The 57,671-nt window shown below is 45.3% G+C and carries 46 protein-coding genes and 1 riboswitch (2 of these 47 running past the window's edge); of the genes, 17 read left to right on the top strand and 29 right to left on the bottom strand.

The features are described 5' to 3' along the window. The 3 genes in view from V7R42_RS04830 to folB are tightly spaced (at most 8 nt apart) and all read right to left on the bottom strand, a layout consistent with a single transcriptional unit that may run on beyond the window. Window positions 1-276 carry the beginning of an undecaprenyl-diphosphate phosphatase gene (locus tag V7R42_RS04830; RefSeq protein ID WP_334019077.1) on the bottom strand. It extends 525 nt beyond the left edge of the window, so the window shows 276 of its 801 coding nt (coding positions 1-276); the start codon lies at window positions 274-276; the stop codon falls past the left edge of the window. Between the two features lie 8 nt (window positions 277-284). Further along, window positions 285-779 carry a 2-amino-4-hydroxy-6-hydroxymethyldihydropteridine diphosphokinase gene (gene folK, locus V7R42_RS04825; RefSeq protein WP_334019076.1) on the bottom strand — a complete coding sequence of 165 codons (495 nt, stop codon included), beginning with the start codon at window positions 777-779 and terminating at the stop codon, window positions 285-287. After that, complete coding sequence (gene folB, locus V7R42_RS04820) at window positions 779-1,132, bottom strand: dihydroneopterin aldolase (RefSeq protein ID WP_334019075.1); 354 nt, start codon at window positions 1,130-1,132, stop codon at window positions 779-781. Before folB ends, folK begins: the two co-directional genes overlap by 1 nt. A gap of 292 nt (window positions 1,133-1,424) precedes the next feature. Here folB and plsY point away from each other — a divergent pair, with 292 nt between their 5' ends. Further along, window positions 1,425-2,027, top strand: a complete 603-nt coding sequence (gene plsY, locus V7R42_RS04815) for a glycerol-3-phosphate 1-O-acyltransferase PlsY (protein WP_334019074.1) — start codon at window positions 1,425-1,427, stop codon at window positions 2,025-2,027. On the opposite strand, the gene V7R42_RS04810 is transcribed toward plsY, so the two are convergent. Together V7R42_RS04810 and tsaD are read right to left on the bottom strand one after the other, a co-directional pair. Continuing rightward, the gene (locus V7R42_RS04810) at window positions 2,017-3,324 is read right to left on the bottom strand and encodes an alkaline phosphatase family protein (RefSeq protein ID WP_334019073.1); all 1,308 of its coding nucleotides are present in this window, start codon (window positions 3,322-3,324) and stop codon (window positions 2,017-2,019) included. The genes plsY and V7R42_RS04810 overlap by 11 nt on opposite strands. Window positions 3,325-3,499: 175 nt before the next feature. Further along, entirely contained in the window at window positions 3,500-4,543 is a 1,044-nt protein-coding gene (tsaD, locus tag V7R42_RS04805) for a tRNA (adenosine(37)-N6)-threonylcarbamoyltransferase complex transferase subunit TsaD (RefSeq protein ID WP_334019072.1), read from the bottom strand. Window positions 4,544-5,064: 521 nt separating this feature from the next. On the opposite strand from tsaD, the gene rpsU reads away from it, so the two are divergent. The 5 genes from rpsU to rpoD all read left to right on the top strand — a co-directional run bounded on the left by rpsU (window position 5,065) and on the right by rpoD (window position 10,430). Beyond that, on the top strand, window positions 5,065-5,280 hold the full coding sequence (rpsU, locus tag V7R42_RS04800) for a 30S ribosomal protein S21 (protein ID WP_012517258.1): 216 nt from the start codon (window positions 5,065-5,067) through the stop codon (window positions 5,278-5,280). A gap of 435 nt (window positions 5,281-5,715) precedes the next feature. After that, complete coding sequence (locus V7R42_RS04795; protein WP_012517256.1) at window positions 5,716-6,162, top strand: GatB/YqeY domain-containing protein; 447 nt, start codon at window positions 5,716-5,718, stop codon at window positions 6,160-6,162. Between the two features lie 204 nt (window positions 6,163-6,366). Then, window positions 6,367-8,145, top strand: coding sequence for a DNA primase (gene dnaG / locus V7R42_RS04790; protein ID WP_334019071.1), 1,779 nt, complete (start codon window positions 6,367-6,369; stop codon window positions 8,143-8,145). Between the two features lie 209 nt (window positions 8,146-8,354). Continuing rightward, entirely contained in the window at window positions 8,355-8,543 is a 189-nt protein-coding gene (locus tag V7R42_RS04785; protein WP_334019070.1) for a hypothetical protein, read from the top strand. A gap of 54 nt (window positions 8,544-8,597) precedes the next feature. Beyond that, complete coding sequence (gene rpoD / locus V7R42_RS04780; protein WP_334019069.1) at window positions 8,598-10,430, top strand: RNA polymerase sigma factor RpoD; 1,833 nt, start codon at window positions 8,598-8,600, stop codon at window positions 10,428-10,430. Window positions 10,431-10,665: 235 nt separating this feature from the next. Here the strand turns inward: rpoD and V7R42_RS04775 are convergent, their stop codons facing one another. The 7 genes from V7R42_RS04775 to V7R42_RS04745 form a co-directional block, all read right to left on the bottom strand. Next, entirely contained in the window at window positions 10,666-12,285 is a 1,620-nt protein-coding gene (locus V7R42_RS04775) for a methyl-accepting chemotaxis protein (protein ID WP_334019068.1), read from the bottom strand. Window positions 12,286-12,437: 152 nt separating this feature from the next. Continuing rightward, the gene (locus V7R42_RS04770; protein ID WP_334019067.1) at window positions 12,438-13,595 is read right to left on the bottom strand and encodes a topoisomerase IV; all 1,158 of its coding nucleotides are present in this window, start codon (window positions 13,593-13,595) and stop codon (window positions 12,438-12,440) included. 35 nt (window positions 13,596-13,630) lie between these two features. Beyond that, complete coding sequence (locus V7R42_RS04765; protein WP_334019066.1) at window positions 13,631-14,035, bottom strand: phosphate ABC transporter substrate-binding protein; 405 nt, start codon at window positions 14,033-14,035, stop codon at window positions 13,631-13,633. A 510-nt stretch (window positions 14,036-14,545) separates the two neighbouring features. Then, a complete protein-coding gene (locus V7R42_RS04760) occupies window positions 14,546-15,745 on the bottom strand; it encodes a topoisomerase IV (protein WP_334019065.1) in 1,200 nt (399 codons plus the stop codon). Between the two features lie 34 nt (window positions 15,746-15,779). Next, window positions 15,780-16,184, bottom strand: coding sequence for a phosphate ABC transporter substrate-binding protein (locus V7R42_RS04755; RefSeq protein WP_334019064.1), 405 nt, complete (start codon window positions 16,182-16,184; stop codon window positions 15,780-15,782). A 576-nt stretch (window positions 16,185-16,760) separates the two neighbouring features. Then, on the bottom strand, window positions 16,761-19,868 hold the full coding sequence (locus tag V7R42_RS04750) for an efflux RND transporter permease subunit (protein ID WP_334019063.1): 3,108 nt from the start codon (window positions 19,866-19,868) through the stop codon (window positions 16,761-16,763). A 14-nt stretch (window positions 19,869-19,882) separates the two neighbouring features. Beyond that, window positions 19,883-20,932, bottom strand: a complete 1,050-nt coding sequence (locus tag V7R42_RS04745; protein ID WP_334019062.1) for an efflux RND transporter periplasmic adaptor subunit — start codon at window positions 20,930-20,932, stop codon at window positions 19,883-19,885. Window positions 20,933-21,216: 284 nt separating this feature from the next. Between V7R42_RS04745 and V7R42_RS04740 the strand changes: the two genes are divergently transcribed. From V7R42_RS04740 to V7R42_RS04730, 3 genes are all read left to right on the top strand, one after another. Then, window positions 21,217-21,762, top strand: coding sequence for an NUDIX hydrolase (locus V7R42_RS04740; protein ID WP_334019061.1), 546 nt, complete (start codon window positions 21,217-21,219; stop codon window positions 21,760-21,762). Window positions 21,763-21,827: 65 nt separating this feature from the next. Beyond that, window positions 21,828-22,595 (top strand): class II aldolase/adducin family protein, encoded by a 768-nt coding sequence (locus V7R42_RS04735; protein ID WP_334019060.1) that lies wholly within the window; start codon window positions 21,828-21,830, stop codon window positions 22,593-22,595. Window positions 22,596-22,650: 55 nt separating this feature from the next. Further along, on the top strand, window positions 22,651-23,835 hold the full coding sequence (locus V7R42_RS04730; protein WP_334019059.1) for a mandelate racemase/muconate lactonizing enzyme family protein: 1,185 nt from the start codon (window positions 22,651-22,653) through the stop codon (window positions 23,833-23,835). A gap of 70 nt (window positions 23,836-23,905) precedes the next feature. Here the strand turns inward: V7R42_RS04730 and V7R42_RS04725 are convergent, their stop codons facing one another. Both V7R42_RS04725 and V7R42_RS04720 read right to left on the bottom strand, forming a co-directional pair. Beyond that, a complete protein-coding gene (locus V7R42_RS04725) occupies window positions 23,906-24,781 on the bottom strand; it encodes an amidohydrolase family protein (protein WP_334019058.1) in 876 nt (291 codons plus the stop codon). 86 nt (window positions 24,782-24,867) lie between these two features. Continuing rightward, window positions 24,868-25,659, bottom strand: coding sequence for an SDR family NAD(P)-dependent oxidoreductase (locus tag V7R42_RS04720; protein ID WP_334019057.1), 792 nt, complete (start codon window positions 25,657-25,659; stop codon window positions 24,868-24,870). Between the two features lie 274 nt (window positions 25,660-25,933). Here V7R42_RS04720 and V7R42_RS04715 point away from each other — a divergent pair, with 274 nt between their 5' ends. After that, window positions 25,934-27,694: an acyl-CoA dehydrogenase family protein gene (locus V7R42_RS04715; protein ID WP_334019056.1), complete on the top strand. Its 1,761-nt coding sequence runs from the start codon at window positions 25,934-25,936 to the stop codon at window positions 27,692-27,694. 94 nt (window positions 27,695-27,788) lie between these two features. On the opposite strand, the gene V7R42_RS04710 is transcribed toward V7R42_RS04715, so the two are convergent. Then, window positions 27,789-28,334: a DUF3016 domain-containing protein gene (locus V7R42_RS04710; protein WP_334019055.1), complete on the bottom strand. Its 546-nt coding sequence runs from the start codon at window positions 28,332-28,334 to the stop codon at window positions 27,789-27,791. 123 nt (window positions 28,335-28,457) lie between these two features. Continuing rightward, window positions 28,458-28,829: a hypothetical protein gene (locus V7R42_RS04705; RefSeq protein ID WP_334019054.1), complete on the bottom strand. Its 372-nt coding sequence runs from the start codon at window positions 28,827-28,829 to the stop codon at window positions 28,458-28,460. 479 nt (window positions 28,830-29,308) lie between these two features. On the opposite strand from V7R42_RS04705, the gene ccoG reads away from it, so the two are divergent. From ccoG to V7R42_RS04680, 5 genes are all read left to right on the top strand, one after another. Beyond that, window positions 29,309-30,739 carry a cytochrome c oxidase accessory protein CcoG gene (gene ccoG / locus V7R42_RS04700; protein ID WP_334019053.1) on the top strand — a complete coding sequence of 477 codons (1,431 nt, stop codon included), beginning with the start codon at window positions 29,309-29,311 and terminating at the stop codon, window positions 30,737-30,739. Then, window positions 30,736-31,719 (top strand): serine/threonine protein kinase, encoded by a 984-nt coding sequence (locus V7R42_RS04695; RefSeq protein ID WP_334019052.1) that lies wholly within the window; start codon window positions 30,736-30,738, stop codon window positions 31,717-31,719. The genes ccoG and V7R42_RS04695 overlap by 4 nt, the downstream gene beginning before the upstream one ends. A 119-nt stretch (window positions 31,720-31,838) precedes the next feature. Beyond that, window positions 31,839-32,104: riboswitch (cobalamin riboswitch) on the top strand. A gap of 89 nt (window positions 32,105-32,193) precedes the next feature. Then, window positions 32,194-34,116 carry a TonB-dependent receptor plug domain-containing protein gene (locus tag V7R42_RS04690; RefSeq protein ID WP_334019051.1) on the top strand — a complete coding sequence of 641 codons (1,923 nt, stop codon included), beginning with the start codon at window positions 32,194-32,196 and terminating at the stop codon, window positions 34,114-34,116. 307 nt (window positions 34,117-34,423) lie between these two features. Beyond that, on the top strand, window positions 34,424-35,056 hold the full coding sequence (locus tag V7R42_RS04685) for a thiol:disulfide interchange protein DsbA/DsbL (RefSeq protein ID WP_334019050.1): 633 nt from the start codon (window positions 34,424-34,426) through the stop codon (window positions 35,054-35,056). Window positions 35,057-35,144: 88 nt separating this feature from the next. Beyond that, a complete protein-coding gene (locus V7R42_RS04680; RefSeq protein WP_334019049.1) occupies window positions 35,145-35,735 on the top strand; it encodes an HD domain-containing protein in 591 nt (196 codons plus the stop codon). A gap of 58 nt (window positions 35,736-35,793) precedes the next feature. On the opposite strand, the gene V7R42_RS04675 is transcribed toward V7R42_RS04680, so the two are convergent. The 13 genes from V7R42_RS04675 to V7R42_RS04615 all read right to left on the bottom strand — a co-directional run bounded on the left by V7R42_RS04675 (window position 35,794) and on the right by V7R42_RS04615 (window position 55,813). Beyond that, window positions 35,794-37,014: an alginate export family protein gene (locus V7R42_RS04675; RefSeq protein ID WP_334019048.1), complete on the bottom strand. Its 1,221-nt coding sequence runs from the start codon at window positions 37,012-37,014 to the stop codon at window positions 35,794-35,796. 145 nt (window positions 37,015-37,159) lie between these two features. Beyond that, the gene (locus V7R42_RS04670) at window positions 37,160-38,062 is read right to left on the bottom strand and encodes an ABC transporter ATP-binding protein (protein WP_334019047.1); all 903 of its coding nucleotides are present in this window, start codon (window positions 38,060-38,062) and stop codon (window positions 37,160-37,162) included. A gap of 16 nt (window positions 38,063-38,078) precedes the next feature. Next, window positions 38,079-39,065, bottom strand: coding sequence for an ABC transporter permease (locus V7R42_RS04665; protein ID WP_438823636.1), 987 nt, complete (start codon window positions 39,063-39,065; stop codon window positions 38,079-38,081). A 97-nt stretch (window positions 39,066-39,162) separates the two neighbouring features. Beyond that, entirely contained in the window at window positions 39,163-40,572 is a 1,410-nt protein-coding gene (locus tag V7R42_RS04660; protein WP_334019045.1) for a CmpA/NrtA family ABC transporter substrate-binding protein, read from the bottom strand. A gap of 583 nt (window positions 40,573-41,155) precedes the next feature. After that, complete coding sequence (locus V7R42_RS04655; protein WP_334019044.1) at window positions 41,156-42,472, bottom strand: methyl-accepting chemotaxis protein; 1,317 nt, start codon at window positions 42,470-42,472, stop codon at window positions 41,156-41,158. 281 nt (window positions 42,473-42,753) lie between these two features. Then, window positions 42,754-44,352 carry a GGDEF domain-containing protein gene (locus V7R42_RS04650; protein ID WP_334019043.1) on the bottom strand — a complete coding sequence of 533 codons (1,599 nt, stop codon included), beginning with the start codon at window positions 44,350-44,352 and terminating at the stop codon, window positions 42,754-42,756. A 4-nt stretch (window positions 44,353-44,356) separates the two neighbouring features. Continuing rightward, on the bottom strand, window positions 44,357-45,865 hold the full coding sequence (locus V7R42_RS04645) for a bifunctional metallophosphatase/5'-nucleotidase (RefSeq protein ID WP_334019042.1): 1,509 nt from the start codon (window positions 45,863-45,865) through the stop codon (window positions 44,357-44,359). A gap of 154 nt (window positions 45,866-46,019) precedes the next feature. Further along, window positions 46,020-47,006 (bottom strand): glycosyl transferase family protein, encoded by a 987-nt coding sequence (locus V7R42_RS04640; protein WP_334019041.1) that lies wholly within the window; start codon window positions 47,004-47,006, stop codon window positions 46,020-46,022. Continuing rightward, window positions 46,990-47,973: a uroporphyrinogen-III C-methyltransferase gene (gene cobA, locus V7R42_RS04635; protein ID WP_334019040.1), complete on the bottom strand. Its 984-nt coding sequence runs from the start codon at window positions 47,971-47,973 to the stop codon at window positions 46,990-46,992. Before cobA ends, V7R42_RS04640 begins: the two co-directional genes overlap by 17 nt. A gap of 12 nt (window positions 47,974-47,985) precedes the next feature. After that, window positions 47,986-50,889, bottom strand: a complete 2,904-nt coding sequence (locus tag V7R42_RS04630) for a nitrate reductase (protein WP_438823631.1) — start codon at window positions 50,887-50,889, stop codon at window positions 47,986-47,988. 88 nt (window positions 50,890-50,977) lie between these two features. Beyond that, a complete protein-coding gene (gene nirD / locus V7R42_RS04625; RefSeq protein WP_334019038.1) occupies window positions 50,978-51,349 on the bottom strand; it encodes a nitrite reductase small subunit NirD in 372 nt (123 codons plus the stop codon). 36 nt (window positions 51,350-51,385) lie between these two features. Beyond that, a complete protein-coding gene (gene nirB, locus V7R42_RS04620) occupies window positions 51,386-53,935 on the bottom strand; it encodes a nitrite reductase large subunit NirB (protein ID WP_334019037.1) in 2,550 nt (849 codons plus the stop codon). A 312-nt stretch (window positions 53,936-54,247) separates the two neighbouring features. Then, window positions 54,248-55,813: a SulP family inorganic anion transporter gene (locus V7R42_RS04615; RefSeq protein ID WP_334019036.1), complete on the bottom strand. Its 1,566-nt coding sequence runs from the start codon at window positions 55,811-55,813 to the stop codon at window positions 54,248-54,250. Window positions 55,814-56,244: 431 nt separating this feature from the next. Here V7R42_RS04615 and V7R42_RS04610 point away from each other — a divergent pair, with 431 nt between their 5' ends. Together V7R42_RS04610 and V7R42_RS04605 are read left to right on the top strand one after the other, a co-directional pair. Continuing rightward, window positions 56,245-56,532: a hypothetical protein gene (locus V7R42_RS04610; RefSeq protein WP_014948232.1), complete on the top strand. Its 288-nt coding sequence runs from the start codon at window positions 56,245-56,247 to the stop codon at window positions 56,530-56,532. A 321-nt stretch (window positions 56,533-56,853) separates the two neighbouring features. Beyond that, window positions 56,854-57,671: the 5' portion of a nitrate- and nitrite sensing domain-containing protein gene (locus tag V7R42_RS04605; protein ID WP_334019367.1), read on the top strand. It continues 523 nt past the right edge of the window; 818 of the gene's 1,341 nt are visible here — the first part of the coding sequence; its start codon is at window positions 56,854-56,856; its stop codon lies beyond the right edge, outside the window.

The raw sequence follows: 57,671 nt of genomic DNA, 5'->3' as shown, positions 1-57,671 counted from the left end.
TGCCACAATCACGTACCACGCGAGCTTACTGTCTGTGGTCTGCTGTTTGCTAAACCCTTGTGTTACCCACGCCACCGCCATCTGCGCTATTTCTTGACGAAAATAGAGCATAACCGCCAGCAGGCTTCCCACATGAACGGCTACGTCAAACGCTAAGCCTTGGCTTACCCAGCCGAAAAGTTCAGCGGGTAGCAGCAAGTGCCCAGAACTACTGATAGGAAGAAACTCAGTAACGCCCTGAATAATTGCTAGAATTATAATTTCAAAAAGTGTCATTCCCTTGCCTAACTCCAAGTAAAGTCAATTGGCCATAATTGCTGTTTCTGTTTATCAAAGTTTTGCCACATTTGGGCATAGGTTTCTTGCGTTTCAGGGTGAATGTCGTTGGGAACAAGTTCAGCTAACGGCCAAAGCACGAACGCGTTGTAGCAAATTTCTTCGCGAGGTAAAACCACGGGGGTGGAGGTTACCTTACTATCATAGGTAAGCAAATCGAGATCAAGGGTTCTGGCGCAGAATTTTTTATCGGTATGCACCCTGCCGTTGTCTTTCTCTATCGCCTTCAGTATCGCGCATACTTCTTCTACGCTTTTCGACGTCGTCGCACGTACTGCGGCGTTATAAAACGGGCTGCCGTTGAAGCCCACCGCTTCGCTCTCGTAAACCGACGACACTGACACGTCAGAGAAATGCTGCTTCAGCGCGACTAAAGATTGCTTGGTGTAATATTCGCGCTCAATGTTTGAGCCAATACTGATTAAAATTGTATGTTCAGACATTAATCGCGCTCTTTACGCATTTCAACGGCAACGGTTTGCGCATTTGGCAGGATGTTCGGTTTTACTATTTTCAGGGTTATCGAAGTAGCCGAAAAATTAGCAAGTACGGCGTCCATTACTTTGCTACCGAAGGCTTCAAGCAGCTCGAAGGCGCTTTCTTTGCCAACATCCACAATGCATGCTGCCACTTTGGCATAATCTACCGTGTCAGCAACGTCGTCACTTTGCATCGCTGCGCGCAAATCGACTTCAAGTGTTACATCAAGAAGTAACTGGGTGGTTGTTACTCGCTCCCAATCATAAACACCAATCAGGGTGTCCACTTCAAGCCCTGTTATATAAATTTTACCCATGGAATTTTTTCATCTTGTACTGTTATTAACCAGTTCATAGGCATTTCTACCGGCCTTTCTACTGGTCTTACTACTGCGCTTTCACCCACATATTGCTGGTAAACGGTGGTATATCGCGTTTGGATGGAGTAGCTTTACGCTTGTGTGGCACAACTATACCGTTGTATGACAACTTGGAGCAACCAAGGTTTAACAATTTAATACGGTTAACGCTTATTGAGCTTGCCCACTCTAAATTTGACCTTAAAGAAGGCAATGCTATTTACACGTTTTTAATAATTAGAATGAAAAAATGATTTCGCTAACTCTTTTAATGATGGCTGTTGCCTACCTATTTGGCTCACTTTCAAGTGCTGTGGTTATTAGCCAATTGTTTGGGTTGCCAGACCCAAGAACTGCTGGTTCTCTAAACCCTGGCGCCACCAATGTATATCGACTGGGCGGTCGTATTCCAGCGCTACTTGTGCTTGTCATGGATATATTAAAAGGCACCATTCCCGTGTATGGCAGCTACTTTTTGGGTATAGAGCCAATAATGCTTGGCGTGATCGCTATCTTTGCATGCTTAGGCCATATTTTTCCGCTTTATTTTGGCTTTAAAGGCGGTAAAGCGGTCGCCACAGCCTTCGGCGCTATGCTCCCCATTGGGCTCGATTTGGCAGGTTTGCTAATATTAAGTTGGGTAGTAGCAGTGTTTCTTACAGGGTATTCTTCATTGGGCGCGCTTATCGCGGTATCTCTTGCGCCGCTGTTCACATTTATGATTAAGCCATTGTATACCATTCCGGTAGCCATGCTTTCGCTGCTTATCATTTTACGTCATAAAGACAACATTACCCGCCTAATGGCGGGCAATGAAAGTAAAGTGTGGGATAAGGGAAAAGTTAAAGAGTAAGCGCCTTTTCCAGCACATCTAACTTACCATCTATCGGCGTAATTGGCGCAATACCAAGTATTTTGGCCAACGCAGGATAAACCTCTAAATTGCTAAACACAGGTAGGGTGATATTTGTCTTAAACGCAGGCCCTACTGCAACAAACGTCGCCCCCATATCAGGCAACGTATTCATATAGCCATGCCCACCTTTACTAGTATGCATGCTGTTGGCGTTTTTAAAGCGTGCAGGTGGAGCTATCTCAATAATAATATCGCCGGTCCTATTTCCCATTTCCATGTGTCGCTTTGCGCGCTGCTTATCATCAAGCACAATGTAGCGGTTTTCCGCTATCTCAGTAAGACGCTTTACCTCATCAAGAACACGCTTGTCAGACACGCCTTCTTTAGCGTAAAGATGAATTTGCGCTCCCTCATTTTCAGTAATGAAGCTATCAGGTATAGATAAAGACTCAACCTCTATAAGCTGGCTTTCATCTATGGGTGTCATGCCATGGTCTGATACCACCACTAGATTTACCGGCAAATTCAATGCATTAATGCGTTCGTAAAGTTGACCGATAAGCGCATCCACTTCCTGCACCGCATCATTGGTTTTATCGGCAAAAGGGCCTTCATCATGGCCTATCGAATCGGTAAGCGAAAAATAGCCTGCAATAAAGCGAGGGCGAGACACCTCTGGCAGTTTCAACCACGCTATAATTTGGTCTACACGTTGCTGGTAATCAGCATATTTAGAATAGTGGTAAAAGTAGCTAGGCAAGGCACCTGATATACGTGAGTCAGACTCAGGCCAAAAAAAGGTAGCTGCCTTCATGCCATGATATTCCACTAAGTTCCAAAGCGGTGTCGCAGTAATCCACGTGCTGTCCATACCACCATAGCCAAGTTTATACTGCGCGTAGCCATCTTTCGTTGGTCGAGACTTATCATAAAAACGATTGTTTACAATGCCATGGTGTTTCGGCAATAACCCAGTAATGAGTGAAATGTGGTTGGGAAAGGTATTCGACGGATAGACTGGGGTCATAGATGACGCTCTTACCCCTTTTTTTGCAATGCTATTAAGGTGGTTAGCGTTGTGTAACTCGATATAGTCGTGGCGAAATCCATCAAGAGAAATGAGCACGACATACTGGTCTTGCTTCATTTGCCTTTCAGACTCAATAGAGAGTGATTTGCTTGATGCAAATGCATGGGACGCGGTGAGCACTGCAAAGGAAATAGAAATAAATAGCGACAAAGCTAAATATAACCGCGTTGCATTTTGTTTTGTTCCGTCTGTTACTATGCGCATGCTTTTTACGTCCTTATTCGAGGTTCTTCTTAGTAAAACAAAAGGCAATGAAATGCGCTTTCATTGCCTCTTACTTATAGTTTGTCTGATTGGCTTGCTATGCTCAATTACCGCCCAGTACTCCTATTGATGAACGATGTCGCCTCTAGGACGCGCTGCTACACTCGCTAGCTGTTTAAATTGCTGACAAGGTATCAAGGGGCCAGCGCGGTTTCGCTTGCGACGACAACGCCAACGTTTCTCCGGCTATCAAACGCTGCATGCCCGCATAGGCAATCATAGCACCATTGTCTGTACAATACGCTAAGCTTGGGTAAAACACCTCACCTTTAAGCTCTTGCATAAGCGCTTTCATCTCACTACGCAGCATAGTGTTCGCACTCACGCCACCAGCTATAACTAAGCGTTTCATGCCTGTCTGCTTCAGTGCACGCTTACATTTAATGATAAGCGTATCAACGACGGCCTCTTGGAATGCGTACGCAATATTCGCTTTAATTTGCTCAACCTCATCTTCGGTCAAGTTAGCATTATCGGTTAGGTCAGCATCGCGAATGGTGTTCGCAGCAAAAGTTTTAAGACCGCTAAAGCTGAAATCTAGTCCTGGTCGGTCGGTCATCGGGCGAGGAAACTTATAATGCCCGGCTTCTCCCTTTTCAGCCAGTTTGGCTAATAGAGGACCACCAGGGTAATCTAGACCTAGCAATTTAGCCGTTTTATCAAATGCCTCCCCTGCAGCGTCATCAATAGACTCGCCAAGTACTTCATATTGACCAATGCCTTCGACTTTTACCAGCATTGAGTGGCCACCTGAAACCAATAAAGCTACGAAAGGAAATTCAGGTGCGTCGTCTTCAAGCATAGGCGCTAATAAATGCCCTTCCATATGATGAACGCCCACTGCTGGCACATTCCACGCGTAGGCCAATGAACGTCCTACTGATGAACCCACTAATAACGCGCCCACTAAACCTGGGCCTTGGGTAAAAGCAACGCCGTCGATCTCTGAAGGCTGAGTGTTAGCGTCTTCCATAGCCTTTTCAATTAAAGGAATGATCTTTCTCACATGATCCCGTGAGGCAAGTTCAGGCACAACACCACCGTAGTCTGCGTGCAGCTTTACTTGGCTATATAGTTCGTGCGACAGCAACCCTTTTTCATCGTCGTAAACGGCGATGCCAGTTTCGTCACAAGATGTTTCTATTCCTAAAATACGCATGGGGAGTAACCCTTTTACTACTAACTTCAATGCTTCGTTTTTGGATTTGCTGTCTTATTTTTATCACAACACGTATTCACACAATTGTTGAGAGCCATAATGACTAAGCAAATATCCAAAACTGAGAAAATAATTCTGGCGATCTGATGCGATCATCTTTATGATCCAGCCGCGATCATAACACTACCCTAGTCAGAATCATCTGATTCCACACTTTTGAACACTCATTTTTCAAAAGGGAATTGAGCAAGAAAACATTCTGAAAAGGGCGCTTATACAAGCCGAGTTAAACAACACGGAGCTTAACGAGCGCAGAGTTTACCTTTAATCCTGCATTCATGGAATGCCAGTGAACAGGTAAATGAACGGTAAATGCACAATATTGGCTATTTTTTGGCAATTCATCCTTTACTTTCTCTGTAGATATGATTAGAATTTCGCACCATTTTTAACCCGGGTGGCCTTTTTAGCGCACAATTTTACCCGGATTTACACAGTAAAAGTTTTGAGGTGAGTGTTTAATGCCTATCGTTAAAGTTAGAGAAAACGAGCCGTTTGATGTGGCGCTGCGTCGTTTTAAGCGTTCTTGTGAAAAAGCAGGTGTTCTTTCTGAAGTTCGTCGTCGTGAATTCTTCGAAAAGCCAACTTGGGAACGCAAGCGCAAGAAAGCTGCCGCTAAGAAGCGTCATCTTAAGAAGCTAGCTCGTGAAAACGCACGTCGCGTAAAACTCTACTAATATAGGGTTAAGTAACGAGTCTGAAAGGTGTTGCAATTGCAGCACCTTTCGCGTTTCTGGGCCTCTATTTTTTGGTCTTATTCTCAACGACTCCATTTTTTCCTTTTCAAATGGTTGCATTTGATTTTCAACCTGGGGCTTAATAATACCAGTCCGCATAAAACATTACCCTCTCAGCGAGAGGTAAAATGTTCGTAATCGCGGCATGTTACCGCAGGTGTAGTGGCTCTACATCAAGGTGGCACAACAAAGAGTATGGACATTTTAAACTCGCCCTTCGGGAAGGTCTGGCAAGCTTCATTCTGGGAATTTGAAAGGGAGCACCATTCCTGCATTCTCACGCTTCGGTATGAAGCTAGCCAGCGCCTTCTGAGTGGGCAATGATCTATGCGGATTGGTATAAGCTCAATCTACTAATAAAAATCAGGAAACATCATGGCACTAATTGATGATTTAAAAGCAGCGCAAAAAGATGCGATGCGTGCAAAAGAAAAAGTACGTCTTGGTACTATTCGTATGGCAATGGCTGCCATTAAGCAAAAAGAAATCGATGAACAAATTACGCTAGACGATAGCGCAATCTTAGCGGTACTAACCAAAATGGTTAAGCAGCGCCAAGACGCGGCTGCCCAATACGACGCAGCAAACCGCGACGACCTAGCTAGCAAAGAGCGTGAAGAAATCACTTACATTGAAGATTTCTTACCTCAGCCTTTGACTGACGATGAGCTAAATGCACTTATCGACGAAACCATGGCTGCGACCGGAGCATCGGGTATGCAGGATATGGGTAAGGTCATGGGCGCCTTGAAACCTAAGGTTCAAGGCCGCACCGACATGGGTGCTTTAAGTGCAAAAATTAAAGCGCGCTTGAACGCTTAAACTCTGCCCTTTCGTAAAAGTGAAGCGTGTAGAAGGTGTGCATTGTCACACCTTCATTGTTCTCATTTTTACACTTCCCTGTTAAAGTAGACTACTGTTTTCATAATGTTGTAGCCTGTCGTTTCAAACGCAGTTACGACTTGTGCTTTTCTCATTCTTTTTGAACTGAATCTTTTTTAACTAACCCTTTTTGAAAGTACCCTCATGGCTGGAAAGATACCTCGCGATTTTATAGACGACCTGCTGTCACGTACCGATGTGGTAGAAGTGGTAGATAGCCGAGTTAAACTTAAAAAAGCAGGTAAAAACTACCAAGCGTGCTGCCCTTTTCACAACGAAAAATCGCCATCTTTCACTGTTAGTCAAGACAAACAGTTTTACCACTGTTTCGGCTGTGGCGCTCACGGTAACGCTATCTCGTTTATTATGGAATTCGACCGCTTAGAATTTGTCGAGGCCATTGAAGAGTTAGCGCGCTATCACGGGCTTGAAGTCCCCCGTGAAAAGGGCAGTCGTCCTGCCATGAGCGAAGAGAAAAAGCAGCAACAGCAAGACGATTACGCAGTGATGGAACAAGTTGCACGCTTTTTCCAGCATCAGTTACGTCAAAATGGTAATAGTAAAAAAGCCATCGACTATTTGAAAAACCGTGGGCTGAGTGGTGACATCGTCAAACAATGGGAAATTGGCTACGCGCCGGACAGTTGGGACGCGCTGCTAAATACCTTTGGTAAAGACCCACAGCGCATCAAGCAGCTAGTCGATTTAAAGCTGGTCAATAAAAACGATCAAGGGCGTACCTACGACTTCTTCCGCGACCGCATTATGTTTCCAATTAGGGATAAACGGGGTCGCGTGGTGGGTTTCGGTGGCCGAGTATTAGATGACGGCGGCCCTAAATACTTAAACTCGCCAGAAACTCGCATTTTCCACAAAGGCAGTGAGCTCTTTGGCTTTTATTCTGCCAAACAAAAAAACCGTAGCCTGGATACCGTCGTGATTGTTGAAGGATATATGGACGTAGTGGCGCTCAGTCAATTCGACATTAATATTGCTACGGCTGCGCTAGGTACAGCTACCACGCCTGAACATATCCAAATGCTGGTTCGCGCTACCTCGCACATTGTTTGCTGCTACGACGGCGATAGAGCCGGACGTGAAGCAGCATGGCGCGCCTTAGAAAACGCCCTACCCGCATTAAAAGACGGCGTGCGTATTTCGTTTTTATTCCTACCCGATGGCGAAGACCCCGACACTATGGTGCGTCAGGTGGGCAAAGATGCCTTCATGGACATGCTCGATGACGCCATGCCGTTGTCCCGCTTCTTCTTCGAAAACTTATTAAAAACGCACAATGTGGGCACGCCGGAAGGTAAAATTGCCCTTAAAAAAGCGGCAATGCCGCTAATTGAGAGCACGCTAGGTGATGATCAAAAACAAATGTTACTGGAAGAGTTAGCCAAGCACACCGGCGAGTTCGATCGATTTAAACTGCAGCAAGATATTACTAAAGCCAATCAAGGCTCAAAGCACGCTTATTCACCTAACCGCAATCAAGTAAACAAGCCTAAACTGTCGCCGCTTCGCATGCTGATACGTTTACTGCTTGATAAGCCTGAATTAGCCACGCTGTGTGAAGACGTTCAAATAGATATTTTTGCCGGCAGCAACGCTGCTGGCATGGATTTATTACGTGACGTGCATCGCTATTGCGTAAGTCACCCTCAAGCGAAAACCGCGCAGCTTGTTGAAAATTTCCGGGACCATCCCCATTCTTCTACTATCGCGAAATTATTGTTACAAGAACATTTGGTTAAAGACGAGGATGCTGAACGGGTTTATAACGACAGCTTCGCTCGCTTACTGGACGGGCATTTCGATAGCCGCATTGAAACCTTAATTTCACGTTCGCGGGTTCAGCCGCTAACACAAGCGGAAAAACAGGAATTGAACTTGCTTATGAGGGAAAGGCAGAAGAGTTAACCTTTGGTCAACAGACCTAGAGGTTATCCTGTTCATTTGTAGTCAACGTTTTGTTCAATCGTTATTAGACCGCTTTGATGTAAGCTTTTATGTGAGATAGTGCACTATGCCAGCGGTTAAAAAACACTGGCTAAAAAATCGGCCATCAATCTGGTAAAACCACCGCTTATTCTGCTATACTGACTAATTCGCTGCAGGCACAGATAAACGTGTCTCATTCGCCTAAAAGTGAACAAAAATGCAGCAGCACGAGTAACAAAGATATAGCCGAATATAACGGGCAGATCCAAACCCGAGCAGATGTGCATCGCAGCATAACGGTTAAGACCAGCGTGGCATCGAGCATTAACGGCCTTGATACAAAAGCAGTACTACAGCAGAACGGGGAACATACCTAGACGTGTGTTGTCTTTTCTATTGCAAACTAATTGAATGTGAGAAGTGTAGGTTATATGGCGCAAAGCAAGCAGTCTCAGATTAAACTCCTGATTGCAAAAGGTAAAGAGCAAGGTTACTTAACCTTTGCAGAAGTAAACGACCACCTGCCGCAAGATATTGTCGATTCTGATCAAATCGAAGACATAATCCGCATGATTAACGACATGGGAATTCAAGTTTCTGAATCAGCTCCTGATGCAGACGAACTTCTCATGCAAGAAGCGAATGCCGATGAAGATGCTGCAGAAGCGGCAGCACAGGCACTTGCTACTGTAGAAAGTGAAATTGGCCGTACGACTGACCCAGTTCGCATGTATATGCGTGAAATGGGTACGGTTGAACTTCTTACTCGTGAAGGCGAAATTGAAATCGCTAAGCGAATTGAAGATGGGATCAACCAAGTACAATGTTCAGTAGCTGAATACCCAGAAGCCATCACTTATCTATTAGACCAGTGGGATCTTTACGAAGCAGAAGAGATTCGCTTAAGCGACATTATCTCTGGCTTTGTGGACCCTAATGATGAGCAAGATCTTGCTCCGACGGCTACCCACGTTGGCTCTGAATTATCTGAAGAAGAGTTAGATGATGAGGACGACGATGAAGATGACGACGATAGCGAAGAAGACGATAGCGGCGTTGATCCAGAGTTAGCCCGCGAGCGTTTCACTGAGCTTCGTGAGCAATACCTCAAGACTCGTGAAGTCATCGAGAAAAAAGGTCGAGCTCATGCTGACTCTCGCGCACAAATTAATGCGTTAAGCGATGTGTTCAAAGAGTTTCGCTTAGTTCCAAAACAGTTTGATCGCATGGTTAGAAACATGCGTGAGATGATGGACAAAGTGCGTATTCAAGAGCGCCTTGTAATGAAGTTCTGTGTTGTTAACGCAAAAATGCCGAAGAAAGACTTCATCAAAGCGTTTGCCGGTAACGAAACGTCTAACGCTTGGTTACATGAAGCAGTTAAATCAGGTGCACCTTACGCCGCTGAACTTGCTGTAAATCAGGAAGAAATTGAGCGCTGTATTAGCAAGATGAACCAAGTTGAACAGGAAACTGGCTTGGTGATCGCAGATATCAAAGACATCAACCGTCGCATGTCAATCGGTGAAGCGAAAGCGCGCCGTGCGAAGAAAGAAATGGTTGAAGCTAACTTACGTCTTGTTATTTCAATTGCTAAGAAGTACACCAACCGTGGCCTTCAATTCCTTGACCTTATTCAAGAAGGTAACATTGGTCTAATGAAGGCAGTGGACAAGTTTGAATACCGCCGTGGTTATAAGTTCTCGACTTACGCAACGTGGTGGATTCGTCAGGCAATCACTCGCTCAATTGCTGATCAGGCGCGCACTATTCGTATCCCTGTTCACATGATTGAGACGATTAACAAGCTTAACCGCATCTCTCGTCAAATGCTTCAGGAAATGGGTCGAGAGCCTACACCTGAAGAATTGTCAGAGCGCATGCTAATGCCTGAAGACAAGATCCGTAAGGTGCTTAAAATTGCCAAAGAGCCAATCTCGATGGAAACGCCTATCGGCGATGATGAAGATTCGCATCTTGGCGACTTTATCGAGGACAGCACGATTATTCAGCCCCTCGATTCAGCAACTGGCGGAAGCTTGAAAGATGCTACGCAGGAAGTCTTGGCAGGTCTTACAGCCCGAGAAGCAAAGGTACTTCGCATGCGTTTCGGTATCGACATGAATACTGACCACACGCTTGAAGAAGTGGGCAAACAGTTTGACGTAACCCGTGAGCGTATTCGTCAGATTGAAGCGAAAGCGCTTCGCAAACTTCGCCATCCTAGCCGCTCTGAGCAGCTACGTAGTTTCTTAGACGAATAGAAAAAGCATTACTTTGAAATAAAACTCCCCGGCTTTGGCTGGGGATTTTTTATGCCTTTGAATCAATCATACTCCACTTGACCTAAGTCGTTATGCCTGTCCGTATAAATAATCGCTGAGAGGATAATTATCTTTGCGAACTGGTTATAAATAGCTTTGCGCTTAGTATGTACTCTAGACCTACAAAAAAGCCTCCAAACGGAGGCCTTGATATGCTGTATAGAATAGCCAGCGCTTATACTCTAAATTGCTTTGCAATCGATTCAAGGTGTTGCGCAAGGTCTGCAAGCTCATTACACATGCTGCCAAGTTCACCCGAGCGGCTTGCAGTTTGCTCGGTACGCTCATGGATTTCGTCTACATGGCGAACGATATCTACCGCTACAGAGCGTTGGTCTTCCGTATTATGAGCAATTTGCTCGTTCATTTGGTTAATGCGCCCTATCGTACTGGTGATAGTCTCTAGGCTACTGCCTGCTTTATTCGCAGTTTCCACACTACTTGAAGCCTGTTCAGTACCGCGCGCCATCACCTCTACCGCTGAGTGAGCCGCATTTTGAAGCTGTTCAATTGTACTTTGAATTTCTTCCGTAGACTGCTGTGTTCGCGATGCTAGCGTTCTCACTTCATCAGCTACTACCGCAAAGCCTCGACCCTGTTCACCTGCCCTTGCAGCCTCAATTGCGGCATTTAGCGCTAACAGATTGGTCTGTTCGGCGATACCCTTTATCACGTCCAGCACTGAACCAACCTTGTTTGAATCAGACTCTAAACGTGCAATAACGTCAGCAGTTTCGCGCACGTTTTCGGCAAGTTGCTGAATACTAGTAACTGTTTGCTGCACGATTTGTCGGCCTTCACTTGCTGCGGTAGTGGCTTCGTTTGCATCACTTGCCGCTTGTGCTGCACTGTGTGCAACACCATCAACAGAACCACTCATGATGTCAACCGCGCTCTTAGCGTTGGTTGCAGATTTTTGCTGTACATCAATGGTGCGCTGAGTTTCTTCAGTTACACCACGTAAATTCTGCGCCAAATTTGATAGCGGTAAACTTGCTTCTACAACGTCACGCACCACCCCTTGAAGCTTATCCATGAATTGGTTGAACCAATACACTAACTCGCCAATTTCATCTTCGCTTTTGGTCTCGATACGAACTGTTAAGTCGCCATTTTCCTGAGCGATATCTTTAAGCGAACGCACTACGTCATCAATACTCTGTTTAATGCCGCGAACAATAGGTACAGCTGTAGCAAACAACAGGATTGTTACAACAATCGCTAAAATCACACCTGTGCTAATAAGCGATGTATTTGCACTGTCTGTGTTTTCAAACGCTTCTTCAAAGGCTGCTTGCTGTACATCGCGAAATTGAGACATCGCTGCAATTGCGCCGTCATACGATTGATTCATTTGGGCAGAAAGTTCACCTAATCGACTGAAGTCGGCTGTACCATTTACCATAGACTTAGAAACGTCATAAGCAACGTCAAAATATTTATCAAAGCCTGAAGATATACGAGAAATATCCGAACGAAAATCTGGGCTTATCGCCGCTATTTGTTTAAGGCCTTTCTTCGCTTCTTCAGCTAAGTCTTGCGCTATGGTAAGCGTATCCTGGTCGCCTGTCGTTACAGCGCTCGCAAGAGTATCGCGCACTTTCTGCATGTCGACTAATGTAGTTGCCGAAAGTTGCAACGCAGGGAACTGCACTTTTTGAACCTTTTCTAGCGTTGCACCGTTATTAAGTGCTGTATAAATCGTTATCAGAAGGTAAACAACAAAGCTAAGCGCAGCAATTCCTGGTATCAAAAAAATCTTAGTCGCGATAGGCATTTTATTTAGGAAATTCATTTTTATCTCACCAATTACGTCACATTACTTTATGTCTATGCCAGAAACTCTTGGCTCTGTTACTTGGTTTATCTTCACTTTTAAAAAAAACTTTAGAAATATCTAAGCCCTGCTGTGTTAATAGCAGGGCTATTGACAAAATGCAAACGCAATTAGAACGTATAGTTAACACCAACTCTTAATAACGTTGCATCGTTTGAATCATTTACTTCATCAGTGTACCAAGTTACTTCACTTTTCACTGCGAAACCAGGTTCTACATCATAACGAAGACCCGCTGTAACGGCTGATCTGTCCTCTTCTTGCGAGGCCGCAATACCAACAAATGTTTGATAAAGCGTAGCCCAAGTTGCATCTGTTGCAGCATCGCCCGTGCTAATTGATGTAGGGATACCATTTAAATGATCCAAAACATCGTTCGCATCTGACTCTTTGTGTTCATAAGTGATATGCGGAGTAAATTTACCAAAACGCATTCCTGCTGTTACGTACCAAGCGTCATCTCCTGCGAACGGCGAATCATCGATATCGATATGAGTATATTCGGCGCCAATAAACCAGTCATACTTGTCTACCGCCAAAGCTAGCTCGAAGAAACCCGTTGAATCTTCATTAAGTAAAAAACTATTTGACAGTGTATTTACGGAAGGCACTACTCCTGCAAAGTTGCTTATAGCATCTGTTAACGTGGCTAAGCTCTCATTTTCACTAGTAAACTTTGTACGCGCGTATATAGAGCGAACGCTAAACCAGTCGCGAGCAGCCTCAAAAGATACACCAACAAGTTTATCTGCTTCCAATGTGTCACTTTGTGAATGACCACCAAATACTTGAACGCCGTATTCCCAATCACCGTGATAATTGCTGTAATCGTAACGGACACCATCCATGTTATTAATTAAAACACCGTAAACAGAATCTGGGGGGGTTAACCAGTGATATGAATAACCGACATCTAACGACGCGGAATACTTAAACAATGGTAGGCGAATACGTCCCGCACTAATGCTTGAATTGCTCGAAAGAGCATACGTCATATAGGCCCATTCAAAACTTGCGTCGTAATCATCACTTCCACGACCCACTATCTGCGCTGTCGCAGATAATTTATCACTTACTTCACCTCTAACCTGTAGGCCAAATACGCTGGCAGGGTCAAAGCTAAAGTCACTGTCGTAACCATAAACGGCTTCATCATCATCCAGGGTTATCCCGCCAATTAGATTTGCAAAGCCATTGATTTGAATGTCAGCAAAGGTTGGCGATGCAAAAAGTCCAGCTAACGACAACATAATAAGTTTGGTTTTCATGTGTGTTCCTCAAAATACGAGCTAATACTGTGTAATTAAAAAGTTGCAACTACGCGAACGCTGTCATTCACAGAGCTTGCGTCTACATAACCAATTGCTTCGGCGTTCCCTGCTACAGTAGCAATAACCTCAGCATCATTTTCAAGTGCTTTGGGAGGTTGCCCCTTTCCAGTAAACACAAGCTTTGACCAAAACGCAGTAAGTTGAGCCGATGTTTTGTTAAGAACTTTGCCATTAAATTCATCAGCAATAGTATTCCCTTCCGCCAATGCGTAAGGAACTGATTTAGTGCCGTTTGGAAACGCTTTTGCTTTATTTAAAAAAAGGCGACTGATAGTGTCTTTATTTAAGGTATCGCTATTGTTTGGGTTAACAATAACGGCAACATCTGCAAATGCTATCCCACTGCACAAACTCGCTGCCAACAACCATTTTTTCATTGTGTTTCCTCTAATGATTTATTCAATGGACCGTCAATTGCTTTGCTTTGTTATTTGGATTCTTTCTTTAAGCGATGCAAAAAGAAGCTGGCGTAAACACCTGCTCTATTTACGCGCAAATCACGAAATTGAGCTTAGGCTAGAGTTCAAACCATTGCCAAATAATAAACGCCTAAATTTTTCTTGTACTTTGTAGGCTTAAAAGCTAAGAGTGAATTTAAGTTTAAGGAAATATAGTTTTTCTACAATTATACTTAATAACTAAATACCATTTACTCGCGCACTTTCAAAAATTTATAAAAAAATAAAATGAAAAATTTAAACACAATGTTTTCAAAAAAAATGAAAATAAAAAAGGCAGTTTTATGTTGGGTTGCTAGTGAGTAGAATTTAATTTTAACGAATAAAAAATGCGAGTTTAATTTAAAAAGCATCACACGCGACAGTGCAATTATTAAACAAGTGGTATCTTTATGACCTCGCACAAATGTGCGAGGTCATAAAAAGTAATTAGAACGTGTAGTTCACACCTACTTTCAACAAAGTAGCGTCGTTAAGGTCGTTCAGATCATCTGAATACCAAGTAACATCTGTTTTAAGCGCAAAGCCTGGCTCAACGTCGTAGCGCAGACCCACAGTCACTGCAGACACCTCGAACTTCTGCTGAGCTGCGATACCGGACGCGATTTGGTAAATACCTGGCGCGCCATCGGCCCCGTTCCATGTCGCGTCTAGAACAGCATCACCTGTTGCAATTGTGGCCGGCAGTGCTGCAATCAAACCAAGTTGTGCATCGTTGTCGCCTTCTTCAACTTCATAGGTAATGTGCGGCGTGAACTTCCCAAAACGCATACCAGCGGTAACATACCAAGCTTTGTTGTCGGCAATAACAGAGCCATCAACTTCAGTTTGGGTAAACTCTGCACCCACAAACCAATCGTACTTGTCGATATCTAAGGAAACTTCAAAGAAAGTCCCCGTATCTTCGTTTACACTCAAACCTTCAGCAGCTAAAGAAGCAGAAGGAATGAAAGCACCATATTGACTTAGCCCATCAACAAATGTATCAAATTCGGCATTAGTTGCAGTGGTTTTACCACGCGCCAACAAAGTACGGGCACTGAACCAATCGCGGGTTGCTTCAAGCGAAACTGCTACCACGTTTTCCAGTTCTAGCACAGCAGGCGTGCCTGAAATAGTAGTATCAGCCTCTACGCGGCCTACAGTGAACTGTGCTCCATATTCCCAGTCACCTGAATAGTTCATGTAGTCAACGCGAACACCATCAATGTTGTTAAAATCAATGCCGTATACAGCATCTGGTGGCGTTAACCAGTGATACGAATAGCCAACGTCTAATGATGCAGAATATTTAAATAAAGGCATGCGAAGACGACCTGCACTAATATTGAAGTTATTATTCAACACATAGGTCATGTATGCCCACTCAAAATCTGCGTCGTAGTCTTCACTGCCACGGCCAACCAGCTGAGCAGTAGCAGAGAGCTTATCGCTCACATCGCCACGAACCTGAAGGCCAAAGACACTTGCAGGGTCGAAGCTAAAGTCGCTGTCGTAGTCGTAAACTGATTCGTCATCATCCAGGGTCATTCCACCAATCAGGTTTGCGAAGCCGTTAATCTGAATGTCGGCTAATGCAGGAGCAGTCAAAAGGCCAGCCACAGATAAGATAGCTAATTTGGTTTTCATGCGTATTCCTTAAATTCTTTGTATAAACGGTCAATTAAAAGGTGGCGACAACGCGTACACTGTCGTTAACAGCGCCCGCATCTACGTAACCTATAGCGCCAGGGTTGCCTGCTACTGCAGATACAACTTCTGCGTCGCTACCCAATGCTTTTGGTGGTTGACCTTTACCGGTAAACACAAGTTTTGACCAAAACGCGGTAAGTTGCGCTGCAGTTTTGTTTAATACTTTGCCATTAAACTCATCAGTGGCGGACTGACCTTCAGCTAGCGCAACAGGCTCTGCTTGTGTACCGTTAGGAAATGCTTTTGCTTTATTTAAGAAAAGACGGCTAATACTATCTTTATCCAATGAATCGCCGTTGCTGGGATGCACGATGACTGCTACGTCAGCAATCGCTACGTTACAGCACAATGCTGCTGCAAGTATCCATTTTTTCATGATATGTCCTCTAGAGTCTGTTGATTGCTTGCTTTTCGTTTTTAACTTTCTTGCTAACCCGTTTGACGCGGGAAGTGAGCTTTTAAACGATTTTCGGCAAACATGTGCTTGTGTGCTCATACACATACAACGAGGTAAGTATTAGTCACAATTGTCATATTCGCCAATTTGAGTATTAAAATTTAAGCGTTTAAAAAATTAACGGCTTATACAAACGTTTCATTTCGGCGCGAAGTGTAGATGAAGTTGTAACTTAAGCAACTATACAAATGTCTAAGACATACCTTTATGGATTATAGCTGCCTATAAAAATTTATGATAAGAATTAAAAAACAAAATTATTATTTACTATTCAATAACTTAATTCAACTCACCACTTTAAACTTAGTGATAAACACCAATATTGACGTATATAAAAAAATACGTGATTGATGGAGGTTGTTAATCTTTCCTGTTCATTCTCTAAGCGCCTCCTGTTCCAATCCGGATGAAGACGGCGCTTTACAGATCTTGTCGAACTAATGAGAATATTTTGAAAGAAACCAAGGATTAGCGGGGCTTGTACCCCGCTCATTGCTAAGATTCGCCTTTTTTGTAGGGAATAGACTGCTCTAGGCTCTCTATCTCCATGGTTCGTTTAAGAGGTGAACCTGTGTTTCTCGCCAGCCAACTATAAGCGGTGGGAACAACATAAAGCGTCATAAAGGCAGAAACAAGAACACCTGAGAAAATGACCATACCAATAACCATTCTGCTTTCTGCTCCGGGTCCAGACGCCAGCACAAGCGGCAAGGAACTAAACACTGTAGTGAAGCCAGTCATTACGATAGGACGCAAGCGCTGGGCGGCAGCGCGCTTAAGTGCATACTCAAACTCCATACCTGCATCGCGTAGTTGGTTGGCAAACTCGACAATTAAGATACCGTTTTTTGCGGCAAGGCCAATTAACATAACCAAACCAATTTGACTGTATATGTTGATGGTCATGTCGCTAAAAAATAGCCCAATATAGGCGCCAACTAGGGCCAACGGCACGGTCAGCATGATGACTAACGGGTGCACCCAGCTTTCAAATTGCGCAGCCAATATTAAGTAAGTGACAGCGAGTGCCAGCATAAATACATAGATAAATGAATTACCCGCTTCCTGATACAGCTGTGACTCGCCTTTGTAATCTATTGATACATTGTCAGGCAGTTCTGTACTTACAATGTTTTCTAAATATTCAAGTGCCTGCCCTAGCGTATAACCGTCCGCCAAGTTGGCAGAAATAGTGACAGCACGCATTCTGTTGTAGCGATTTAACTGTGCTGACGTGGCTTGCTCTTCAAACGTGAGTAAATTGTCCATAGGAATGAGCTCGCCAGTACGGGATGAACGCACGTACAAATTTTCTATGCTGTTAGGGCTTCGAAAATCTTCCTCTATACCTTCCATGATGACATCGTATTCTTCGCCTCTATCAAGAAATGTTGATACCCTACGCTGGCCTAGCATCACTTCTAATGTGCCGCCAATATCACTAATTGAAACGCCAAGATCAGCGGCTCTGTCTCGGTTAATATTCACCAATAGCTGTGGTGAAGTTTCCTTATAATCAGAGTCTAGACGAATGAGTTTTGGGTTCTGTGCCGCTTTTTGTAGAACAATGTCTCGCCATTCAACTAAATTTTCGTAGGTGTCCCCCTGCAGAACGAACTGAACAGGACGTCCGAGACCTCCTCCAGAGATCCCACTGCGCATAATGGCAAAAGCACGAACATCAGGTACACTATTTAGTTCGGCGCTGATTTCATCCATTAGCGAAAATGTACTAAAATCTCGCTCGTCCCAGTCGGCGGAACCCACGATAGCGATGCCCGCATTTCCACCGAAACCAGGTGTTCTAACCAGAAGACGATTAATCTTACCGCTCTTGCGGTACGGCATTAGGATATTTTCAATTTCTGCAAGGTTTTTAGCATTGCTCTCAAAGCTCGCCCCCTCTTGTGCATTCATTAAGATAAAAAAGTTTCCCCTATCTTCTTTAGGCACGAACTCGCTTGGCACTTTCTCTGAAAGCTGGACCAGTGCAACGACGGCAATAATGAGCATTAGTAACATCAAAAGAGGCTGATGTAGCGTTTTTCCAAGCGTATTGAAATAGCCCGTCTCGAGTCGAGAAAATTGCTTGTCCATCCAACTTCCAAAGCCAGATGAACGGGTTCTTTTTTTAAGAATTTTAGATGCCATCATGGGCGACAGCGTAAGCGCCGTGAAGCTTGAAAATGCCACCGCAGCAGCAATAGCCAATGCAAACTCAGTGAATAACCTTCCAATGTTACCCTCTAAGAAAACCAAAGGCACGAAAACAGAAATTAATACAAGCGTAGTCGCAATAACCGCAAACCCCACTTCTTTCGCTCCGCGATAGGCAGCCAATATAGGTGGCTCTCCCATTTCTATACGTCGATAGATGTTCTCAAGCACAACTATAGCGTCATCCACCACAAGGCCGATAGCTAACACCATTGCAAGCAAGGTAAGAAGGTTGATGGAGAAACCCAGCGCATACATCACGATGAAAGCGGCAATAATAGAAACCGGTACGGTAACCGCAGGAATTAATGTAGCGCGAATATTACCGAGGAAAAGGTAAATAACGATCACCACCATTAGCATCGCGATACCTAAAGTCTCATATACTTCATCAATCGACGCCTCGATAAATACCGACGAATCATAGCTGGGCACGATAAAGATATTATCAGGAAGAGTAGCTTCTATTCTTTCAATCTGCGCTTTCGCTGCACGGGCGACATCAAGGGTATTGGCTTTAGACTGTTTGATAATGCCTAACCCAATCATGTTGACGCCATCACCACGAAACTCGGTTTCGTCATCTTCTGCGGTTAATTCAACATGGGCTATTTCGCCAAGCCGAACAAGATAGCCGTTGTCACCTATCGCAACCGTCAACGCGGCAAAGTCGTCAGGCGTAAGAAAGGTTCGCGCAACCCGTACTTCAAAGTTACGATCAGTACTTTCCACTTCCCCCGCCGGCAATTCCACATTCTCGGCGCGAATGACTTGCTCTACATCGTTTACCGTAATACCTCTTGCCGCCATTGCATTGCGGTCTAAGAATACTTTCATGGCATAGCGTCTGCCACCACCAATTTGTACCCGTGCGACACCGTCGACAATTGAAAGCCTATCCACTAATACGCGCTCGGCGTAGTCAGTCAGCTCCATGGTATTTAGGTTAGTGCTTCGCAGGTTGTACCACACCACGGCGCTTTCATCGGAATTCGCTTTAGACACTTCTGGCGGATCAGCTTGGTCAGGCAAGTTATTGAGTGCGCGACTTACTCGCTCGCGCACGTCATTCGCCGCGGCATCAATGTCACGAGAAAGCTTAAATTCAATGGAAATGTCTGAGCGACCATTGCGAGAGGTCGAAGTAACGTTTTTTATCCCCTCAATACCCGATATTCTATCTTCCAATAGCTGGGTGATCCGAGTCTCAACAATATTAGCCGATGCCCCTGTGTAGGTTGTACTCACCGAGACAATCGGTGGGTCAATATCTGGATATTCGCGCAAACTCAACATGGTAAAAGCGACAATACCGAAAATGATTAGCAATAGATTGATAACCGTTGCGAAAACGGGGCGCTTTACAGAAATGTCTGACAATAACATGACGATAAGCTCCCTTAGCGGTTCAACACATTAACCGGAGATTGGTCGCGCACCCGCAGCGTGCCTTCGGTAATGACCTCATCGCCTTCGTTTAGCCCACTAACAATTTGCACTAGCCCGGGGCGACGCTCACCAATAACCACTTCCGTTTGGTGTGCAACGTTATCTTTAACTACATACACATACTGCTTGTCTTGAACGGGAACCAGCGCCTTTTCCGGTAATACCAACGTGTTGAGCACGCGTTTTTCTACAACTACAGTAAGCAGCATACCTGGACGCAGGCGATTGTCTAGGTTGTCTATGGTTGCGCGAACGCGAATAGAGCGGCTAATTGGGTCAAGTCGCGTATCAACGTTAGAGATTTTCCCTGTGAATTCTTCTCCGGGATATGCCACCGACGATGCACTTAATGCTTGCCCCTTTGCTACGCTTGCAAGGTGGTTTTCAGCAATACTGAAGTCGACCTTAATAAGACTGATGTCATCTAACGTCGTGATGGTGTCACCAGGTTGTACTAAAGAACCAATACTGATCTCTCGGTTGCCTAGTAGCCCGCTAAATGGCGCGCGTATCTGTAAGTCGTTTAGCTGGGCGGAGGCAATATCCAATTGAGCTTGTAAGGCCTCAACCCGTGCTTGCTGCTCGTCGAGTAGTTGCTCAGACGTCGCGTTTGACTGGCGCAAGTCCGCAATTCGTGCAAACTGGCGTTTAGCCTCATTAATATTTGCTTTAAGTTCCTCTACCCTGGCGCGTTCTTCCGTATTGTTTAGCTGAACGAGTAACTCGCCTTCGGTGGCTTTATCGCCGTCTTCAAAGTTAATCGTTTTTACGGTATCGGTGACTTGTGCGGTAATATTCACCGACTCATTGGCGGTAGCAGTACCTAATGACTCAATCGTAATGGGGAATGCCTGTGATGATACCAAGGCGGTTTTTACCGGCGTCGCCCGCACGCTACTATTACTCGCGCTCTCTTCTTCGGGCATATTCAAATACGCTACAACACCCGCAAGTAATACTGCGCCAAGCAACAAAGGCGATAAAGATAATCGTGAAGACATAACCTTTCCTATAGGTAAAAAAGCACCCTATGACGTATTTGCTAACACGTTTAGGTTACTCGAGTACACAAAGTTCGCTTGCGGTTATTAACCCGCGTTGTAAACCGTTAAGTTTGTGTACCGCGTTATTATTATACCAATCTGCATAGATCATCGCTGAGTGGGTAATGATCTATGCGGATTGGTATTTGTTGTGTTATTTTTATTTCTGCGTAGAGTCTGTCTTTTAATACTGATTGTTTTTAAACAAACACAAACCGCTCTAGAGTATTTTACCCAAATCCATGGTCATCTTATTTCGCTTATCAGCTATATTCGCTGTTTTAACGCTTTTCGCCTGTTCACAGTCTTCTCCCAGCGCACCGGTTTGTCGTGTCTCCGATAGGCTTTTAACTCAAGAAAATTACATTAGAAAAAATGCGCAAGCCTCTCTGATTGCTGCCGCTTGTCTAATCAAAATAAATAACAAGGTACTATTAGTAGAACACCGTCTTTCAGGTAAATTGGATTTCCCTGGTGGGGGATTACTTGAAAAAGAATCGGTTGCCTGCACTGCACATAGAGAGACGTGGGAAGAAACCGGGTTCAATGTTGAAGTCACCCAGTATTTATCCAACACACCGAATGGATTGGCTATATTTGGCTGTGATTTAGATGCCGGTATTGAGACCCTTCCAGACGCTTTCGAGGCGCCTCCTTGGGCCAAATTAGAGATAATAAAACTTGTAAAGGCCGACCCCTTTACCCTTGACCACGACGCAATGCGTTTCCCTGACAATCTTATTCCCTTGCGCGATGGCTACACCCAATTCGATATAAAGCAGCACTGACAAAGCATTGTTCATTGCTGCGGGTATTGGTAAATTGTCCCCACGAAAAGAATAGGAGAAGTGGCTTGTTTTCACTGCCAACCTTAAGCCTTAAAGGCAAAGTATCTGAACAAGAATGGCAAACTCGTGTCGATTTAGCAGCATGCTATCGGTTAGTGGCAGATATGCGATGGGGCGACCTTATTTACACACATATTTCAGCTAAGGTACCGGGCACAGATCATTACCTGGTTAACGCGTTTGGCCTGACGTTTGACGAAATTACCGCTTCTAACCTAGTTAAGGTCGATTTAGAGGGTAACATCCTTGACGATACGCCTTTCGGCATAAACCCCGCTGGCTTCACCATTCACAGTGCTATCCACGAAGTGCGCCACGATGCCCAATGCGTTATTCACCTGCATACACTAGCCACAATATCAGTCGCATCTGTTAAAGGCGGGCTTAAGCCGTGGAGCCAGTATTCAATGTTTTCACTACCGTCGCTTTCTTACCACGGCTACGAAGGTCTTGCTGTGGATGATAGTGAAAAAAAACGTTTACAGAACGACCTTGGCGACACTAACCACATGCTTTTACCGAACCACGGCGGCCTAACCCTTGGCCCCACCGTTGGCGACGCCTTTATGCGCTTTTACGATTTGCAGCGTGCATGTGAAATTCAGCTTGCCCTGATGCAGTCCAACGGAGAGGTTATCGAAGTACCGCAAAATATTATCGATGGCATATACGCACAGGCCAAAGTGGTTCATAGCGGCGAAACAGGTGGACAAAAAGCATGGCCTGCCATGCTTCGCAAAGCTTACAAACTAGACCCAGGCTTTTGCGAATAATTTAGCGTAGCCAGCTAAACGCCAACTTATTTCAAACAGGAATTGTTTATACATTATGAAAGTCACCAAAGTAGAAATTTTTGATATCGAATGCCCTAAGCGCCCTCAGTGGAACCCGGTTTTCGTGCGCGTTTACACCGACGAAGGTATTACCGGTGTGGGCGAAGCAGGACTGGCTTATGACTGGGGTCACAGCGCCGCTGCACATATGATTAAAGAAATTGCCGAAGCCATGCTGATTGGCTTTAATCCTTTCCATACTGAACTGCTTTGGTCGAGAATGCTGCGCGAAGGCTTTTGGGGATTGGGCGGCGGCCCAATTATTTATGCTGCGATGAGCGCCATTGATACTGCACTTTGGGATATCAAAGGCAAAGCGCTTGGCTTGCCGGTTTACGAATTACTGGGTGGCAAAACTAATGGCAAGCTTCGTAGCTACGCCAGCCAACTACAGTTTGATTGGGACAAAGAAGTGACCAAGCTTAACGACCCCGCTGATTATGCTCGCGCCACTGAAAAAGCACTTAAGGATGGTTACGACGCGGTAAAAGTTGACCCCATTGTTTACGATAAAGACGGGAACACGCACTTCGACAGAACCAAACTATTCACTAAGCCCGAGCTTAAACTTTTCAAAGCCCGCCTTCAGGCGATTAGAGACACCATGGGCGAAGATGGCGACATTATCTTTGAATGTCATAGCTTATTAGGTGCGTCAACGGCCATTCAGCTGGGTGACATCGTTGAAGAAATTGGCTGTTTATATTACGAAGAGCCTGTGAATTACCTTAACTCAAAGCTTCACGACAAAGTAGCAAAGAACGTAAATGTGCCTATTGCAGGTGGTGAGCGCTTGTACCACCGCTGGGATGTTCGTCCTTACCTTGAAGATCAGTCTATTGATGTACTTCAACCTGACGTTGGCCTTTGTGGCGGTTTCACTGAAGCGAAAAAGGTGTGTGACTATGCCGACATTTACGATGTGCGTATTCAGGCTCACGTTTGCGGTGGCCCTGTTGCGACAGCGGCAAGCCTACATTTAGAAACGGCCATTCCAAACTTCTTAATTCACGAGCACCATACCTACGCTATTAAAGACTGGAACCGTGAACTTTGCATTCAAGATCCTCAGCCAGTAAACGGCTTTATTGAAGCGCCTGACACACCGGGAATTGGTATCGATCTGAACGATGAGGTGGTTTACCGTTCGCCGCACATGACGGTGACTGAGCTTAAATAAAACTGAAACTTAACGGGTTTATTGAAGGCAATAAACCCGAAGCTAGCTTTGCACCTCAGCCAAACCAGCTTTATACAATGTCGTACCATTGCTTCGCATTACCATACAGCAGCGCCGCTCTTTGTTCTTCAGTAAGCGGCGTTGTCATATCAACGAACCCATGCCAAAGCGCGACATACGGCATTCGCCACTGACATAGCGGGAAGTTGCTGCCAAACATAATGGGATCTGTACCAACGGTGTCCAACAAGGTTTCAAAGACATAAGACGCACGCTGCCACTGCCACCTACGATCTTGCATCTCTAAACCCGAGAACTTAAACACAACTTGCTGCGTTTCACCCAAGTCGCGGATATTCTGCCGCCATGTTTTAAACGCTAAGCTATTTACATCTATCGGCGCTAACGCGGCATGGTTTACAGCCACTTTTAGCGAGGGTGTTTGTTCTAATACCGTTAGCAGCGCACGCACGGCATTGCTATCGGCAAGGTTTAACTGTGCATCAAAAGACAAGCTTTGCGACGCCATATGAGAAAGCCCCCATTTAACCTTAGGGGTACGTAAAAGTGCTTCAGCGTCGTCATCTAATATATGACGAAGCCCGCATACTGAGTCGTACTGCTTTAGCTTATCGATATGACTGCCAACATTACTTCCCGTTAAATCGATACACCCAACCGAACGAAATGGCAGCGTACAATGACGCTCCAAGAAAGCGATTTCATGCCAAGGTCTTTCGTTGTCGTAACCCGCTTCGATGTGAACAAAACCGCCTAACTGCCCTAACGAAGCGCGGTAGAGCATGTGCTCTAACGTGTGTTTCGCAATCGCTTTTTTGTCTGGCCAAAAGGGGGCATTGGCAGGCTTTAGCCAATCATAGTGCCCTTCGTTTAAGGCAAAGAAGTGAATATGAGGATCTATCCAAGTGATTGAAGGCTTGCTCATCTTTATTTATAAAACCTTGGTTTAAGCTATTGCTGATAAGGTACTTCGCGTTGTTCTTCTATTCAGTGCTATCTATTCATCCCTATCTATTGTGCAGTAAAGCCCCCATCTACTGCATACAAGCTACCCGTGATGAACGACGCTTTGTTGCTGCATAGGAAATAAGTCAATTCAGCTACGTCTTCGGGCTGGCCCAAACGTCCAATAGGTTGTGCAGCGGCTTCTTCAGCTACCACTTCATTTTTATCTGCCCCAGAACGTGCCACGTAATTATCAATGGCGTTGTGAAATAGAGGTGTTTCGATAGTACCCGGGCACACCGCGTTAACGCGGATATTATAGGGCGCGTAGTCTAGCGCGGTGGTTTTCGCCATAGACGCCAACGCACCTTTGCTGACCCCGTAGGCGAACGAATTGCGCTTTCCAATAAAGGACTGATCTGAGCCCATCACCACAATCGCGCCGCTGCCCTGCTCTTTCATGGTTGGCAGGCAAGACTTAATCGCGCCATACGCCCCTTTTACGTTTAGGTTTAGTACCTTGTCGAGCAGCGCTTCATCAGTATCTTCAATGGTCGCAGAAACATGTACACCGGCATTACATACCAACGCGTCTATGCGTTGATAAGAACTAATAACCTCATTAACTGCCGCTTCAATATTGTTGACGACACTGACATCGCAAGGCTTCCAAATAGCATTAGGTATTGCTTGCTCAAAGTCTCTGATATCCAGATTAACTACGTGATAACCGTTTTGACTAAACAGCTTACATATTGCAAAACCGATACCCAGACTTCCCCCCGTTACGATACAAACCGGGCTCTTCGCATTACCACTAGTATGTTTGACGTTTTTATTCGCGCTATCTATATTCATGTTTCTCTTTACCGTGTGACTGGCACATTTGTGAACGCGTTATTTCGATATAGCCTAAGCATGCCAGTGAGAATATGAATTGCAAGCGAACTTACAACCAGACTTCGCCACTCGATTAACAAACGGCGCCATCTTATTGCTACGCTATGCGTTAAACTCAGTCCTCATATCACCCAAATTTATTATTAACTTTCCTTTAACGGACTATTCGGGCTACGCTTTTTGTGACTATAATAGGCAAAATTAAAACACTTGTTTGAAAAAGGAGTCATCCATGCCTCTGTACCATGCCCCTACAACTGATTTTCAGTTCTTATTGAAAGACTGGCTTGGACTTGATGCTCACTACGAAAAGCTTGGTATCAGCGACTTTGATAGCGAACTGGCCAACGAAATTATTGCACAAGGTGCAAAGTTTGCTTTGGATGTGGTTGCCCCGCTCAACCGTGAAGGCGATGAAGAAGGCTGTACGCTGAAAGACGGCAAAATTACTACGCCTAAAGGCTTTGCAGATGCCTATCAGGAATACGTGGCGAACGGCTGGAATGCGATGCTAGGTACTGCCGAGTACGAAGGGCAGGACTTGCCTTACACCATGGCTGTACCCGTTCACGAAATGCTAAACGCGGCGAATTTAAGCTGGCGTTTAACCACCATGCTTACTGAAAGCGCAACACTTGCGGTTACTAAGCACGCCAGTAAAGCATTAAAAGATATCTATCTTGCCAAACTAATCAGCGGTGAGTGGACAGGTACCATGAACCTGACCGAACCTCACGCAGGAACAGATTTGAGCTTGCTTAGTACCAAAGCTGAGCCACAAGGCGACGGCAGCTATAAAGTCACCGGTAATAAAATTTTTATTACCGCAGGTGATCACGATTGGAGTTCGAACGTTATTCACCTTGTTCTAGCTCGTCTACCTGACGCTCCCAAAGGCGTTAAGGGTATCAGCTTATTCTTAGTGCCTAAGTTCCTTCCAGATGCCAGCAATGAACCCGGTGAAGCGAACAGCTTGTCTGTAGGAAGTATTGAACACAAAATGGGGATCAAAGCGAGCCCGACTTGTGTAATGAATTTTGACGGCGCAACCGGGTATCTTGTTGGTGAAGAAAACCAAGGCCTAGCATGTATGTTCACCATGATGAACGATGCACGCTTCCAAGTAGGTCTGCAAGGCTTAGGGGCGGCCGAAGCCGCTTACCAAGGCGCGCTGACCTATGCCCGTGAACGTGTGCAGTCTCGCGCACCTCAGGGTATTCAAAATCCAGAAGGCAAAGCAGATCCAATCGTCTTTCAACCTGACGTAGCGCGTATGTTACTTACGCAGAAATCACTGATTGAAGGCTGCCGTGCCCTTTCACTTTTCTACGCCAAGTTTATGGACGTAGAAAAGCTTGGTGAAGGCCAAGAAAAAGAAGATGCCGACAAGATACTTCAGTTTTTAACCCCAATCTGCAAAGCTTTTATGACGGATATGGGGCTCGAGACCACCAGCCTTGGTGTACAAGTATTTGGTGGTCACGGCTTTATTCGTGAATGGGGTATGGAACAACTTATGCGCGACGTGCGCATTGCTATGTTATATGAAGGCACCAACGGTATTCAGGCGCTAGACCTTATTGGTCGTAAGCTTACCCGAGATGGCGGTCAGATGATGGAAGCGACCTATAAGGCGTTTAACGCATTGGTTAGTGACATTCAAGACAGTGAAGCGAAGGGTCTGGCTCAAGGTATTCTTGATGACTGGCGTGCATCTTCAGCCGATTGCTTAGGGATGGATGCCACCACCGCTGCTGCAGCTGCTTGTGATTATCTAGCGTATAGCGCCTATTCATTGATTGGTGTACTGTGGTACAGCATGGCCGACAAAGCGCAAGCTTCAGGTAACGCGGTACTTGCAGCGTCTAAGATGAAGACACGGGACTTCTACATGGAACGTATCTTAGTACGTCGCGATGCGCACAAAGCCGCTTATAAAGCTGGCCCTGAAAGCACCCTTGCAATATCAGGTAATGAGTTTGATTATCTGTAGGCAGCTTATACTGCTATAGCCCGTGAAATATGGGCTAAGAATGCAAAAAAGGTCACTCTATGTGACCTTTTTTATTATGATTTGAACGAAACTATTAGTCGTTCGCTGCTACTTGGGTTGAAAACGTATCTGAAAACCAATCGTTAAGCATCGCTTTTTCATAAGAAAGCGATTCCGTGCGATTGCGACGTATGTTCGAATCCATAAAATCCATATCTTTAAGTTTCACATCTTCACCACTTACAATGACCTGACCGTCGGCATTAGCCAACGAGTAACTAAATGTCATTCTAGGAATATCAATGCGCTTAATAATACGGACGTCACTGCCGGCGCCGTTCCCGAAGCCGACAAACTGGCTTGGCCATACTTGTCCAGCCAAATCAACATTCGTTACCGTCATTGACAGCACTTGCGACTCAGGTAAATCACTGGCCAATTCTACAATGTGTTCTTCAAGCGCTTGTAGCGTTCGTTCGCGGAACCGTTTACGAGATTCATTGGTTGGTCTTACATCGCTGTAAGACTCAGGTTCTTCCCACGTTATCTTCACCTCTGCGGCTTGAGTGGGAGCAAAAACGGTAAGGAGTCCCACCGCTGTGGCGCAGCTTAAACAAGAAAAAGTACGTAATTTATTCACTTTTATGCTCCTAAATTCAGTCGTTTAAACGATGAGTTAGCAAGACATTTAGAAAAAGCTTAGCATGCAGCAATTGTCGGCTTTTATATCAGCTTTATATTTGACCAACCTGGTTAGAACTGGCTAGTCTCGCTTTGCTACTTGCATAACTGACGACTGTTTAATGATTAGGCATAGTTGAACGCGTTTAGTTCCCGTAAAGTTGGGGTTTATATCGTCCTTTTCACAATAGGTGTGATAAAAACGTTTAACGCTGGCGCTATCAGCGGTGATTTGCTGAACATATGTTTGCTGGTAAGCCTTTAAGGGACTCAGCTGGACATTAATTTTATCTTGTAAACTACGCAGTTCTTCTCGCTCCGGTAAGGTGGCGATTGAAACTAGCCATTCAGAAAGCGAGTTCTGGATATCTTCAAAGAGATACTGAACAAAAGGAGACCGCAGCACAATTACCAAAACAATAATTTCAGCAGCGATGATAAAGAACCTTAACATGACTTCTCAGCTAACTCTGACAGACGTTTCCTACAAATAGCGCCAATTTTTTAGCACCTTTCTTACTATGTGCACAACTACACGTTGCCAATTTACATTTTCACAATGACCACTGTACACGATTCAAACGGTAATTGACCACATTATTATCGACGATAATAGGGTGATATCGGTTTACCTGTAAATACAGCAAACTATACTCATGTATAGTAGGTAAAGCCTAATCGTCGATGCTGGGAATCAAATGGTATCTGGCCGTTATAGTAATCCTCATTATTCACGTAGCTGTATTTAACTATTTACAAAGTTACATAAACTAAGGAAACCAAAACAAAAACGACTTATTTTCTGAAGTTTCAGTATTGACTGAAACTTTAAAAAGATACACCATACGCCGCATTATTGATCTACATTAAATATGACGTTTTGAACGCAGTTATACTGCACAGGCAGTTCGTTACGTCACATAAGGTTAAGCTATGAATGAACAAATACCGGTAAAGACCGTTACACCGGTAAAAGTACATAAACCCAAAGGTGGACCTGAGGGTAAACGCCACGACTCTCGTAGCCGTATTTATGTGCGGGCTGTACAAGGTCCATTAGAAACGTTTAGACGCATGTTTGGCCTTTTCTTTTTGGGCCTTTTTGCCATCATCCCGTGGATTCAGTATAACGGACACCAAGCTGTGCTACTTGATATTGGCGAGCAGCGTTTTACTATTTTCTCTCTTACATTATGGCCTCAAGACCTTACCTTACTAGCCTATATATTTATTGTTTCCGCCTTTGCGTTGTTCTTCGTCACTACGTTCGCTGGTCGTGTGTGGTGTGGATTTATGTGCCCTCAAACAACGTGGGTGTACATTTATACGTGGTTCGAAGAGAAATTCGAAGGCCCTCGAAATAAGCGTATAGCCCTTGATGCGCGCAAGATGGACACCGACAAATTTTTGCGTAAAACGGCTAAGCATACCGCTTGGGTATTGGTAGCGCTGTTAACGGCTTTGACCTTTGTTGGCTACTTTACGCCAATTGGTGAGTTGTTTATCAACTTTGTGACATTTAAAACCAGCTTTTGGGCAGGTTTTTCGGTTATTTTCTTTTCGATATGTACATACGGAAACGCAGGCTACATGCGCGAAATCATGTGTACGCACATTTGCCCCTATGCGCGTTTTCAATCTGCCATGTTCGACAAAGATACGTTCACCGTATCGTATGATGCAAAGCGTGGAGAGCAACGCGGCCCGCGACCACGTAAACTTAGTTACGAGCAAGTGCAGGAAAAAGGTTTAGGCGACTGCATCGATTGTAACTTGTGTGTTCAGGTATGCCCAACCGGTATCGATATTCGAAACGGCTTACAATACGAATGCATAAACTGCGGTGCCTGTGTTGATGCCTGTAACGGTGTTATGGATAAAATGGGTTATCCTAAAGGCCTGATAAGCTTTACCTCGGAAGAAGAACTAGCTGGCGGAAAGACTCACATTTTACGTCCAAAATTAATTGGTTATTTCGTGGTTTTAGTGGTCATGATAGGCTTGCTGTTTGCCAATATTTGGATGCGCAGCCCCACCGAAGTTGACATTATCCGCGACAGAAACTCGCTATACCGCGAAACGAATGAAGGGCTAATTGAGAACGTTTATACAATAAAAGTACTCAACAAAACACAGCAAGCACAAACCTACGCTATTGCTGTAAAAGGTCTGCCTGACTATAAGTACATTGGTGAGCAAACTGTGACAGTTGAAGGCGGTGCGGTATACAGTACACCAATTTCAGTTGCAACTGACGCCTATAATCTGGAAGATACGGTTACCGATATTTTTATCAGTGTAACCACCACTATTGATGGGGAAACGGTTACTGTTGATGAGCCAACGAAGTTCCTTTATCGATGACAGATTTTTCATTCTCTGGGCTTAGCCCAGACACCATATTAGATGCCCTGGAAAGTCAGGGCATTTTTCTTCAAAGCGGTTTGCTAGCACTAAATAGTTATGAAAACCGCGTCTATCAGTTTTTGGCTGAAGACAGTCAGCGCTATGTAGCAAAATTCTATCGCCCAGGTCGATGGACCGACACGCAAATTCTTGAAGAACACGCGTTTGCTGCAGAGCTAATTGATAACGAAATTCCATTGGCTGCGCCCATTTCTCTCAATGGCTGCACGCTGCATCATCACAATGTGGCGGAAACTGACTACCGATTTGCGTTATTTCCTTCGGTAGGCGGCAGGCAATTCGAAAATGACAACCTTGATCAACTCGAGTGGATGGGACGTTTCATTGGCCGTATTCATCGCGTTGCATCTGCGAAAGGTTTTACGCACCGCCCTTCGATAGACATTGAAAGTTATCTCAACGAGCCAAAGCAAGTTCTTGCTCAAAGCACACTATTGCCAGAGCATTTAAAAACAGCGTTTTTCGCCATACTTAATCCTGTGATTGAAGCCACCCAAAAAGCTTACAAGCCTACATCGAGTATTCGACTTCACGGTGACTGCCACCCAGGCAATATACTATGGCGCGACGGTCCGACCTTCGTTGATCTTGACGACTGTCGCATGGGGCCCGCTATTCAAGATTTGTGGATGATGTTAAGCGGCGACCGTCAGCAACAGCTATTGCAGCTCGATACTCTGGTTGAAGCTTACGAGGAGTTTCACCCGTTTGATACTGCACAACTGCCGCTTATTGAACCCCTTCGCGCGATGCGAATGGTGCATTACATGGCATGGCTTTCACGACGCTGGGAAGACCCTGCATTTCCTCGGGCATTTCCTTGGTTTGCTGAAGATAAATACTGGGAAGGCCAAATTCTTGCTTTGAAAGAGCAACTATCGGCCCTTCAAGAGCCTCCACTGAAATTAGGATATTGAGCCAGCCCCTTTACTGCTGAAAAAACGCTTTTTCGATGACCGTTGTCGATAATCTTATGGCGGTTACGAAAAAGCGTAAGGTATAAGAAACCGTATTCGCTATCACTTTTTAACTTAGATATAATCGACAGTGTGTAGGTGCTCTTGTCCAGCTCCATATTAACTACGGCGACAAGGGTTAAACGGGAAATCAGTGAAAAACTGATGCTGCCCCCGCAACGGTAAACTCAACGCGTTGTCGTTTTCTTTTCATACGCCACTGTCTTTTATACGTTTACGCACGCTTCTGCGTAACTAAACGCCATAAGATGGGAAGGTAAAAGAGCCATTACATTTTTGGTAGTGGTGAGTAAGCCCGGATACCGGCCTGTACTTCATGGTGTCGTTTGCTTACTCAAATTCAAAAAATAAGCAAACGTACGCTTTCCCTAATCATGTGCTCGGGTGGAGCGCATCAAAGACAACATAAAAACCATGCGTACACAATTTACTAAAGCAGCCCTTAGCGCTGCCATTATCTCGTGCTTAACCACATCAACCTTTGCTCAAACTTCTGATCAAGATATCGAAACCTTAACGGTAACAGGCACGCGTTTACCTATTTCGTTAACCAAACTTCCTGGTTCAGTATCGGTACTAACTGAAAGCGACATTAACGCTTCAGGCGCACTCCAACTTACCGACCTAATTCGCGGCTTACCCGGCGTTAGCTTGTCTCAGTCTGGCAGCCCTGGTGGCTTAACAGAGTTGCGCGTGCGCGGCGGTGAAACTAACCATCTACTTGTTTTAATTGATGGCGTTGTTGCCAACGACGTCGGCCAGGGAAGCCTGGTTGACCTTGCTCACCTCACTAGCGCAAATGTGGTGCGCATAGAGCTTCTTCGAGGCCCGCAGAGCGCAAGATGGGGCAGCGGCGCGATCGGTGGTGTATTGAGCATTACTACAAAATCAGGCCAGTTTGCAGATAATGCGTCACACTTAGACTTCTCTGCTGGCGTTGGCACACAAGGTACGTTGCAGGGCAGCATGAACGCGCGCTCGCAAAGCGATAATGTAGGTATTTCTGCATACGCCAGCTACATACGTACCGGCGGTGACAACGTATCTCGTGTAGGTAACGAAGATGATGGCTACGACAACATGACCGCAGGCATTAATATTAATTATGCCGCAACGTCAGAGCATACGTTAATTGCTAACGTTCGCACGGTTCAGTACGAGAACGAGTACGACGGCACTGATTTTGTGACGACAGGCCTTCCTGCTGATTCAGATAACGTGACGGATGGTTCACAAATTAGTGCGAAATTAAGATGGGAATTTGCTCCGGAAAACACAGGTTATCGCTCAGCACTCAGTGCGCATTATCGTAAAGACGATAACGATAACACTGAGTCAGGTGCAGACACAGGTGGCACTACCGGTGAACGTATAGAGTTGAACTGGACAGGTTTCTATACCATCGACAAGTGGGATTTTGCTGGCGGTGTTGAATACCTACAGCGCCTTTTTACCCAACGCGGTCCAATCGCATTTGGCGATCCGAACCAGAAGCAGCACGACAATACTTATAGTGTATTTGCCGAGACAAATGGCCAGCTAACCGAGTCGCTAACCGCAACACTAAGCGCACGATTCGACAACAACAGCGAGTTTGACAATGCTGTGAGTTATCGCGGTGGTCTTACTTGGCAGCTTAACGATAACTACGCTGTTTTTACCAGCTATGGTAAAGCTGTTAAAACACCTACATTTACTGAACGCTTTGGCTACTTCCCAGCTAGCTTCATCGGCAACCCAAACTTAGAACCTGAAACCAGTGAAGAGTGGGAAATTGGCGTTAAAGCAAACTGGAAATCACTTTCAGCACAAGTCAGCGCATACTCTACCGAACTTGAAGATGAAATTAATGGCTTCGTATTCGTGTCAGATTTGGGGGCATATAGCGCAGATAATATCGACGGTGAAAGCTCGCGAGAGGGTATTGTTCTAGAACTTAACTGGGATAGTGGCAATGGTGATTTTACCGCAGCGTATAGTTATCTAGATGCGGAACAAACTGACAACGGTATAACAACCACGGAACTGCGTCGTGCCCGTCATCAAGGCTCGTTAACCTTTAACACTGACTTTGGGACAGAGAAGTTCAGCTTTTACACTAAACTAGCTTACACGGGAAGTCACTATGACACCTTCTTCCCTCCTTACCCTGAACCGTCTCAAACTCTGGCGCTGTCAGCCTATACGCTCGCAACCGTTAATTTAGGCTATCAGGTAGATGAGCAGTGGCAGGTCTCGTTGAAGGTCGACAATGTATTTGATACTGATTATGAAGACATTGTAGGTTATGCAGGCCAAGAGCGCCGTGCCTTGCTTTCAGTTAACTACAGCATGTAAATGATGTAACGTTAATGACCTATTGTTGAGCGTTGCTTAGAGGCTAAACTCAACGTGAAATCAACATACACTAGAGGGCTATACATGGTTATTGCCCTTTTTCTTTGAGTTTCTGTTAGGGCCTGATGATTCAGACTCTGTTCATCATGCGTATATAAAATACTGCATTAACCTAAACCTTGAATCGCGTTTTTTAGTGAGCTTATCGCGTAGTAAGGCATTGAAGTAGAACAGGTCCTAGTTAAGCGAACAAGCCTGTGATAATCTCGGTATCGATAATAGTTTTTTGAACATAGGATTATATTCCATGAAAAAGTTTGCAGTAATGTTTGTCATGGCAATGCTTTTGCCACTAACAGCATGCGCTCAAGAGCCAGCGTCTAAATGGAAAGAAGGTACGCACTATACTGTGCTTGATAAAGAAGCCACAGATAAGCCTGTTATTACTGAGTACTTCTCATTTTGGTGCCCTCACTGCTTCCAGTTCGAACCAATCGTTGCGCAAATTAAAGAAAAGAAAAGCGACGGCACGAAATTCAATAAAGTGCACGTAAACTTTATGCGTTTTACTGGACCTGACGTTCAAGACGATGCAACTAAAGCCATGCTAATTGCGCGCGCTATGAAGCAAGAAGACGCGATGAACGGCGCTATTTTTAACTATATCCACAAGCAACGTGCATCTATCACTGGCTTGAAAGACCTTCGCAATATCTTCGTTGTAAACGGTGTAGATGGTGAAGAGTTTGACAAAATGGCCAAAAGTTTTGGCGTAAATAGTATGGTGCGTAAGAACCAGCAGCAAATCGACGATTACCGCGAACACCTCACAGGTGTTCCAAGCTTCATTATCAACGGTAAATATCAGCCCACGTTCACCGCTGACATGACCTTCGACGACATCGCTGACCTAATTGTGTGGCTATCTGAGCAAAAGTAGTTTGGTTAGAAATAAATAGCCAATCATTATACCTTCAAAAATAAAATGGGCGCTCAGGCGCCCATTTTTATGCCCTGGAGCATCTCAAATGTATGCAGTAAGTGACTTTACTGACTTTATCTGTGAGCTTGACCAACTAAAAGCAGTTAAGCGCCAAATCACCCTCCCCTGTGATAACTATCGACAGGAGAACTCCGCAGAGCACAGTTGGCATGTAGCACTAATGGCAAATATGCTAAGCGAATATGCGGCTAAACCCATAGATGTAACCCGTGTTATTCGCATGATCCTTATTCACGATATTGTGGAAATTGATGCTGGCGACATGTTTGCTTTCAATCATCAAACAGATCACGACGCACAAGCCGAGAAAGAAGTCGCTGCCGCTAAGCGCATTTTTGGTTTATTGCCGAGTCCACTTAGTAGTGAAATGCTCGATTTATGGCTTGAGTTTGAAGCAGCGGAAACCGCCGATGCAGAATTTGCAAAATCAATGGACCGCGTACTTCCCGTATTTCAAAATATGAAAGATAACGGAGGAAGCTGGAAACGTCACGGTATTGCAAGAGAGAAAATTGAGAAGCGTAATGCTCACCTTAAATCATGCGCACCAGCTTTATGGGACTACGTTATGCAACAGCTCGATGTGGCTGTTGAAAAAGGCTGGCTGAGTCAATAACGACTGAGCCAGACCTTGTGTATCAATTACACCATAACGGTGTATTAGGGCGTTGTAATTAAAAGCGTGTACCAATCCACATCCAGAAGCGATTGGTATCCACCTTTATATCTCCCGCATCGTAAGTACCGTACTTAATGCCAAAATTGTATTTACCTGCAAACTTCTTCGTATACTGCACGTTAATTTCACTGCCTAAATCATCAACACCATTACTGCTGTCGTCAGCACTGAAGTCGTGATAAGCCAAAAGCCATTTACCACCGGCTAGGCCACCCGATACAGATAACTTAAGGTCTTTTAAGCCCTGTGCCGGCGTGCCCAAAAACTGATCAGTCCAACCGTTAAATTTGTGCAGCGTAGCAAGCGGCGTTGCAAACCCGTAAAACCCATCGTCAGAACCTAGTATTTCGTAATCGACCTTAGCCGTCACGCCAGAAAACGTGGCTGCGACGTACGCATTTAAGTAAGAGGCGTTAAAGTCCGTGGCCGTTTCCCCCATGCCAGCTTCGCTTGATTGCGTGGCAAGCTCACCACCATAAGCCCATTTCACGCTGTCACTTTTCATCTTTCCATCATAGCTCACGCCATAAGTGTCTAACGCGTTATCTGTATCGTTGTCTACCTCTAATAGGTAAGCATAAGCCACAAATTTACCGATTTTAGATGTATAGGTAGCGTGAAGAATATGATCTTTTGAATCTAAATCCGCCGCTTCAGCAAAAATCCGGTTGCGTTTGTAAAGATAGCTATAAAATAGCGCTAGATTGTCGGTCGCTGCATATTTTGCGCTTACTGCATCGAAGGTCTGGCGGTCTTGTCTCCAACCAACGTGGCCAACAAATCGATGGTCATCTAGTGTAATTACTTGGCGCCCTACTCTGGCGGTAAAGTTATCCGTCTTATATTGAATGAAAGCTTGGTCAACTTCGGTGGTTTCAGGGTCAGCAATGACCGAGTACTTACCTACGTTAAAGCCCGTCGGCCCTACGGTAAACTCATCTTGCCCAAGCACAATGCGGCTATCTTCAACCTCGGCGGTAAACGAAAAGCCGTTAACACTACCTGAGCTAAACCCTAAACGGGTGCGCAGAGTCAGTGCACTTGCATCTTCTAACGCATTGTCTTGATCAACAGATTCGTAGCGTAAATTTAGGTCCGCCCATGCCTTTGAATCACTTAATGCGCTGTGAATATCAGCGGCCATCGCGCTACCGCCTAGTACTGTTATAACAGATGCTGCCAGCATTTTAATGCCAAAGTTTTGTAACGTGTTCATGTGTAATCCCTATCGGTTTTGATTTTTATAAGGGCCTGCTGGCCTTAGTCAACACTTACCCAGCCAGCATTAGAATGCCGGTTGAAAAGTGATGGTTTTGGTTGTTGGCGGAAAAGGCTTCCGCCCTAGTCAGGTGCCGATAAAGCTAAGCGGCATCTGATTTCTTAGCGTCTTTTTTTTCAGATGACACTCCGCTGGGTTTTGCTTGTTGTTGCGAATGTTTGTTAGCTGTTGGCGCTTGGTTAGCGCGTGACGAAACGATTTCAACCTTCTTTTGTTTGTCGTAAAGGAAGGTTAAGACTTCATGTCTGTAGTGGTTGTACTGCTTGTTATCTGCAAGTGCTAATCTATCTCGCGGACGCGGCAACTCAATATCTAGAATTTCGCCAATGGTGGCCGCTGGGCCGTTATTCATCATAACAATGCGGTCGGATAGCAATACCGCCTCATCCACATCGTGGGTAATCATAATAACCGTGTTGCCCAAGTCAGCGTGAATTTCCATTAAAGAGTCTTGAAGATGAGCGCGGGTCAAGGCGTCTAACGCACCGAACGGCTCGTCCATTAGCAGCACTTTTGGCTCCATTGCCAATGCTCGCGCAATGCCTACTCGCTGTTTCATACCACCTGATATTTCACTGGGTAATTTATCAAGGGCGTGGGTCATGTGCACAAGCTCTAAGTTGTGCATGATCCAGTCGCGCATCTCGTTTTTACTCTTGCCTCGCATGGTCGATTTCACGGCAAGCTCAACATTCTTGTATACCGTAAGCCAAGGTAATAAAGAGTGGTTTTGAAAGACTACTGCGCGCTCAGGTCCAGGTTGCTTCACTTCTGCGCCATCTAAAATTACGCCGCCGGTAGAAGCTTGGTGCAAACCAGCTACGATATTCAACACCGTTGATTTACCGCAGCCCGAATGGCCAATTAACGACACAAATTCACCTTTGCTGATTTTAAGATTTACATCTTGAAGCGCGGTAAATGGTCCCTTCGGTGTGGGGAAGTCGATACCCACCTGCTCTAACTCTAAGTGTTTAGTGTGCATAAAGTTCTCCTCAAAATTAGCGTAGTACGTTCGACTTGTCCCAGCTTACCGCGCGCTGAATCGATAACATTAAGCGGTCTAGTACAAAGCCAATAGCGCCAATGGTGAGCACTGCTACCATGATCCTCGCTAGCGACTCCGAACTTCCGTTTTGGAATTCATCCCACACAAACTTTCCTAGACCCGGGTTCTGGGCAAGCATTTCTGCCGCAATCAGTACCATCCAGCCAATACCAAGCGACAATCTAAGTCCTGTAAAAATCATGGGGATAGAAGATGGAAATACTATTTTGGTGAGATGAGCAAACGGGGTAAGACGCAATACTTTACTTACGTTGATTAGGTCTCTATCAATATTGGAAACGCCTACAGTGGTGTTAATAAGAGTTGGCCATAAACAACAAAGCGAAACCGTAAAGGCAGAGGTCACGAATGATTTTGAAAAGGCCGGATCATCGCTGACATAAAGCGCACTTACCACCATAGTCACGAGTGGTAGCCATGCCAATGGAGAAACTGGCTTAAATAACTGAATGAGTGGGTTTATTGCAGTGTAGGCGGATTTACTTAAACCACATAATATTCCCACAGGAACCGCTATTACCGATGCAATTAAGAATCCAACCATGACGGTGTAAAGGCTTGTCCATATCTGATCTAAGAACGTTGGCGCACCAGTGAATGCTCTAATTTTTGGCTGATAAGTGGGGTCTTGTGCTACACGCGCTTCATTTCTTGCTTCTTGACGTTGATAGAAAGCGTCCGCTTTTTCACGCTGTGCAATATGCTCATCAATTAACGCACCGGCCTGCTCAAACACTTGTGCAGGCCCTGGGAACTGCCCCAGCGACGTGTCGATACTTTTTGCTACACCATTCCAAATGGCCAAAAACATCAGCAAGCCGATAACAGGCAGCAGCAACGCAGGCGTGGATTGATATAAACGGCTCAACAAAGAGTTGGCGTTTGACGGCGACGATGGAATGCGAAGAGTAGTTGTCATCTTGCTCATTGCTTGCTCCTGACACTTGATGTGCGCTATTGCGCTGTTTATGCCCCGCCTTGGTTAGCACCGACGGCAGGGCTATCAAATCAGACACTTACAGTACAGTGTCGCCCTTCAGACCAATCTTAAATTGCTCTAGGTACGCGTTAGGCTTGCTTCCGTCAAACGTCACGCCATCAATAAATTCGCTCTGGGGCGGCTTGTAGCCTGTTTCCGTTCCAAACTCTGGAAAATCAGATGCCTTAGCTTTACCTTCGGCAATCAACGCTTTAGCAGCCTGAGCATAAACCTCTGGTTTATAGACTTTTTTGGCCGTCTCTTTATACCACTCGTCAGACTTAGCCTCTGAAATTTGCCCCCAGCGACGCATTTGTGTGAGGTACCAAATAGCATCACTGTAGTATGGGTAAGTGGCGTTGTAGCGGAAGAACACGTTAAAATCAGGTACGTCGCGCTTATCACCTTTCTCGTATTCGAAAGTGCCTGTCATGCTGTTAGCCAGTACGTCTTCATCTGCTCCTACGTAGTTACTTTTAGCAAGAATTTTTACCGCTTCAGGGCGGTTAGCATTGTCGTTCTCATCCAACCACATTGCCGCTCGAATTAGGGCTTTAACCACGCGAATATGCGTATTAGGGTATTTTTCTGCCCAGCCTTGGCTTACGCCGAATACTTTCTCAGGATTATTCTTCCAGATTTCGTAGTCGGTGATCACAGGTACACCAATACCTTTAAACACAGCCTGCTGATTCCATGGCTCGCCTACGCAGTAGCCATAGATGGTGCCGGCTTCCATTGTCGCTGGCATTTGCGGTGGGGGGGTGACTGACAGCAGTGCCTGAGCGTCTATTTGGCCCGCGGTATCTCCTTTATGCGGTGCATAATATCCAGGGTGAATTCCACCTGCCGCTAGCCAATAGCGCAACTCGTAGTTGTGTGTAGAAACCGGAAATACCATCCCCATGTTGAACGGCTTTCCAGCATTGCGGTATTCATCAACCACTGGCTTTAAATAATCGGCTTTAATAGGGTGAACTGGCCTGCCATTTTCCTGTGGAATATGGGCCTTCATTTTGTCCCAAATTTCATTAGAAACGGTAATTCCATTACCATTGAGATCCATACTAAACGCTGTTACCACATGTGATTCCGTGCCGAAACCAATGGTCGCACCGAGGGGCTGGCCAGCCAACATATGAGCGCCATCTAATTGGCCGTCTATTACGCGATCAAGCAGCACTTTCCAGTTAGCTTGCGCTTCCAATGTAACGTAGAGGCCCTCATCTTCAAAAAAACCTTTTTCGTACGCCACAGCAAGCGGTGCCATATCAGTAAGTTTGATAAAACCAAACTTAAGTTCTTCCTTTTCAGGCCAGCCTACCGCTGGCGCTTGTGCTGCCACACTCGCAGAAAAACTCGCTACAGAGACGGCAAGTGCTGCACATACTCCAGCACTCGCCGTTCGAAAGCGTTTTAGCAGTGATGTTGTCTTCAACCCAGTCATACGTGTTCCTCGTAGCCAAAAAAAAACCCACCAGCGTACGACGTTTAACCGTCGAGCATGGTGGGCTTCGTTGCCGTGTTAGTAACATCGGAGTAATTACTAACGCATCAAGTTGTTAATGGTAAGTCAGGAATTCCCGCTCACACACCTCATCTTTAAGGGAGGTTTATCAAAAGCTTTAGCTTATAAAACCATCTTTATTTTTTATTATTATGCACTTGCCATATATGCCGGAGATGATGATGCTTCCTTACCGCTCTCCGCTTAATCCTATTTTTTACCCTATGGTAAGTGTTGTGCATTCCACTCTGCCATCGCATTTGTGTTTGCACCCGTTGCTTTGTACAGCGACGCTGTTATTGCACGGTTTATGTAGCATTCATCGTGTAGCACCCATCGTGCCAGAAATGTAAACCACTAAAAATTATGGATATTTACACGATTAAGGTAAGAGTAGAGTGAGAATGAATTCGTTTTGGTGCACCAAAACAGGGGGGCTGTTCAACCTTGGTGCGCGAAAGCAGACCCCAAGGTTGAACAAATATGGCCAAAGACTAGGCTACCTAATTGTGTCACTAATACTCTAGAGGCGTTGAGTAAATTGCCCGATAGCGTTTACCACTTCAGTGGCACCGCTTTGTATTTCGCTCATTGCTTTGCCTGACTGCGTTGAATACTCTAACGCTTCGCGCGCTTTTTCCTGACCAGCTTCAATTAACTGAACTGCATTTTCCGTTAACTTTCTGTTTTCTACGACTACATTTACGATTTCTTCGGTTGCGCTACTGGTTCGCGATGCTAACTGTCTTACTTCATCGGCAACGACCGCGAAGCCACGCCCTTGATCGCCAGCACGGGCTGCTTCAATAGCCGCGTTAAGCGCCAATAAATTAGTTTGATCGGCAATTCCGCTAATACTTTTAACCAAGTCCGCAACTTTCTGGGATTGCTCATCAAGATCTTTAATACCTTCACTCGCATTGCCCATCTGTTTCGTTAATTCGTTCATCGCCTTAACCGTAGAATCGAGCACTTGGTTACCCTTACGTGCTTGCTCTCCAGTTTCTTGCGAAATGTTGAATGCAACGTTGGCGGCTTCAGAAATGGCGAATTCACGATTCATTTGCTCTGTAATTACCGTTGCGAATTTCACTACTTTATAGAGCTGACCATCATCGTTTCTGATGGGGTTATATGACGCTTCTAGCCACACCTCATTCCCTCGGCTATCAATGCGTTTGTACCGTCCAGATTCTAACTGCCCTTGCGCTAATCGACTCCAAAACTGCTTGTACTCTTCAGAGTTCACTTCTTGTTCCGTACAAAAAATCCGGTGATGCTTTCCGACTATTTGCTCCAATTTGTAGCCCATACCTTTCAAAAAGTTTTCATTGGCTTTAATGATGGTGCCATCTAAATTGAACTCTATAACTGCGGAAGAGCGATGAAGCGCGGCAAGCATGTCTCTAAGTTCGTTGCTATAGGAAATATTGCGGGTTTGTTCAGCCATATAGAAAGCAATGTACTTTACGTTCCCATAGGCGTCGTCGATGGGTTGTACGATCCCCCTAACCCAAATCTCTTGGCCTTTTGCGTTGTTGAAACTCACCGCACCATGCCAATGGCGATGTTTTTTAACAGCGCCTAGCATATCTTGAACGTCAGCTTTCTTGAGCGATTTAGGGCTCATTAGGCTTTCAAGAGACTTCCCTTCTAGATCTGAAATTTTAAACCCTGTTGCTTGAGCATATAGATCGTTAATCGCACGTATACGGCCTTCTGCGTTTAATTCCATATACAACATTTCCTCGCGCAGCTCTTCCCGAACCGTTTGATATGCCGCCAATTCCTTCTCTAAACGTTGGTTTTCGGCTATCAACTCTTTATTTTTGAAAAACATCCTGTGCTCCTAATGAACTTCGTTTCTCACATTGTTTATCCGCCGACTTGGTTCATAACCAAGCGCTGGCAAAATAGGCACTGGCGTATCACACTGAAAGACCGTTAGTTGTCTAAAACGATAAGCTAGTTTTAATAGGTTTTGATTAAAGATAGCAGAGGAAATGAAGTTTATTGGTGATTCACGTAAATAAAACTGAAGTTTTAGTGTTCAATAAAAATTATAGATAACCTAGTTTGTATATTGATGTAAACGTGCTTCATTTAGCGACACAAAAATACTCATGGTAACGAAGAAAACATACAACGATTCCGGCCGCCCGTTTTAGCGTCGTATAAGGCTTTGTCAGCGGTATTAAGGATCGAAGTTAACGTCCAGTTGTGGTGATTAACAAAATTGACCGTTGCAACGCCCAAACTTGCAGTAATTACGGATGAAACTGTGCTCTTGCTGTGCTCTATCCCTAAAGATTCTATCGCATCTCGAATCTCTTCAGCTTTAACCCTCGCGCCTTTCTCATCGGTATTGGGCAGAATCGCTACGAACTCCTCACCACCGTATCGAGCACAGAAATCCGTATTACGACTAATAACTTCATCAAGCCCAATAGCAACGGCTTTCAGGCATTCATCCCCTTTGGGGTGACCATAATTGTCATTGTAAAGTTTGAAACTATCGACATCCAAAATAACCACCGTCAACGGCCAGTCATAACGTTTAGACATGGCTATTACCTTTTCCATTTTCATTTCAAACGCCCGCCGGTTTGGGATGTTAGTGAGCGGATCGCTAAGTGACAAACGAATCAATTCGGTTTCTTGGCTCTTCACTCTCTCAAAATACAGTGCGAAGGTTTTAGCCAGGCGAGATATCTCGTCACTGCCTTCGAAGCTTGCTACTTCTTCACTATTTTTTTCAACCAAGTTAGTTAAGGCAATTAAGCGCAGAATAATACGTTTGTAGATATAAAAGATGATGGCGCAACAAATAATCATCACAATTAATGAAAGTCCCAATGACAGGGTTATTTGTTTGGACACGGCCAGGTTGGCAGACAACGCGTAAAAAGAGGTGTCTTTTGTGATTGAAGATGCGTTAAACTCTATATTTGACGCGACTTCTTCAGCCAAATGCTCAACAAAGCTGCCTCGCCCTCTTGAACGTCCACGAATGCGCATAACATTGGCTTGTTTATCAATCATGCCCCATTTACCTAACACCCCTTCTTCCAGCGCGCTTACCAGTTCGCTGCTGCGTTTGTCTAGCGTTGTCACCTCACGCAAGGCAGCAATGCTTTCTTCAATATTGTTCTCTAACTTGCGCAACTCATGCAGTTGGAACTGCTGATTTATTTGAGCAATTTGTAATATCAGAGGAACCAGCGTTTGAGAAGATTGAATACCCACATACTGCGATTTATTGTCTTCAAAAAAATTGTTCAAGTAAGTAAATAGTACTTCCCTTTCCACCCGTACTTCTTTTTCGACATCAATCCGCTGACGCACTAATGCGTTTAGTTCTTCTATTTCTAATGTAAGTACATTCAGCTGCGTCGCTAAGTACTTATCTCCCTGCTCAAGTTTTAAATTGGATGAACCAAGGCGCTCTATCGTCTCATCCAACTGGGTTTTGACAATACGCCGGGACGATTGACTTTCAGACGATGTTAATCGCGCAGCAAGTGAAATTAGGTGCTGGACTTCGCGGGTAGTTTCAGTAGCTTGGCTAAGAATGGGTATAGAAGACGAAGTGATATCGTCGAGCACTTTTCGCACGTCATTTAAACGCAGCAGCGACAAAACCAATATCAAAAGAAAGAATCCCATCACACTGCATTGTGCAATGATAAACAGATATAATGTCTTTTTCTTATGCTGCATCTGATCAACCGCCTTTTGCCATATTTATTATGCGGTTGTCAGTTTTGGGCTTTATTTCGTATTGATTGACGATGGCCTGCATCACAAGGTCTGATATTTGGGGGGGACGGGTACTCAAGGCCGGGCGCTTTTCGGTATTTTTTAACGCATAGAAACCGTCTCCGCCATTGGCCAGAAAGTTGCTTGTAGCTAGTGAATAAATTTTTGACTTATCTATTCGTTTTCCATTAATCGTGACATTTTTTACTCGTTGAAGCACGTTTGCCGTTGGGTCGAAACTATAAGACATCCCCGATACATGAGGAAAACCACCTTTTAGATTTTGATATTGCGAAAGCCCCTCTTCCAGCGCTTGAATTAACTGAGCGCCAGTTATATTTAAAGCCACAACATGCGCACGAAATGGCATTTCGGTAACAATATCTTGCCGAGTAATTGGTGTGCCAACCGTATATTGTTTGTTACCTCGAATACTGCCTCCGTTTATCAAGGCTATTTCAGTATTCGCATAGCGTTTAATGGTATCCGCGACAAAATTTGCAAAAGGGTTTTCTTCACTTCTCACTTCTTTGCGCGAAGTCGAAACAGCAACCCTCCATTCGCCAATCTGAATATTTAACAACCGCTTAAGACGCGCTTCATACTCAACGAGTTGCTCATTTAATTCTGCATCAGCCTCTATATCTTCTAGCGGTTGTTCTGTATATGACGTTGCTTGCCACCCAACATTTTTCTCGAAGCTAGCAACGACAGCGGTGCCCTGCTGCGTAAGTACCATACTATTAGGATGACGCGTAGTTTCGAGCATATTTTTCTCGTCCAGGCGACTGTCTGTTATAAAAGCGACATCAATAAAACGTTTATTCAGCATGGAATTAATAAAAGGGAACGGATAAGAATAGTGCAGCAAAATGATATCTGCGCCTTGCTGTCGCAACCTCTTAGATTCCTCCATGATGGCTTTTTGAGGAGGCGTTATATCAATATCAGATAATTGGTACTCTTCTATAACTCTCTCATGTAAAACTGATATAACACCAAGAGTTACTTCTTCTTTTTCTACAATCACAGAGGTGTGCAGGCCATCAGGGGAACGCCCCACCCGGTTGTCTATAACGTTGCTTGCCACCAATGGAAAGGCAGCCTCATAAGAACGAAGAGATAGTTCATCCTCATAGAAACTAAATTCTCGCTTAGTGACCCCCATCACGTCTGGCTCAAGGGAGTTAAGAATATCAATAATGTGAGAGCCACGGTCAAACGAAGATAGCGCGCTCGGTCCAATCGAGCCGCCGCCGAAAATGAAGAAGACGGTTTCACTATTTTGCCGCTGTTGTTTTACGAGGGTTTGAAGATTAGCGTAACGCCCTGTGCGTGAGTCGCTAATATTAGGCATATCTGCGGTTAGTACGAAGGTCACGCTAGAGGTTGTGACCTGTTCTCGATTTTCAGATACAGCATAACCTGCTCGAAATAAGAGCAACAGGCTAGCTAAAAATACGAGCCATTGCATGATTCGCATTGCACCACTTAAGGAAACCGTGTTAATACTATTAACAAGTATAGCAATGATTAAGTCAATGCGACGATTGGCTATTTTTCCTTAAAAAGAAGGGCTTTTTATCAAGCCGCATAAATAGTTGCCCGCTAAGAAAACACTGGTGAGCTTAAAATGGCATAGCGTTTTTATCGCGCTGTGCCCAAAGCTGCCTTGCTTGCGACAAGGCATCTGCGACATCACAATTTTGTAGCAGCACTAAATAGCTGGCAAGTGTACTCAAAATGGCTTGTTCACCGTAGAGGCTACCCGCGTTCCCCGCCCACACATCGAGCATATCGTCTACATTCATCTCTTTATCTTTGAGCGCCCATTTGTCAGCAACTACTGGCATTATTACTTCGTCGGTCTCACCATTTCGGGTAATAAATAGCTCAGTTTCTCGCTCACCATTCACTTCAGGATCTCCGCCATCACCACGAAAGCAAAGCGCGTCTATAGACTGATAATTTTCATTAACACGGCAGTGTTTGTGGTCAAGGTGCATATGATAAACGCCTTGAACGCAAAATTGTGCAGCGGTGGGATTCAACAACCTTGCGAGGGTGTTTGCGCAAGAACGCAGGCCAAATACTTCGCGAAGCTTAATAATCGTATCGAGAGCAGGCAGTAAATAAGACAAATCAAGGTAAGTCACCCCTTTTTCTGCCAACTGCTGTTTTGCGTCAGTAATGCTGCTAACCTCAGGAAGACCTAATTTTGGTAACGCTATACTTGCATAAAGCCGCCCCGAACCCGGTTCATGCGCACCGTGAAGCATAACGGAATAACCGTTGTTAGCCAGTACCGCTACGGCCAATAAGTACCACGGTAACTGGCGGCGTTTTCCTGCGTAGCACCCAATATCCAACGTAGGTGTGAGGGTTTTAAGTTCTGGCTCAATGAGCTCTCTGCATGCATCGACAAAGCCAATCACTTCTTCTGGTGTTTCTTCACGGGTACGCAGCAACATAAGAAATGCCCCCCGTTGATCGCCTGTCACTTCATTGGCCAATACCATTTTCATGGCATGATAAGCCTCGTCACGAGTAAGGCTACGCCCCCCTTTTTGGCCCTTGCCAATAATTTTTATGTATTCGCTAAATGGTTGCTGCATGCTTGGATGAATGTAGTAGAAGCGTGTTTACCTGTTGACGAGACTCTACCACCTTTCCAAATATAAGTAACGTAGGCCCTGTTAAATTTGCTGCTTCTACTTTGTTATGAATATCGGCAAGCTCGCCAGTAATTACGCGTTGTTCAGGCGAAGTGGCATTTTCAATTGCGGCTACTGGCCATGTGGTTGGAACCTTATGCTGTATTAAGCCTTTGCAAAGCCCATCAAGCCGGCTTAATCCCATATAAACCACCATGGTTTGGCTCAATACATTTTGCGCCATTGGTGCCATTTCTGGCCATTGAGCCGCGTCTTTAAAATGTGCAGTCATAAAACTCACCAACTGGGCACAACGCCTGTCGGTTAAGGGGATCCCCGTATAGGCTGACACACCCGATGCTGCCGTAATACCAGGAACAATAGCAAAAGGAATGTTGGCTTTTGTTAGTGCATCGGTTTCTTCGCATGTTCTTGCGAATAGGGCTGGGTCGCCACCTTTTAATCTTACGACGGTGTGACCTTTGCTTGCCAACTCAACTACGCGTTTGCAGATAGCGTCTTGGGTAAAGCTATGCTTTTTACAGCGCTTCCCTACATACTCTTTCACCACCTTAGAGGGAATTAGCGCAAGAATATCTTCACTGACTAAAGCATCGAACAGCACGACATCGGCTTGTTGTAATAGACGAAGTGCTTTCAAGGTAAGTAACTCGGCATCGCCAGGGCCAGCACCGACTATAAATACTTGCCCTTGTTTATGACCTTCATTTTGCCCGTTTGCTAACTTCAACCACTTGCCCAAGTACGAATACTTAGTTGAAGTTTTCGAGTTATCGGAGCGCTGGCGTATAGCCGCGCTCAAAGTCTTAGTCGAAATAGCATCGCGATAAAAGAGGTTAAATAAAGGTTTCTGCGGTTTGAATAAGGTGCGCAAAAACGGGAAAGACCAACTAGATGCAATTGACATGATTTAACGCTCCTAAACAGATTGAATTTCAATGACTAAATGCTTGTCTATAAGCTGAGACAAGGCGGGCTTACACGAGCCACAATTCGTACCGCACTTTAATGCTTCACCAAGCTCTGCCACCGAACTACAGCCTTCTTCGATGGCTTGCGTAATCGTTTTTTCGCGCACTTCAAAGCAGCTACAAACTACATTGCCATTAAGAAATGCTTCGTCTACTTGGCCTCGTAATAAATTGCGCTGTATGTCAGTGGAAATACATGTGTTAAGAAAACTGGCGAGCCATTCGTTAGGTACTGACCATGTACTTTTTGAATGTGGCGCTGACTGCGCCGTTATATTTGCGTCTGCTGGTGCCTTTGCGGCTTTTTCTGGCTCATCGCCTAAAAACGCCGCGAAGCACAGCAAGTCATCGACAAACGCGAGGCATACTGAGTAAGAATGATGATGAAACTGCAATAGCACCGCGTTTGGCGGCAGCAGAGGTATCAACGCTTGTATAAAATCCCGACGGCCTTTGTTCGAAGCAATATTTAATACTGATAATGCTGCATCCGAGTCATTTACGGGTGGAGACGCCTCTGTACTTTCAAGCGGTGTCGTATTCCAGTAGTCACATGCATGCTTTAGCGCGTCTTCATTAAAGTGATTAAATTCTGAATTCAGTGTTGATTGGTTTACTGATGAAACAAAGAGTTTGCCGTACGTAGCGAAATGAACAGGTGCTATAGCAACCGCCGCGTGTTTTAACTCGGGTTGCCCTGAAATAGGATCTACTGCGCTGGCGTAAAGTGCACCTAGTTTGCAGTGAGAGCCCCATTGCGCTGACCAATGAATGGGAATAAACACTTCCCCTTCGCGCATATCCGTATCCGTTTTTACCGGGTAGATAACAGGGGCGTCTTTACATACTGCACTTGAAAGAGAAACAAGATCTCCGCTTTCAACGCCTAATTCAGCAGTGTCTTTAGGGTTGATATGCACGTAAGCACTTGGCATATGAGCCAGTAACTTTGCCGCTTTACCCGTGCGCGTCATGGTATGCCATTGGTCTCTTGCTCGACCGCTGTTCGCTACAAAAGGGTAAGCGTCTGATGTTATCTGCAATGGCGCTTTGTAGTTTACAGGAATAAGCCTAGCTTTGCCGCTGGGTGTTGAAAACTGCTTGTCTTCAAAGGGGCGCTGGCTAATAAGATTAGGCTTAGTGTTTGCTTTGAAGTTAGTACCCGATGAGGGCGTATTCAAAGCTGTGTTCTGAAAAGGCCACTGCAAAGGCGATAGCCCATTGTATTGAGCTTCATTTAACGCTTGTAAAGGTGATAAGTCTAGCTGCCGCTTACCGTTATTTTGATAGCCGGTTAGCCCAGCGTACTCGCAGAATATTTGCGACGGGTGGGTAAAGCTAAATGCCTCGCCAAAGCCCATTTTACCCGCTACTTCGCACAGTATTTGCCAGTCGTGTTTTGCACTACCTGGCGGGGGCAGTATGCCGCGCTGACGTGAAATACGGCGCTCTGAGTTTGTCACCGTGCCATCTTTTTCCGACCAGCCCGTGGCAGGTAGGGCAATGTGAGCGTAGTTAAGCGTATCATTAGATTCGACAATATCAGACACTACGACCATCTCGCACTTTGAAAGTGCGCGCTCAACTTGACCGCGATTTGGCATACTGACAACAGGGTTAGTGCCCATTATCCAAACAAATTTTACCTTTCCTTCCTCAATGGCATTAAATAGATCTACCGCCTTAAGCCCCTGACCTTTCGGCATAACGGGCGCATTCCAGTAGGTTTTTACTGCGTCGATATGCTCAGGGTTTTCTAGATCCATATGGGCAGCTAGCATATTGGCTAACCCACCGACTTCGCGGCCTCCCATGGCATTGGGCTGGCCTGTGATTGAAAACGGGCCACAACCGTCTTTGGCAATTAAATCCATAGCTAAGTGACAGTTAATAATGGCTTGGGCTTTATCTACGCCAGCAGACGACTGGTTCACACCCATAGAGTAAAAGGTAATAGCACTTGGGGCCTCGCAGAAAGCACCATAGAAGACCTTAATACTGCTTAGGTCTACGTCGCATACTTTAGCAACGTCATCTAACGTTAAGGCACTTGCACTTTCAAGCGTTTCATCAAGCCCCTCGGCATAGTTCTCGACAGCGGACTTGTCTATTCGACCTTGTGCGTTTGCATAGCTGAGTAAACCGTTAAATAGCGCTACGTCGCTACCGGGTTTTATAGGAAGGTGCAAATCGGCAATGGTACAGGTTTCGGTTTTGCGCGGGTCAACAACAATAACCTTCATATTCGTATTTTTCAGCTTTGCTCGCTGAATGCGTTGAAAAAGTACTGGGTGCGCCCACGCCGCATTACTTCCGGTGATCACCAGTAAATCTGTACATTCCAGGTCGGTGTAATCGCAAGGCACCACGTCTTCACCAAAGGCTCGCTTATAAGCAGCTACGGCAGAAGACATACATAGGCGTGAATTCGTATCGATATTGGCACTGCCGATATAACCTTTCATAAACTTATTGGCAATGTAATAGTCTTCGGTGAGAAGCTGGCCTGATACATAAAAAGCAACGGCATCCGCGCCATACTGCGCAATGGTAGAGGCGATCTTATCCGCAATCACATCGGTGACCGTGTCCCAATCCACCGGTTGACCTGCTAAGGTTGGGTGAAGCAAACGTCCGTTTAGGTCGTTTGTTTCAAGCAGGTTTGTTCCTTTAACACACAACCTTCCATAATTGGCGGGATGCTCTGGCGTGCCTTTAACAGTGTCCAGGGTTGTGGCACGCTTGCTTACGTTGCAACTGATATCTACACCACACCCTACGCCGCAGTATGGGCATGTTGTTTGTCTTAATTGTTCAGACATCATGTCGGGTTGCCGTGTAGCCATATTCATTTCATTACCTTTTTCGATTTCGAAGTAACTGAATGCGTTTTTGCAAGAAGGTTTTATTCATGTGGGCATTCAAATACGAGCAGTTCGCTTAAACGCCTACAAATACCTTGTCACCCTCAACCTTCACAGCGTAAGTCGTGACGGATACATCATCGTGCTCTTTACACAGCCCGGTTTCTAAAAAGTAATGCTCTTTGTACAAAGGCGAAGCAACAACAGGCGCTCCGCCTATCGACCCTAAAAGCCCGCGATAGAGTACGTTTGCTTTACCAATAGGGTCGTAGTTACTAATGGCGAAAACCTGGGTTTCACCGTTTATCTTCAAACTGTAAATGGCCACTTGCTGTGAGTCGACAAGGGCGCAAACCCCACTGTTTGTCACTAAGTCGTTCGTCTCACAAACATAGTGCCATTGCACTTGCTGTGGTTCTGACGCCATTACATTTTGCGCTGCTGACATAATTTGATTCTCCTAACAGGGTTGATAAGCCAGTGGCTATACCATAGAGACAGGAATGAACTGATCTTTACCTGCTACTTTTTCAGCTTCAGTAGCTGGGCGAACCTGGCCTCGCTCTGAAACAAACTGAATATTGGTGTCGCTAGCATTGCTGTTTACGAATTGACGGAAACGCTTGCGCGACTCAGGGTTTTCAATGGTAGTTTTCCATTCGCACTGATAAGCATCAACCACCGCATCCATCTGTGCTTCAAGCTCACCATTAATGCCAAGCGCATCGTTAATTACAACATCTTGCAAGTAAGCTAACCCACCTTCTAAATTGTCCATCCACACCGATGTGCGCTGTAGGCGATCAGCCGTTTTCACGTAAAACATCAGCACGCGGTCGATGTACTTAATAAGGGTTTCGGTATCTAGGTCGGTGGCAAACAGGTCTGCATGTCGAGGCTTCATGCCGCCATTCCCGCAAACATACAGGTTCCAGCCTTGCTCGGTAGCAATAACACCAATGTCTTTGCTTTGAGCTTCTGCGCACTCACGGGTACACCCCGAGACGGCAAATTTAATTTTGTGCGGCGCACGTAAGCCTTTGTAACGATTCTCTAAGTCAATGGCCGTGCCAACAGAATCCTGAACACCGTAGCGGCACCAAGTGCTGCCCACGCAGGATTTAACAGTACGCAGTGCCTTCGCGTAGGCGTGGCCGGTTTCAAAACCACCAGCGACCAGTTTTTCCCATATATCAGGCAAGTGCTCTACGCGCGCACCAAATAAATCAATGCGCTGACCACCCGTGATCTTGGTGTACAAGTTGTATTCTTTTGCCACTTCACCTAGCAGAATCAACTTCTCAGGCGTTATTTCTCCGCCGGGAACACGCGGTACAACCGAATACGTACCATCCTTTTGCATGTTGCCAAGATAGATATCGTTGGTATCTTGGAGAGGAAGGTGTGAAGCCTTAAGAATGTAATCGTTATACACCGAGGCTAAAATTGAGCCCACTGCTGGCTTACAAATCTCACATCCTAGGCCTTCACCATGCTGCTCTAATAGCTCGTCAAAGGTGCGAATGCCGTTTACTTTAACAAGGTGAAAGAGCTCTTGTCGGGTGTGGTTGAAGTGCTCACAAATGGCTTTTGATACTTCCACACCGCGCTTTTCAAGCTCGCTATCCACAACATTTTTAAGCAAGGCGGCACAACCACCACACCCTGTGCTGGCTTTGGTTTCTCCTTTTACATCGGCAACGCTACAACAGCCGCCTTCAATGGCTGAAACTATATCGCCTTTTGTCACGTTTAGGCATGAACAAATAGACGCGGAGTCTGGTAGTGCATCGGCACCTAGCGCCGGTGCGGCATCAGATGATGGAAGAATTAGGCTTTCTGGATGTTCAGGTAATTCGATACTGTTGAGCGCATACTGCAAGAGCGTGTCGTAGTCGCTGGTATCGCCAACGAGTACAGCACCAAGCACGTACTTTTGCTCACTATCTACCACCAGCTTTTTATACACGCCTTCTGGCTGATTTAAGTACGTGTAGCTAAGGGCACCTTCTGTGCGTTCATGAGCATCGCCAATTGAACCCACTTCCACGCCCATTAACTTGAGTTTGGTACTCATATCTGCACCAGTGAATTCGGCATCGCCGCCGGTAATATGACTTACTGCGGTGCGCGCCATGGTGTAGCCAGGTGCAACCAGGCCAAAGGTTTTGTTATCCCACAGTGCACATTCGCCCACCGCGTAAATATTAGGGTCAGACGTTACGCAGTGGTTATCAATGACAATACCGCCGCGCTCGCCAAGTGTTAATGCCGACTTTCTGCCAAGCTGATCTGACGGGCGAATTCCGGCAGAGAATAAAATCATGTCAGTTTCAAGTACAGTGCCGTCAGCAAACACCATTTTATAGCGGCAGGTATCACCGGCCTCGATCGTTTGGGTTGCCTTTTGGGTATGAACCGTAACGCCCAATGCTTCAATTTTGTCCTTAAGAACGTTACCACCTGCTTGGTTTAGCTGCACTGCCATAAGCTGCGGGGCAAACTCAACCACGTGGGTGTCGAGACCGGCTTGCTTTAATGCGTTAGCGGCTTCTAAACCTAACAGCCCACCACCAACAACAACACCTACTTTGCTCACCGCTGCTGATGCTTCAATAGCGAGTAGATCGTCTATGGTGCGGTACACCAAGCAATGCTCTTGATCGTTGCCAGGGATGGGTGGCACAAAAGGGTATGAGCCTGTGGCTAACACAAGCTTGTCGTAACTAAACACCTGCCCTTCAGAAGTCATCACTTTATTATTGTCACGGTCTATATCGGTAACCAAGGCATTGGTGACTACGTTTACGCCCCATTCGGCGTACTGAGCGGGTGTAGTAAGCGCTAAGTCATCGGCACTCGCACCGCTAAAAAATGATGACAGATAAACGCGGTCGTACGCGAGGCGAGACTCGCCGCATAAAACGGTTATTTCTACATTGGCATCGCTTTGGTGAAGCTGCTCAACAAAATGGTGCCCCACCATGCCGTTGCCTACGACGACAATTTGCGTTTTTGATTCCAATGAAGTCATAGTATTCCCCTTTTTTCGGGACAAAAAAAAGCCCGCTTCAACTTTCGTTGATGCGGGCTTCGTTGCCTATTTTGCCAACGGTTTAGGTTGGCTAACACATTTCACGGAGTGTTATAAATCACACAATTTTCAGTGATTGACACAAATCACCAAAACACACTTTACGTTTATAGCTATCCAAGTTCAGTGCCAAAAACGTAACCATTTGTTTTGATTAAATTTACTGAAAAATAAGATTTATTTAGACTCCCCAACTGCACCAAACAAACGCAACACTGTGTTTACTTGGTGCATAGAGGACTATCAAAAAACTTAGGCCAGTTTATCCGTCGCTACGCGGTAGCGAGGGTCTTCAACCACGTTAATTTCAACAAATTTGTCGGCCTTGCGAAGCAGTGAGCGACACTCGTCACTGATATGGCGAATATGTAGCTTTTTACCTTGCTCTTCGTATTTGTCAGCAAGGGTATCTAGCGCATCGATACCTGATGAATCCCAAATACGTGAGTCTTTAAAGTCAATAACCACATCGTTAGGGTCGTTGGCGATGTCAAACAGGTCTTTGAAATGCGATACCGAGCCGAAGAACAGTGGACCGTCTAGCTCGTAGACTTTCCAACCGTCGTTATCAATATGGGATCTCGCTTCGATATGACGAGCGTGTTTCCAAGCAAACACCAGTGCTGAAACGATAACACCTACCACAACTGCAATAGCCAGGTCAGCAATAACGGTAACGCCCGTTACTAGGAATAGCACAAAGGCATCTTCTTTGTTTACGCCGCGAATAATTCTGAATGACGCCCACTCAAAAGTAGCGATAACTACCACAAACATAACGCCAACAAGGGCAGCTAGAGGGATCATTTCAATTAGCGGTGCAGCAAAGAGAATGAAACCTAACAGTACAACCGCTGCCGTAATACCTGATAGTCGACCACGGCCTCCAGAGTTAATGTTAATCATACTTTGACCAATCATGGCACAACCGCCCATACCACCAAAAAAGCCGTTAACGGTATTTGCAACGCCCTGACCAACACACTCTTTGTTGCCACGTCCGCGGGTGTCTGTCATTTCATCAATTAATGAAAGAGTAAGCAGTGATTCAATCAGACCCACCAAGCAAAGAATCACTGAGGTAGGCAGGATTATCATGAAGGTTTCCCAGGTGAACGGCACCATAGGAATAGCAAAACTAGGAAGTTCCCCCGCTAGCGTTGCACTGTCGCGCTGGTCAGCAGGTAGCAAATCACGAACAAAGTCGATTACCGTGCGTGCTTCTAAGTCGAGACCGTGCACTAACAAGGTGACCGTAACAATCGCTACCAGCGACGCTGGTACAGCTTTGGTTAGCTTTGGTAACAAATAAATAATGGCCATGGTTAACGCTACAAGCCCTAGCATCCAATATAGCAGCGTACCTTCCATCCATTGTAACTCACCGGCTGCATTAGTCACTTTGAACTGGCCTAATTGCGCCAGGAAAATTACGATTGCCAAACCATTTACGAAGCCTAGCATTACCGGATATGGCACCAGTCGGATAAATTTCCCTAGCTTGAAAATACCGCACATTATTTGCAGTAAACCCGCCAAAATAACCGCGGCAAATAAATACTGCACGCCGTGTTGGGCAACCAGTGCCACCATTACAACGGCCATGGCGCCGGTAGCACCAGAAATCATTCCTGGGCGGCCGCCAATAGCGGAAGTGATCAAGCCCATCATGAAAGCCGCATAAAGACCAATCATTGGTTCTACGCCGGCTACAAATGCAAATGCTACGGCTTCAGGGACCAGGGCAAGCGCCACGGTAATACCTGATAGCACGTCGTTTTTAACGTTGCTGTCTTTACTGGTAATTAAATCGAACATGTTCTCTCAGAGGCTAAAATGTTTAACACAACAACCCACCGTGGCGTACACCGCGCTAAAGCAGTACACCAAGTAGGCAGGATGATTTTTCGGCGATTCTAACACCAATGTAGCTTAAAATCTTTTAATAGATTGTTACTAGGGCCTGTTGATCTTTGATGTACTTTAAAGAAAGACAGGTCCTAGCCCAAACTGCTTGGCGCTGACGTGATAAGCACAACGTTCTTTACCCTTTCCAAATGCTGTGAGCGTTTCAATTTTTCGTACACGGTCAGGGCTTAATTTAATAGCGAATGCTGACAAATCGCATCGTACATGGCATCGTATAATGGTTTTTATTAACCGCGTCGTTCAATGCGCTTCGATTTTTAATACGGGGCTACGGTAAGACGTCGCTGTAAGGCAAAAGCCTTATTCAACGAGGAGTTAAAGTGGTACCTTATATTCTGACTATTTTGTGCGTGCTAGTGGCAGGCGCTATTCATTGGATGTCGCCGAAGGCTTATTGGAAAGCCACTATTATGTCGACCGCCGTTATTTTACTATTTTCTGTGGCGGCATTGTTTATCTTTAAAGCATCGGGAATGCTGGTTAGCGAGCACACTGGCGAGAATGCTGACTTTTCTGGGCAAATGCTAACCATCACCACAATGATCGCCTTTTTCGGTTTTTTAATTTCACTGTTTGTCGGCTGGTTTCTTCGCGTAGTCAGAAACTAATCTGGAAAGCAAAACCACATATTTTGCGAGGCCGCACCATTTTGGCGCAGCCTCTTCCCGCTCGACATCATTCACCTTCCCGTCCCTCCGATAAGACCACCTTTAGTAAACGTTCCAGCCTCACCATATGCCGCTAATTGTCAGCACTTCGAGCGCTTTTGCTCACTCTAACGTTTATCTTCATTAATTCTAATAAACAGGGCACAAGTGTTGCTTGTTATTTAAGTTGAAGAATGAAGATTTTCAAACATTGTTTCCGCATAAAAAACAATCATAGAGATAAAGGCGAAACGTGTGTACCAACAAGCAGCAGGCCTTAATATGCTTCACGAACCTGAACCGACCATTGCGCTTTGTAGCGACGCCACTAAGCGCTTTTTGCTAGCGGCCAAGCACGCCGAAATAACAGTGCTTGAACAACTATCTAGTAATTGTCGAATTGTAATTGCCGTTCGAGAACTCATTCATGAATTGCAAAAAGAGCGTGGGGCCAGCAATATATTTCTTGCTTCAAAAGGTGAGCGTTATGCCGCTGAGCGAATGCAGTACGTCAGTGCTAGCGAACAAGCAGAGTCAATGTTGAAAAGCCACTTGAAATCTCTCTACCTGACAGATGAGATCAACACGGGTAATCCGCGTTTGTTGAGCAGCATAACGCTTGCTATGCAGGCGACGGACTACCTGCCAAGACTGAGAGAACAAGTAAGCAAGCAGCTGCTGACACCACTGGAATCCACACGAGCATATAGTCGCCTACTTGCCAGTTTACTTACGGTTATTTTTGAAGCGGCAGATATTGCAAGCGACCCAACAATCACCCGCCTATTGGTTGCGCTTTTCAATTTTATGCAGGCAAAAGAATACGCTGGGCAGGAGCGGGCGTGGGGTGCTATTGGTTTCGCAGAAACTCATTTCGATGTTCGCCTTTGTGAAAAGCTGGCCGCGCTTCAGCAAGCCCAAGAGCATCATTTCAATATATTCTGTGAGTTTAGTTGTAAGCCGCATAAAGATGCATTAGACGCGTTGAACAAAAGCCCTGCTGCACTAGATATTACACAGCTTAGAAATATGATTGCGCAACTTGGTGACGGCAGTCCGATTGCTGGGGAAATATCGGAAGTTTGGTTTGATGTTGCGAC

The sequence above is a fragment of the Alteromonas sp. S015 genome, from assembly GCF_036864485.1.
Lineage (GTDB): Bacteria > Pseudomonadota > Gammaproteobacteria > Enterobacterales > Alteromonadaceae > Alteromonas.
This window is presented reverse-complemented; position numbering and strand designations above follow the sequence as displayed.

Excerpts from the sequence above, each read along its gene's own strand:
- V7R42_RS04670 (WP_334019047.1), bottom strand. The coding sequence starts at position 38,062 with ATGCACACTAAACACTTAGAGTTAGAGCAGGTGGGTATCGACTTCCCC.
- nirB (WP_334019037.1), bottom strand. The coding sequence starts at position 53,935 with ATGACTTCATTGGAATCAAAAACGCAAATTGTCGTCGTAGGCAACGGC.
- V7R42_RS04760 (WP_334019065.1), bottom strand. The coding sequence starts at position 15,745 with ATGAAAACCAAATTAGCTATCTTATCTGTGGCTGGCCTTTTGACTGCT.
- V7R42_RS04745 (WP_334019062.1), bottom strand. The coding sequence starts at position 20,932 with ATGTCTTCACGATTATCTTTATCGCCTTTGTTGCTTGGCGCAGTATTA.
- V7R42_RS04795 (WP_012517256.1), top strand. The coding sequence starts at position 5,716 with ATGGCACTAATTGATGATTTAAAAGCAGCGCAAAAAGATGCGATGCGT.
- V7R42_RS04690 (WP_334019051.1), top strand. The coding sequence starts at position 32,194 with ATGCGTACACAATTTACTAAAGCAGCCCTTAGCGCTGCCATTATCTCG.
- V7R42_RS04740 (WP_334019061.1), top strand. The coding sequence starts at position 21,217 with ATGGTCATCTTATTTCGCTTATCAGCTATATTCGCTGTTTTAACGCTT.
- V7R42_RS04770 (WP_334019067.1), bottom strand. The coding sequence starts at position 13,595 with ATGAAAACCAAACTTATTATGTTGTCGTTAGCTGGACTTTTTGCATCG.
- V7R42_RS04650 (WP_334019043.1), bottom strand. The coding sequence starts at position 44,352 with ATGCAGCATAAGAAAAAGACATTATATCTGTTTATCATTGCACAATGC.
- V7R42_RS04655 (WP_334019044.1), bottom strand. The coding sequence starts at position 42,472 with ATGTTTTTCAAAAATAAAGAGTTGATAGCCGAAAACCAACGTTTAGAG.
- V7R42_RS04810 (WP_334019073.1), bottom strand. The coding sequence starts at position 3,324 with ATGCGCATAGTAACAGACGGAACAAAACAAAATGCAACGCGGTTATAT.
- V7R42_RS04645 (WP_334019042.1), bottom strand. The coding sequence starts at position 45,865 with ATGCAATGGCTCGTATTTTTAGCTAGCCTGTTGCTCTTATTTCGAGCA.
- V7R42_RS04675 (WP_334019048.1), bottom strand. The coding sequence starts at position 37,014 with ATGAACACGTTACAAAACTTTGGCATTAAAATGCTGGCAGCATCTGTT.
- rpsU (WP_012517258.1), top strand. The coding sequence starts at position 5,065 with ATGCCTATCGTTAAAGTTAGAGAAAACGAGCCGTTTGATGTGGCGCTG.
- plsY (WP_334019074.1), top strand. The coding sequence starts at position 1,425 with ATGATTTCGCTAACTCTTTTAATGATGGCTGTTGCCTACCTATTTGGC.
- dnaG (WP_334019071.1), top strand. The coding sequence starts at position 6,367 with ATGGCTGGAAAGATACCTCGCGATTTTATAGACGACCTGCTGTCACGT.
- V7R42_RS04660 (WP_334019045.1), bottom strand. The coding sequence starts at position 40,572 with ATGACTGGGTTGAAGACAACATCACTGCTAAAACGCTTTCGAACGGCG.
- V7R42_RS04705 (WP_334019054.1), bottom strand. The coding sequence starts at position 28,829 with ATGTTAAGGTTCTTTATCATCGCTGCTGAAATTATTGTTTTGGTAATT.
- folK (WP_334019076.1), bottom strand. The coding sequence starts at position 779 with ATGTCTGAACATACAATTTTAATCAGTATTGGCTCAAACATTGAGCGC.
- V7R42_RS04695 (WP_334019052.1), top strand. The coding sequence starts at position 30,736 with ATGACAGATTTTTCATTCTCTGGGCTTAGCCCAGACACCATATTAGAT.
- V7R42_RS04630 (WP_438823631.1), bottom strand. The coding sequence starts at position 50,889 with ATGAATATGGCTACACGGCAACCCGACATGATGTCTGAACAATTAAGA.
- V7R42_RS04615 (WP_334019036.1), bottom strand. The coding sequence starts at position 55,813 with ATGTTCGATTTAATTACCAGTAAAGACAGCAACGTTAAAAACGACGTG.
- V7R42_RS04725 (WP_334019058.1), bottom strand. The coding sequence starts at position 24,781 with ATGAGCAAGCCTTCAATCACTTGGATAGATCCTCATATTCACTTCTTT.
- V7R42_RS04730 (WP_334019059.1), top strand. The coding sequence starts at position 22,651 with ATGAAAGTCACCAAAGTAGAAATTTTTGATATCGAATGCCCTAAGCGC.
- V7R42_RS04750 (WP_334019063.1), bottom strand. The coding sequence starts at position 19,868 with ATGTTATTGTCAGACATTTCTGTAAAGCGCCCCGTTTTCGCAACGGTT.
- V7R42_RS04720 (WP_334019057.1), bottom strand. The coding sequence starts at position 25,659 with ATGAATATAGATAGCGCGAATAAAAACGTCAAACATACTAGTGGTAAT.
- V7R42_RS04765 (WP_334019066.1), bottom strand. The coding sequence starts at position 14,035 with ATGAAAAAATGGTTGTTGGCAGCGAGTTTGTGCAGTGGGATAGCATTT.
- V7R42_RS04665 (WP_438823636.1), bottom strand. The coding sequence starts at position 39,065 with ATGACAACTACTCTTCGCATTCCATCGTCGCCGTCAAACGCCAACTCT.
- tsaD (WP_334019072.1), bottom strand. The coding sequence starts at position 4,543 with ATGCGTATTTTAGGAATAGAAACATCTTGTGACGAAACTGGCATCGCC.
- rpoD (WP_334019069.1), top strand. The coding sequence starts at position 8,598 with ATGGCGCAAAGCAAGCAGTCTCAGATTAAACTCCTGATTGCAAAAGGT.
- V7R42_RS04755 (WP_334019064.1), bottom strand. The coding sequence starts at position 16,184 with ATGAAAAAATGGATACTTGCAGCAGCATTGTGCTGTAACGTAGCGATT.
- V7R42_RS04680 (WP_334019049.1), top strand. The coding sequence starts at position 35,145 with ATGTATGCAGTAAGTGACTTTACTGACTTTATCTGTGAGCTTGACCAA.
- cobA (WP_334019040.1), bottom strand. The coding sequence starts at position 47,973 with ATGTCAATTGCATCTAGTTGGTCTTTCCCGTTTTTGCGCACCTTATTC.
- V7R42_RS04685 (WP_334019050.1), top strand. The coding sequence starts at position 34,424 with ATGAAAAAGTTTGCAGTAATGTTTGTCATGGCAATGCTTTTGCCACTA.
- V7R42_RS04640 (WP_334019041.1), bottom strand. The coding sequence starts at position 47,006 with ATGCAGCAACCATTTAGCGAATACATAAAAATTATTGGCAAGGGCCAA.
- folB (WP_334019075.1), bottom strand. The coding sequence starts at position 1,132 with ATGGGTAAAATTTATATAACAGGGCTTGAAGTGGACACCCTGATTGGT.
- ccoG (WP_334019053.1), top strand. The coding sequence starts at position 29,309 with ATGAATGAACAAATACCGGTAAAGACCGTTACACCGGTAAAAGTACAT.
- V7R42_RS04715 (WP_334019056.1), top strand. The coding sequence starts at position 25,934 with ATGCCTCTGTACCATGCCCCTACAACTGATTTTCAGTTCTTATTGAAA.
- nirD (WP_334019038.1), bottom strand. The coding sequence starts at position 51,349 with ATGTCAGCAGCGCAAAATGTAATGGCGTCAGAACCACAGCAAGTGCAA.
- V7R42_RS04775 (WP_334019068.1), bottom strand. The coding sequence starts at position 12,285 with ATGAATTTCCTAAATAAAATGCCTATCGCGACTAAGATTTTTTTGATA.